Genomic DNA, 55,779 nt, shown 5'->3' with positions numbered 1-55,779 from the left:
CTGGACCGTCGCCCAGGAACGCTTCGTCGACTCCCCGCGCGAGGCGGTGACCGAGGCGGACCGGCTCATCGCCGAACTCGCCGGGGCGCGCGGCTTCCCCGACGCGGGGCACTACGAGGACCAGCTCGACGCGCTCTCCGTGCACCACGCCCACCACGTCGACGGCTACCGCAAGGTGCACCGCGCGACCCTCGACACGACCGGCGCCGAGCAGCGGGCCGGGACCGGGACGAACGGCGCGGGCACCGAGGACATGCGCACCGCCATGATCGAGGCGCGGGCGCTGTTCGAGGCCCTCATCGCACAGGACGCGGACCGCACCGCCGCACGCCCCGGCAAGCACCTCACCCCCAAGGGGGCCCGGCATGGCTGAGCACACGCCCCTCTTCCCGCCCACCGAGCGCGACAAGCTGGCGCTGCGCCTCCAGAACGCCGTCAACGCCTTCGTCGACGGCCCGCGCGCCGCGGTGGAGGACGCCGACCGCGTCCTGGAGGAGACGATCGCCGACCTCACCCACACCCTGGCCGAACACCGCCGCGCCCTGCGCACGGCCTGGCACCCCGACACCACCCCGAACACCCCACACCCCTCCGACGCCTCCGACGCCCCCGACACCGAACGCCTGCGCCTGGCCCTGCGCGACTACCGCGAGACGGCCGAACGCCTGCTGGGCCTGTGACGGACACCGTGCGGCAGGATGGCGGCATGAGCATCGTGAAGATCAATGTGCTGACCGTCCCCGAGGAACAGCGAGAGGTCCTGGAGAAGCGCTTCGCGTCCCGCGCGGGCGCCGTCGAGAACTCCGACGGCTTCGAGTGGTTCGAACTCCTGCGCCCCATCGAGGGCACCGACCAGTACCTCGTCTACACCCGCTGGCGCGACGAGGCCGCCTTCCAGGCCTGGATGGAGGGCCCGATGAAGGCGGCCCACCAGGGCGGCGGCGACCGCCCGAAGCCGGCTTCCAGCAGTTCCTCGGTGTGGTCCTTCGAGGTCGTGCAGCAGGCCGCGCCCAAGGGCTGAGCCCGGAGGTAACCCGAGGGCCGAGCCCGGAGGTAATTCGCTTGCGGGGCGGCGTTCGTACGGAGCCAGAATGGCCCATGACCGACGCCGCCCCCACCGCCCCGGCCGCCGCAGCGGCCTCGTGGACCGTTGCCCCCGAGGCGTACGACTCGCCCGTCGCCGCCGCACTCTGGCGGACGTACTACACCGAGGTCAGCGACCGCTGGTATCTGCGCCACGACGGGCGGCCCACGGACCCCGAGGAGCTGGAGCGCGGGATCGCCGAGGAGAGCGGGGCCGATCTCGCGGCGCCGGACGGGGTGCTGCTCGTGGCGCGGTACGCGGGTGAGCCCGCCGGGACCGCCGGCGTGCGGCTCCTCGACGCGCGGACCGCCGAGCTCAAGCGCGTCTTCGTGCGCAAGGAGCTGCGCGGCAGGGGCGGCGCGCCCGTCCTGCTCGCCGCCGCCGAGGACGCCGCCCGCGCGCTCGGCGCCGCGCGCATGGTCCTCGACACCCGCAGCGACCTGATCGAGTCCCGCACGCTGTACGCACGGCACGGGTACGAGGAGACCGCGCCGTACAACCAGGACCGGTACTCCGAGCACTGGTTCGCGAAGCGGCTGGCCGACGCAGGCTGACCGAGGGAGCCGGTCAGGCCACCCGGGCCCTCGCCGAGCCGTTCTGCGGGCGCTCCGACTCCGAACCGCACAGCTCGGCGCTGAGCTCCTCGACCAGTTGGGCCAGGTCGGTCGGCCGGTCGGGCCCCCACCAGTCGCCGAGCAGTTCGGCGAGGGACGCCTCGCGGGCCTTGGCGAGCCGGCCCGCGACCTCGCGGCCCCGCTCGGTCAGGATCATCTCCAGGCCCTGCCGTTCGGCGAGGTGCCGCTCCTCGACCTGACGGGCCGCCGCCGTGATGACGGTCAGCGGCACGGTCGTGCGCTCGGCGAGCACCCCGGGCTCCACCGATCCGTGCCGCGCGATGCGCAGCAGCAGCCAGCCGGACGCGGGCAGCAGCTCGTCGTGGCCCGCCCGCGCGGTGATCTTCTCGTAGATCGCGCGACGGCCCTCGCGCGTGCCGAGCACGGACAGTGCCCGCGCGCACTCGTCGTACGACGAACGCTCCACCGGATTGCTGGCCAGCGTCTGCGTCGGATCCGGCGCCGTGACCGAGCCGCGCAGCCTGTCCTCCTTCAGGAACCAGGCGAGCACGAAGGCGACCAGCGCGACCGGCGCCGCGTACAGGAAGACGTCCGTGATCGAGGAGGCGTACGCCGACAGGGCGCCGGGCCGCAGGTCGGCGGGGAGCCGTGCGATGCCGCGCGGGTCGGCCTCCAGGGCGCCCACGCTCAGGCCGGGCGGCAGCTGCTGTCCGGCGAGGGCGTCGGACAGCTTGTCGCCGAGCCGGTTGGTGAAGATCGTGCCGAAGATCGCGACGCCGAAGGAGGCGCCGATCGAGCGGAAGAAGGTCGCGCCGGAGGTGGCGACGCCGAGGTCCTCGTAGCTGACGGCGTTCTGCACGATGAGCACGAGCACCTGCATGACCAGGCCGAGCCCGAGCCCGAAGACGAAGAAGTACGCGCTCATCTCGCCGGTGGAGCTGTTCTCGTTCAGCTGGTGCAGGAGCAGCAGGCCGAGCGTGGTGACCGCCGTGCCCGCCACGGGGAACACCTTCCAGCGTCCGGTTCGGCTGACGATCTGTCCGGAGGCCGTCGTCGACAGGAGCATGCCGAACACCATGGGCAGCATGTGCACGCCCGACATCGTCGGGCTGACTCCCTGCACGACCTGGAGGAACGTCGGCAGATAGGTCATCGCGCCGAACATCGCGAAGCCCACGACGAAACTGATGACGGCGGACAGCGTGAAGGTGCGGATCCGGAACAGCTTCAGCGGCAGCACCGGCTCCACGGCCTTCTTCTCCACGGCGACGAAGGCCACCGCGAGGACCGCGCCGAGCACCGCGAGCCCGATGATCTGGGGCGAGCCCCAGGCCCAGGTGGTGCCGCCCAGCGAGGCGACGAGGACCAGGCAGGTCGCGACGGAGGCGATGAGGAAGGTGCCGAGATAGTCGATGGTGTGCCGGGTGTCGCGCACCGGGATGTGCAGCGTGGTGGCGATGACGAGGAGCGCGATCACGCCGATGGGCAGGTTGACGTAGAAGACCCAGCGCCAGCTGAGGTGCTCGGTGAAGAGACCGCCGAGCAGCGGTCCGAGGACGCTGGTCGCCCCGAAGACCGCGCCGAACAGCCCCTGGTACTTGCCGCGCTCGCGGGGCGAGACCAGGTCGCCCACGATCGCCATGGACAGCACCATGAGCCCGCCGCCGCCGAGGCCCTGGAGCGCGCGGAAGCCGATCAGCTGCGGCATGTTCTGCGCCATGCCGCACAGCGCCGAGCCGATCAGGAAGATCACGATCGCGGTCTGGAACAGCTTCTTGCGGCCGTACTGGTCGCCGAGCTTGCCCCAGAGCGGGGTCGCGGCGGTCGAGGCCAGCATGTACGCGGTCACGACCCAGGACAGATGGTCCATGCCGCCGAGTTCGCTGACGATCGTCGGCAGCGCGGTGGAGACGATCGTCTGGTCGAGGGCGGCGAGCAGCATGCCGAGGAGCAGCGCGCCGATGGAGACCAGTACGCCGCCGGGCGGATGCCCGTTCCCGGCCCGCCCCGGCACGGGATCGGGCCCCGGTCCCGCGGGGCGGGCGCTGACGTCCTGCGTCATGGAAACCTCCTGCGCTCCGAGGCTCCGAGGGCCCGCTGGGGCTCCTCCGGGGGTCCTCCCTCTCCATCCTGGTCCGAGTCACCGGTTATGGCCTGTTGAAGCGAGGGTCTGCATAATCGGCGGAGTTCTCGGGGCGGGCGCGGCACGGGAGGGGAGAGGTGCGGCGATGGCCGGACAGGGCGAGTGGGATGAGGGGGGCGCGGGGGACCCTGCGGGCGCGGCAGACGCAGGAGGCGCGGGAGGCGCGGCGGGTGCAGGGAACCCGGCAGGCGCAGGAGACCCGGCAGGCGCGGCGGGCACAGGGGACCCGGCAGGCGCAGGAGGCGCGGCGGGCGCAGAGGGCGTGGGGCGCCGGCACGGCACCCGGCGCCCGCAGGGCGGCCAGGACCGGCCCGACCCCCGGCTCTGCCCCCAGTGCGGAGTGCCGCGCGGCGACGGAAAGGCCCCGGCCTGTGGATGCGCCCGGCGCGCCGCCGACGACGCCCGGCGGACCCGGTCCGTGGAGGCCGCCGCCGCGGAGGACTTCAATCCGCTGCGCATACGTCCCTACGTGTCGCTGCCCGACCCCGACGCGGCCGCCCCGCCAGGACACCCCGCGCCCCCGCCCCCGCCCCCGGCTCCGCCGCCGACGCGCGGGGCGGACGCCGCGGACGCAGGCCTGTTCACCGGAGAGCCGGGAGACGGGGACCGCGCAGGAGACCGCGACGAAGACGCCGATTCCGGTGCGTACGAGAGGTCGGCCCGCCGGCGCCGCTACGCGCTGCTCGCCGGGGCGGGCGCCGTGGCCGCACTGACCGCTGCCGCCGTCTTCGCGACGGGACTGCTCTCCTCGGCCGCGGACGGGACCAGACGGGACCACGCGCTGCCGGACACGCCCACGTCGGCGTTCGCGGATCCGACGAAGCCCGCGCCGCCCTCGGCGAAGCGGTCCCCGTCCCCCTCGCGCACCGCCTCCGCCCCGGCGGCACCGAGCGCGGCCCCCTCGCCCTCGTTCTCCCCCACGCGCCCGACGCGGTCGCGGTCGACGCCACCGCCCACCGCCCGCGCGACGGGCTCGGTGGGGACGCCCTCCGCACCACCGGAGCGGGCGGCCGGCGTGACCCTGCGCGAGGGCGACAAGGGCGCCCGGGTCGAGGAGCTCCAGGGCCGACTGGCCCAGCTCTATCTGTACGTGGGGGAACGCGACGGCACGTACACGCGCGAGGTCGCCGACGCGGTGACCCGCTACCAGTGGGCCCGCGGGCTCACGGAGGACCGGCCGGGCGAGTACGGACGTACGACGCGGCGCAGCCTGGAGTCGGAGACGACGGAGCCGTAGACGGTCGAGCCGTAGAGGGTCGAGCAGCAGACGGCTGAGCATGGTTGAGCAGTGGCGTGGCCAACAGTCGAGCAGCGGACAGCCGAGCCCTGGGGCACGCCGTCCGGCCGGAGTCCGGCGGGAGTCCCGCCGGTCCTGAGCCGCCCCTCGGCCGAAGGTCAGCCGAAGGTCAGCCGGAGCCCCTCGTCCCCCGCCGACGCGACCCCGACCCGCGTCAGGTCGTCCACATGCACGGTCGGCCCGAACCGCGCCGCCCGCGGGCCGATGCCCACGACCCGCATGCCCGCCGCCTTGCCGGCGAGGATCCCCGCCTCGGAGTCCTCGAAGACCACGCAGTCCGCCGGGTCGAACCCGAGCTCCGCCGCCCCCTTGAGGAACCCCTCGGGGTCCGGCTTGCTCGCGCCCACGCTCTCCGCGGTCACCCGTACGTCCGGCAGCGCGAGCCCCGCCGCGGCCATCCGCCCGGTGGACAGCGGCACATCGGCGGAGGTCACGAGCGCGTGCGGGAGGCGCAGGTCCGCCAGCGCGGCCAGGAACGCGGGCGCACCCGGAACCGGCACGACGCCCTCCATGTCGGAGGTCTCGGCGACGAGCATCTCGCGGTTCTCCGCGTGGTTCTCCGCCATGGGGCGGTCCGGCAGGAGCACCGCCATGGACGCGTAGCCCTGCCGTCCGTGGACGACCTGGATGACCTCGTCGAAGTCGAGCCCGTGCCGCTCGGACCAGCGGCGCCAGCAGCGCTCGACGACGGCGTCGGAGTTGACGAGGGTGCCGTCCATGTCGAGGAGGACGGCGCGGGCGGTCAGAACGGATGCGGTCGTGTCCGTCATCGGCGTGCTCCAGAGCGCAGGGAGAAGATCAAGGCAGCCCCGCCCGCCGGTCAGGGAATACGGGCGGAGCCACTTTGTTCCTGCACGGTACAAAACGAGGGCCGCAAACGCCAACGCCGCAGGTCACACCGGTAGGGCTCGCCAATAACCACCCTAAAACGGACCGCGCTCACGCAAGCACCCCTCCCCCTTCGGCCTCCCCCTCGGCCTCGACCTCAGCCCCGACCCCGACCTCAGCTGATCGCCTCGTACAGGCTCCACAGCCCGAGCGCGAGCATCAGCAGCGCCGCGATCTTCGTGATGAGCGCCAGCGGCACCCGCTTCATCAGCGCCTTCCCGCCGACGATGCCGAGCCCCGCGACCGCCCACAGCGCGAGCACGGCACCGAGACCGACGGAGAGCGGGTCGTCGTAGCGGGCCGCCATGTTCGCGGTCATGATCTGCGTCAGATCGCCGAACTCGGCGACCAGGATGAGCATGAAGCCCGCCCCGGAGACCTTCCAGAAGCTCTGGTCCTCGGGCTGCCTGACCTCTTCCTCGTCGTCGCCGCCCTTGAGGAGCAGCATCGCGGCGCCGCCCAGGAAGAGGACACCGGTCAGCGCGTGGACCAGCTGCTGCGGCAGCAGGGTCAGGACACTGCCCGCCGCGACGGCGAGCGCCACGTGCACGGCGAAGGCGGCCGCGACACCGGCGAAGACGTAACTGGCGCGGTAGCGCGTGCCGAGGACGAGCCCGGCGAGCGCCGTCTTGTCGGGCAGCTCGGCAAGGAAGACGACGCCGAACACGAGCGCCATCACGCTGAAGCTGATCAAGGGTTCCTCAATCGGTCGGGGCCGCCCCACCGAGAGTGTTCAGCGCTTCGCGTACGACACCTCGGCACGGCAGCGCTCATGGACACACGCGGATGCGCACGTCATGGACGCGCACGGAGGTGCGCGTCACGGCGCACGCGGGTGCGTACGCCAAGCACTGCATTGCCGAAGGTCTCGCTGGCCTGCCCTGACGGGCCTGCCTCCGGGCGCCGGCTCAGACGAGCTGAGCAGTGTGTCGACGGTCCGGCGAAGAGCTACTCCCCTTCTGCGCCGTCCATAGTACGGGACCTCCGCCCGGCCCCGGCCAGGGCCTTTCGGCCCGCCTCGGCGTGACGTGGATCACTCAAACACAACTCCGCGCGCGTGCAATGCATATGACACCGCGCCAGACCTCTTGAAGTCCGTACCTGTTTGACGCGACCCTGTCACCCAATGCACATCCACAGGTAACCCCACCACGCGACCCTGACCGCCCCACCGGTCAACTTCCCCCCACGAAAAGGGAGTTCACATGTCCGCCGTCTACGCGCGTCGACACACCCGCTACGCCTTCGCCGCCACGGCCGCCGTCCTCGCCACGGCCACCACCCTCCTCACCGGCACCCCCGCCCAGGCCGCACCCCCCGCCCCGGTCAGCGCGAGCACCGCCCGCACCTACCTCGGCGAGCTCACCGTCAAGGCCGAGGGCTCCTCCGACGGCTACAGCCGCGACAAGTTCCCGCACTGGAGCACGCAGTCCGGCGCCTGCAACACCCGCGAGGTCGTCCTCAAGCGCGACGGCACGAACGTCGAGCAGGACTCCAGCTGCGCCGCCACCTCCGGCACCTGGAAGTCGGCCTACGACGGCGCCACCTGGACCGCCGCGTCCGACCTCGACATCGACCACGTCGTGCCGCTCTCCGAGGCCTGGAAGTCCGGCGCCAACAGCTGGACCACCGCCCAGCGCGAGGGCTTCGCCAACGACCTGACCCGGCCCCAGCTGATCGCCGTCACGGACAACGTCAACCAGGCCAAGGGCGACAAGGACCCCGCTGAGTGGCTGCCGCCCACCACCTCGTACCACTGCTACTACGCCCGGATGTGGGTGGACGTGAAGCACCACTACAAGCTCACCGTGAACTCCGAGGAGAAGAGCGCCCTGTCCTCGATCCTCAACGGCTGCTGACGGCGGGCCCCGACGGCCGCTGACAGCGGTCCCAACGCCCGCTGACGGCGGACCCGCACCGCCGCTGACCTCCGGGTCGGCGGACAAATCGCGGAACCGCCCCGCCCTCCCCCGTCGTTCCGTACCGTACGGGGCGACGGAGGAGGGTGATCATCTGTGGCACGGCTGCGCCTTGGTCCACTGCTGAGGTACGTCGACGGTTCCACGGCGACCGTCTGGGTCGAGGCCGACCGGCCCTGCGCCGCCGAGGTGCGGTGCGCGGACGGCGCGGGCGGCTCGGCGCGCACCTTCCAGGTCGCGGGCCACCACTACGCGCTGATCCCGGTGACCGGCCTGACCCCCGGCACCGAGACGGCGTACGAGGTGCGGCTCGGCGGGCACGAGGGGGCGGCCGTCTGGCCGCTGCCCGACTCGCCCTACCCGGCGAGCACCATCCGCACGCCCGCCGAGGACCCGGACGCCGAACTGCGCGTCACCTTCGGCTCCTGCCGGTGGGCCGCGCCGCCCTCCGACGAGCACGACCCCGTGGGGCCCGACGCCCTGGACACGCTCGCCGCCCGCATCGCCGCGGCCCCGGACGCGGAGCGCCCCGACGTCCTGGTCCTCCTGGGCGACCAGGTGTACGCGGACCAGACCTCCAAGGCCACCCAGCGCTGGCTGGCCGCCCGCCGCGACCTCGCCGACCCGCCGGGCGTGCAGGTCGCGGACTACGAGGAGTACACCCACCTCTATTACGAGTCCTGGCTCGACCCGGAGATCCGCTGGCTGCTGTCCACCGTGCCCAGCTGCATGATCTTCGACGACCACGACATCATCGACGACTGGAACACCAGCGCCGCCTGGCTCGCCGAGATGCGGGCCACGCCCTGGTGGCGCGAGCGCATCCTGAGCGGCCTGATGTCGTACTGGGTCCATCAGCACCTGGGCAATCTGCGCCCCGAGGAACTGGCGGGCGACGAGGTGTACGCCGCCGTGCGCGCCACCCCGGACGGCACGGACGCGCTGCGCGCCTTCGCCGCCGCGGCCGACGCCGACGCGACCGCCGCCCGCTGGAGCTACCGCAGGGACTTCGGGCGCGTACGTCTGCTCATGGTCGACACGCGCGCGGCGCGCGTCCTGGAGGAGGACAAGCGCGCCATGCTCGACGCGGACGAGGCCCGCTGGCTGCGCGAGCAGGCCCTGGAGGGCACGGCAGGGCAGAGGGCAGCCGGGCAGGGGGCAGCCGGGGAGGGCACTTCCGAGGGCGCGTACGACCATCTCCTCGTCGGCACCTCCCTGCCCTGGCTCCTGCCCCACCTCATCCACGACGCCGAGGGGTGGAACGCCGCGCTGTGCCGCGGTGAGCGCGGCGCCCGCTGGGCCCGCTTCGGCGAGAACCTGCGCAGGCGTTCCGACCTGGAGCACTGGGCGGCCTTCCCCGCCTCCTTCGAGGCGCTCACCTCGCTGATCACCGAGGCGGGTTCGGGCGCGGGGGCGCCGGCCACGGTGTGCGTGCTCTCCGGCGACGTCCACCACGCGTACGTCGCCGAGCCGAGCTGGCCCGCGGGCGAGGGGCCCGACGCCCGCGTCCTGCAACTGACCTGCTCACCCGTCCACAACTCCATCCACGCGTCGATAAGGCTCGGCTTCCGCTTCGGCTGGAGCCGCGCGGGGCGCGCCCTGGGGCGGCGCTTCGCGCGGCACGGCAGGGTGGCGCGGGCGAGCGTCTCGTGGCGCAGGGCGGGCGGGCCGTGGTTCGGCAACCAGCTCATGACGCTGACGCTGCGCGGCCGTTCGGCCCGGCTGCGGCTCGACCAGGCACGGACGGCGCGGGGCGGCGGCGTACGCCTGGAGGCGGCGCGCGAGATGCACCTTTCGTGACCCCCCAGTGGTCCACGTGACACACCCCACACACAGGAGTGGATCCTCCGACCGGGGTTCGGCATCGGGGCCCCCGACGGCATGATGATGCGGACCAACCGCTTCCAGCGTTCTCGATGTCCCGGGAGTCACGCTTTTGTCCGGACCTGTACTCGCGCCGCGCCCGCCCGCACCGCATGCGTCCGCCCTCGCGCTGGTCGGCGCGGGTCCCCGCGGCACCAGCGTGCTCGAACGGCTCTGCGCGTCGGCGACCGAACTCCTCACGCCCGGGGCGCGGCTGACGGTCCACGTCATCGACCCCGCACCGCCGGGCGCGGGCCGCGTCTGGCGGACGGCACAGCCCGGCGAACTCCTCATGAACACCGTCGCCTCACAGGTGACCCTGTTCACGGACCCGAGCGTCGACTGCTCGGGTCCCATCCGTCCGGGGCCGAGCCTGTACGAGTGGGCGGCCGCCGGGCACGTGCCGGGGCTCGGGCCCGACGACTACCCCACCCGCGCCTGTTACGGCCGCTATCTGGAGTGGGTCTTCGCGCGGACGGTGCGCGGCGCCCCCGACGCGGTCCGCGTCCGGGTCCACGCGGCGCGCGCCACGCGCCTGGACGAGACGGCCGACGGGCTCCAGACCCTCGTCCTGGACAACGGCCTGGAACTGTCCGGGCTTTCGGCGGTCGTCCTCGCGCAGGGCCATCTGCCGACGGCGGGCGATCCGGAGCAGGCGCGCCTCGGCACGTACGCGGCCCGGCACGGTCTGCGCCATGTCCCGCCCGCCAACCCCGCCGACGTGGACCTGTCCGCGATCGCCCCCGGCGAGCCCGTGCTCCTGCGCGGCCTCGGCCTCAACTTCTTCGACCACATGGCCCTGTTGACCGCGGGCCGCGGCGGGCGTTACGTGCGCGCGCCGGACGGCGGCCTGCGCTACGTGCCCTCCGGTCATGAGCCACGGCTGTACGCGGGCTCGCGGCGCGGTGTGCCGTACCAGGCGCGCGGCGACAACGCGAAGGGCCCGTACGGCCGCCATACGCCCGCCGTCCTCACCGGCGACGTCGTCGCCGGCTTCCGCAAGCGCGCGGACAGCGGCGACGCCCCCGACTTCCTCGACGAGATATGGCCGCTGGTCGCCAAGGAAGTGGAGACGGTCTATTACGCGGCACTGCTCGCGGGCCGCGCGGACGGTCTCCCCAACGGCGCCTCGAACGACCTCGCGGACGACCTCCCGGGCGACCTCCCGGACTTCCGGGCACGTTTTCTCGCCACCGACCACCAGAGCCCCCAAGAGGCCGCCGTCCTGGCCGCGTTCGGGATCGCGGACGGCGACCGCTGGTCCTGGGACCGGCTCTCCAGGCCGCACCCCCGCCTCCCCTTCTCCTCGGCCCAGGAGCACCGCTCCTGGCTGCTGCGCCTGCTGCGCGAGGACGCCGCGCAGGCCGCGCTCGGCAATGTCGCGGGCCCGCTGAAGGCCGCCCTCGACGTCCTGCGCGACCTGCGCAACGAACTCCGCCTGATCGTCGACCACGGCGGACTGTCCGGCGCCTCGCGCCGCGACCACCTCGACCGCTGGTACACGCCCCTCAACGCCTTCCTGTCGATCGGGCCGCCGCGCCGCCGCATCGAGGAGATGGCGGCGCTCGTCGAGGCGGGCGTCCTGGAGGTGCTCGGCCCGCGCCTTGAGGTGCGGACGGGCGACGGGGCCTTCCTCGCCCACTCCCCGGACGTGCCCGGCTCCGATGTGCGCGTCACCACACTCATCGAGGCCCGGCTCCCCGAGCCCGACCTGCGCCGCACCGCCGACGAGCTGCTGACCCGGCTCCTGATGAGCGGCCGGTGCCGGCCCCACCGGGTCGACGGCCACGAAACCGGAGGCCTCGACGTGACGCCCCGGCCCTACCACCTGATCGACCGTCAAGGCCGTTCCCACGCACGCCGGTTCGCGTTCGGGGTGCCCACGGAAGGGGTCCACTGGGTGACCGCGGCGGGCGCCCGGCCCGGCGTCGATTCCGTGACGCTGTCGGACGCGGACGCGGTGGCACGGGCCGCGCTGCGCACGGTCGCCGGGGCAGGGGAGGCGCTCACCTCCGTACGGACCGGATCCGAAACGGAAGCCCCGACTGACCGAATGTTGAACTTGCAAGCACTAATTAGGTTCCCCTAATCTTGGGCCTCCGCTCGGTTCCGTCCCCAAACCGAAGGAGTCCCTCACCATGACTGGACGTCTCAACAGCGCCCAGCCCTACGCGATAGGTCTGTTCCGCATAGTCATCGGCCTGCTGTTCGCCTGCCACGGCGCCTCGTCGCTCTTCGGCGTCCTCGGCGGCGCGGACGGCAACGGCGGCACCGTCGACGCGGGCACCTGGCCGGGCTGGTACGCGGCCGTCATCCAGCTCGTCGGCGGCACCCTGGTCCTGCTGGGCCTCGGCACCCGCGCGGCGGCCTTCATCGCGTCCGGCTCGATGGCCTACGCCTACTTCAAGGTCCACCAGCCGGAGGCGCTGTGGCCCATGGAGAACGGCGGCGAGGCCTCGGCGATCTTCTGCTGGGCCATGCTCCTGTTCGTCTTCACCGGGTCCGGCGCGTTCGGACTCGACCGGCTCTTCGCCTCCCGGGGCGGGAGCGAGGAGGGCAAGCCGTCGGAGCGCACTCCGGTCGCGGCCTGACCCTCGGCAGACGTCCCGTGACATCCGCTCGGCGCGGGGCGGCGCCCCCTTCCTCGTACACACGAGGGAGGGGGCGCTTTCTTGTGCGCTTCCAGGTGCGCACGCCGTCGCGGAGCGCCGTGCGCGCCGCGCGCCGCCGTCCGCCGGGTCAGTCCGTGGACGGCGAGCCGAACGGCACCGTGAAGCACGCGATCCGGTCGCCCGCGCCGCCCTGCTCGCGGTGCAGGACCACGGAGGCGGCGCCGCCCGGCCTGAATCCCCAGTCGTGGTGGACGCGGGCCGACCCCGAGCCGTCCGCCCCGGCCGTGAAGTCCAGCCAGATCTCGTTGTCCGGGTTGAGGTGGGCCGGGTCCTTGGAGGGCTGCACCGGGTCCACGCGGTGCTGGTAGTGGCCGCCCGCCGCCTCGGGCGCCGCGCCGCACGGCTTCTGGTGCACGTGCACGCCGTACGCGTGGCCCGGCGTCATGCCCCGCACCCGCACGCCGACCGTCGTGCCCGTCGCGTCGCCGCGCTCGACGACCTGGATCCAGGCGGCCTCGGGGACGAGTCCCGTGTCGTACGTCAGCGCGGGCGAGGAGCCGAATGCCGTCGGCGGCGCGAAGGTCGCCTCGGCGTTCCCCCAGTACGTGTCCGCCGCGCCGCCGGTGCCGTCGCCGCCGCCCGTGCCGCCCGCGGCCAGCACGGCCGCCGCCACGGCACCGGTCAGTATTCCTGCCACCATCGACCACTCCTGTCGCTCGGATCCCCCTTGTCCCCCATGGCCCCTGTCTCGTTCGTACGGGACTCCGGGGACGTACGCCGCATCCAGAGCGGCAGCCGGGTGAACGTGACGTGGCGAACATCCGAGGCCCCAGTGGATCTACGACGCGGCACGCGGCGTACGCTGTACAGCTGTCATCAGGCCGCCCCTGCCGTTCCCCGGGACACAGCGGCAACGCGCTGCCGATCGGGGAGTCACGGGGAGTCGCGGTGTTGGAGAGCGTGGGGGTGCTGACCGGCAGCCCCTGGATCTACGTGGTCGTGGCCCTGTCCGTCCTGCTCGACGTGTTCCTGCCCGTCCTGCCCAGCGGCGTCCTCGTCATCATGTCGGCCACCGCGGCGGCGGCCGCGCAGACCGGCACCGGGCAGATCCCGCACGGCGTCCCCGACATCCTGATGCTCACGCTCTGCGCCGCCACCGCCTCCGTGCTCGGCGACATGGTCGCCTTCCGGCTGGCCCGGCGCGGCGGCGAGCGCCTCGACCGCGCCATCGCGCGCTCCCGGCGCCTGACGCTCGCGCAGGAACGGCTCGGCACGGCGCTCGCGCGGGGCGGCGGCGTCCTCGTCGTCATCGCGCGCTTCGCCCCCGCGGGGCGCTCGGTCGTCTCCCTCGGCGCGGGCGCGGCCCACCGCAGGCTCCGCGAGTTCCTGCCGTGGTCGGTGCTGGCCGGCGTGGCGTGGGCGGGCTACAGCGTCGCCCTCGGCTACTTCGGCGGCCAGTGGCTCGGCGCGACGTGGCTGGCCACGGGCGTCTCGCTGCTGGCCCTGTTCGCGGCGGGCGCGGGCGCGGCCTTCCTCGTCCGACGGCCGAGGGCCGCCGCACAGGGAGCGGCGGGCGGCTAGGGCCTGTCCGGCGAGGGGATGCCGACGCGTCTCGGCGCGGCGGTACTCACGGTTTGTGGGTCACCCAGAGCAGTTCCGCCGGCCAGCGGTGTGCCCAGTCGGGTGGGTCGGTCTCGTTGTAGCCGTTGGGCGTTCCGGGTTCGGGGCGCGGCTCGATGAGGTCGTCGATGAGCAGACCCGCGCCGCGCAGGACCCTGACCCAGTCGCCGTAGGTGAGCTGATAGCTGGTCGCGCCGTCGCCTTCGGCGATGGTGTGCAGCCCGAAGTAGTCCTGCTGCAGCGTCGTGGTCACGCGGGCGGCGGCTTCGTCGTAGCAGGCCTCGAACCAGGGGCTGGCGACGTTGAACACCAGGCGCCCGCCTCGGACCAGGACGCGGGCGGCCTGCGGGACGGCCAGGTGCGGGGGCGCCCAGCTGAGCCCACCGAAGTCGCAGAACACCAGGTCGAAGCTGGCGTCGGCGAAAGGGAGCCGTTCGGCGGCGCCCTGCACCAGCGGGTAGCGGGCCGCTCCCCTCGCGCGGGCCGCCGCGGCGAGCTGGGCCTCGGACAGGTCGAGCCCGACCACGTCGGCGCCCTCGGCGGCGAGTGCCCTGGACCACTGGCCGGCTCCGCAGCCGAGTTCCAGGACGCGCTTGCCGGTGACGTCGCCCAGGGCGTGCAGGTGCGCGTCGGGGATGGAGTACATGCCCCACAGCCGGGGTGCGGCGCCGATCCGCGGGTCGTGCTCGTGCTGGTAGGCGCCGCTGATCCGGTTCCAGAGCCGCCGGTTGGCGGGGATGCTGTCCACGCGCCGACTCCAGCACTGCCCGCCGGGGGAGGTCAACACCAACGAGGGCACAGGCCCGGCTCCGGCTCGGCCCATGATCCGCCGGACGAGCCCCAGGAGACGGCGCCGCGAGGGCGTCGGGCCGCTACGAGGCGGCGCGGGCCCCGCGGATCTCCAGGCCGTCGAGCAGCTCCGCGGTCGCCGCGGCCACGGCGTCGACGGCGCGGTCGAAGACCTCGCGGTTGTGCGCGGCCGGGGCACGGAATCCGGACACCTTGCGCACGTACTGGAGTGCGGCGGCCCTGATCTCCTCCTCGGTGGCGTCCTCGGGGATGGCGGGCGGACGGAGGGTCTTGATGCTTCGGCACATGACTTCAGCTTGCCACCGGCCACTGACAGCGCACGGTCGGCCGCTCCCCGCCCCTGTTCCCCGTGCCCGGTCCGCCGCCGTCAGGCCGGAGCGTGCCGGTCCGCCGCCGTCAGGCCGGGGTGTGGTGCCCGGGGGCCAGAAGAGGCGGCCGCCCCTCGGGGAAGTCCGCCGGGGACAGCTCGACCTGCGCCGCACAGCCGACGGACCCGCACTCGCAGACGAAGGACGCCAGGGCGTCCGCGACGCAGCCGACGGCCCAGGGGCGGGCGTAGAACCCCTCGTACTGCCGGACGGTCGCACGATTCGCGTACCGCAGCAGACGCACCCGCTCAGCGGCGCTCCCCGCCACGGGCCCTGCGGCCAGCACGTCGGCCAGGAGCGCCTCGACCTCCGCGACGGTCTCCGCCACGCTCCGCCGCCCGTCGACGGGCAGGACACGGGCCCCGGTCCGGGCCACCTGGGCCTCGATCTCGCCGAGCAGGATCTTGTACAACGCGGCGACGCCCGGCCGCAGTCCGCGCTCCGCGAGGCGGGCACGCTGTACCTCGGGCGTCGGCAGCAGCCACACCGCGCGGTCGCAGGACCCCACGACGCCGGGCGTGACGGGGGTGCCCTCGGCGACGGTCAGCGGGGCGGCGGGCAGGGCGCGCAGATCGTCGGCGATCATCGGGCCGCGCTCGTGGTGCAGGGACATGGCGAGCAGGTCGGCGGGCGGCGCCGACCAGCGCTCGGCGGGCGCGAGCCGCTCCCACCGGGCGGCGGCCGAGTGCCCCTCGGCGAGGGCGCGGTCGCGGTGTTCCCAGGTGTGGGCGTCGGCGTTGTACCAGCGCAGACCGTGCCGCCGCGCGAGCAGCCGGGCCACGGTGGTCTTGCCCGCGCCCGGCGGTCCGCCGATCCACACCACGGGCGCCATGCGCCCCAGTGAACCACCGGCCGCCGCGCCCCTTTTCCCGGTTGGCTCGACATCGCGCGTATCACTCGCACACCAAATTCGAACAGGAGTAGCATTACGGCGTGCCTCAGCCCCCTTCCCATGACTTCCCGAGCGACCTCCTCGCCGGCCAGGAGGAACTGCACCAGGTCCGGTCGGAACTCCTGGCTCTGCTCAAGCGGCTGCCCTGGTCCGTGGAGCCCCTCGACGGCTTCAGCGACACCGGTGGCTGGCGCAAAGTGGAGCGTCCCGCTTCCCCGGGATGGACCCCCGACGAACAGGCCGCGGTAGAGAAACTGCGCGCGCGAGAACGCGAGTTGGCGGTCCTCGTGACCTGCCATCGCTACTGGGAACAGGTCACGGGACCCGACGCGGTCGCCGCCAGAGCCCGGCTCAAACACGCCCACGAGACGCCGGACGACTCCCCGCCCGCAGGCCATTGACAGCCGCATTCGGCGGGCGTTGACTCCTACTTCTAGCCGTACCGGCCGCTCGTGCAAGCCCCTTCTAGGGCCCCTTCGAGCCACGGAGGTGCAGCCATGTACGTCTTGATAGTCGTCGCGATCCTGGCCCTCTTCGGGTTGGGCTTCAGCCAGCCGCTCCTGTGGGTGGCGGCTGCGGTGCTCGCCTTCTACTTGGTCCGATACCACGACAGCGGCAGCAGCTCGACAGCCAACAAGACCTCCAGCAGCAGCGGAGGCCTGGGCGGTTCGAGCGGCGGCGGAGGAGGCGGCGGTGGCGGGGGTGGCGGCTACCCCAAGACGTACCGCGACTACCGCATCCGCAAGGAACGCCAGGAACGCTGGGACCGCAGGTACCGCCGCTCCCACCCGCACTCGGGCCGCTGACCCGACGGACGAACGCCCCGCGGCGCGGACCGCGCCGCGGGGCCCGGCCGCATCGGCCCGGTACCTGACGACCAGGCCGGGCCGGCACCACAGGCTGCCGGCACGGCCGTCCCGCACGACGTCCGCACCACACGGGGGTGGTGGCCATGACGCGACCGGATCCTCCGGACCGCCGCATCAGGGACGCCCTGAACCAGGCCGGCGAGCACGTCGACACGCGGCTGGTGGAGTTCATCCGCTGGTACCAGGTGCGCGCCCGGGGGGAACCGGACGAGCAACGCGCCGATCACGACGCGGATCCCGACGCCGGAAAGTGGAGCGCGGTGGGCCGCGCCGCCATCGTGCTGGGCCTGGCCCAGACCGGCATGCCCGCCGCGGCGGTCATGGGTCTGTACACCGCCCTGGCCGGTGTCGAGGACGCCCAGGCCAGGATGCTCAAGTCCCTCGACAGGAAGGCCTCCCTCCTGGTCGAAGGCCCGCTGCGCACGGCCCAGTTGCTGGTGCGCGAAGCGGTGCGCGTCGGCATCTCCGATCCGCGGTACGCCCCGACCCTTCAGCTGGCCCGGGACCGGTTCTTCGACGCGTACGGCCTGGCGGGCTCGCCGCAGAGCCGGGCGGTCGTCCAGATGCACCTGGGCCAGATCAGCCTGTTGCTCGGCCGGCGCGACGACGCCTCCCACTGGCTGACGGAGAGCTACCGCTGCGCGCGCGAGGCCATCGACGTCCTCGCGGCGGGCTCCAACGACGGACGGGTGCTGCGCAGCAAGTGGAGCACGGCGGCGAGCGCCTCTTTCTACCCGGTGGGCATGGCGGTGTTCGCCCGGAAGATGGGCAAGATCAGAAAGGCCCAGTACGCGCTCCGGGCGACCCTCTCCTACGTCGAGTTCGTCAACGCGGTCGCCGCGAGCGCCAACGCGGTCTCCGCCCGCACGGTCGCGGCCGGTCTCCGGGTGGAGAGGGTCGGCCTCAACGAGTTCGCCGTCCGGGAGGTGCGTCCGGGCCCCGGGGCCGGGCCGCCTGTGCTGCCGCCGCCGTGATGTGGAGTCGGCGCGCCTCATGAGAAGACCCCCCGGCCGATCACGGCTGGGGGGTCCAAGAGCGGCCTCTCAGCCGCTCTTTACTACCCGGTGGGCGCGGACGGTTTCGAACCGCCGACATCCTCCTTGTAAGGGAGGCGCTCTACCCCTGAGCTACGCGCCCGGGACGAATGGACAGCCTACCTTGCCGCAGGCAGTGCCCCGCAAACCCGTTCCGGGCGGGGGTCGGCCCCACCCGTCCGGAGCGTCCCGGCCGGGCGAAGTCATGGTGCGCAGAGCGAACTAACCGGCCCGTGTATTCGTCTTTAACCGGTGGGAGAATGTGACACCGGGCAGGGCGGATGACAGCACGGGAGAGGGATAGTGACGGCGACACCTTCGCAGCCGTACACACCGGACAGAGCAGGCACGACGACCACGACGACCCCAGCGGGGCGCCCGAAGGGCGCGGCGCTCCTGGCGCGCGACCCCGGCCGCGGCCCCCGCGCGGGCGCGCGCCACGGCGGCCCGCTGCGTGACGTCCTCGCCCTCGCCCTCCTCCCGCTGCCCCTGCTCGCCGCGTCCCTCCCCGCCGCGTTCGCCGGCGGCGGCACCCGCCGGTGGTTCGGGGGCCGCGGCGAGAGCCTGCGCGCCGAGGCGCAGGCCGCGAAGGACGCCGCCGCCGCGGCCTTCTACGAACTGGACACCGCCCAGCGCGATCTGCGGATCTCCATCGAGACGATCGTCGCCGTGGACTCCTCTCCCGCGGCCCAGCGCGCCGTCTCCGACTTCGAGGCGCTCGGCCGCCGCATCGACGAGGTCAGCCACCGGTACATCAGCGCGGTGGACGCCCACGACCTGGACCGGGACGACCTGGAGTCCTCGGTCGCGGCCCGCGCGCGGACCGAGCTCACCGGGGCCAAGGACGAGCTGGCCAGGACCAAGGAGGAGCTGGAGCGGTTCCGCCAGGGCCTCGGCCCGCTCCTCGACAAGGCCGAGACCCAGCTCGCCCGGCTCGCCCCCGCGGTGGAGCGGGCCCGCCAGACCCTGCTCGCCGCGAGCAACGCGCTGGACGCCGTCCGCGCCGCCGGCCTCAAGGCCGACGACCTCGCCGCCCGCCTGGCCACGCTCGGCCCCGAGCTGACCAAGCTCAACCAGGGCGCGGGCCGGCACGGCGTGCCGGAGACCCTGCAGCGCGCCGACCGCGTCCTGCGCGACGCCGAGGCCGTGCGCGCCGAGGCGGAGCGGCTGCCCGAGCGCGCCGCCGAGACGGACCGCCGCCTGGTGTCGCTGCGCACCCGCGCGCAGGCGCTGACCACCCGCAGCGGCCAGGTCGAGCCGGTCCTCAGCGAGCTGCGCCGCCGCTTCTCCGCCGCCTGCTGGCAGGACCTCCAGCGCGTCCCCGACCAGGCCGCGGAGAGCGTGCGCCAGGCCGAGACCCGGCTCAAGGAGGCCCAGCAGGCCCGCGACGAGCAGCGCTGGGCGGACGCCACCTCGCGGCTCTCCACGGTCCGCGCGCTGCTGAACTCGACGGACGAGGCGGTGTCGGCGGCCGGCGACCGCCTCCAGCGGCTGAACGCGGTCGCGAAGGACCCCCAGCAGGAGATCGAGCGCACCCGCTTCGCGATCCGGGACGCCCAGCGCCTGGCGATGGCGGGCCGCCAGACCCCCGAGCCGCGCCACGCCCGCCCGCTGGACGACTCCGTGGCCCGCCTCGACCGCGCGGTGGCCTCCCTGGAGGGCCGCCACCCCGACTACTGGCACTTCCTGACCGAGACCGAGGCGGTCCGCACGACGGTGGCGCGCGTGGTCGCGCAGATCCGCGAGGAGCGGGGGCAGGGGGCCTGAGGCCCCGGGTCCGCCTGCCCGCGATTGGCGGCCGCCGCCTCGCGGGCTGATGCTGGAGATACGTACGGCCTCCGCGCTATCAGGGAGACGGACATGGCCACACACGTACTCCACCCCGGGACGAAGGGCCGCAAGCGGCGCATCACCCTCGACGAGGAACTGCCGGTCGACCACCGGCTGAGCAGGGTCTACCGCGTGGGCGCCGGCCTGATGGGGCTCGTGCTTCTCGCGTTCGGCGTCCTCGGCCTCATCGACAAGATCGGGTTCTTCGACACCCGCGGTGACACCGTCGCCGGGCTCAACACCAACGGCGCGCTCAGCGTCCTGTCGATCGCCGTCGGCCTGCTGCTCTTCGTCGGCATGGTGATCGGCGGCAACGCGGCCTCGACGCTCAACATGGTGATCGGCGTCGTATTCATCCTCAGCGGCTTCGTCAATCTCGCCCTGCTGGACAGCCGGTTCAACTTCCTGGCGTTCCGCATCCAGAACGTCCTGTTCAGCTTCGTGGTGGGCCTGCTGCTCATGACCTTCGGGATGTACGGGAGGGTCAGCGGCGGTCTGCCGCACGACAACCCGTACTGGAAGGCGAGGCACCCGGAGCGGGCGGGTTAGCTCCCGGACGGGCGGCGGAGGCACCGGGACCGGGCCTCCCCGCCACCCGGATCAGGCGGCCGTGGTCACCTGTGCGAATCTGGGATCATGCTCGACCTGTTGGATTTCCCCGCGGTTCTCCGGGCGCGCCGTCTCGTCGCCATCGTGCGCGGCGGCGACCCCGACGCCTCCTTCCGTACGGTCATGACGCTCGCCGAGTCCGGCGTCCCGCTGATCGAGGTCTCCCTCAGCGGCGCCGACGCGCTCGGCGTGCTGCGCAGGGCCCGCGCCGAACTCGGCCCCGACGCCTGGCTCGGCGCGGGCACGGTCCTCACCGCCGAGGACGCGCGCGCCGCGGCGGACGCGGGCGCCAACCTCATCGTCACGCCGGGCCTCGGCGCGGGCGTCGACGAGGCGGTGCGGCGCGGCCTGCCGGTGCTCGGCGGAGTCCTCACACCGACCGACGTCATCGCGGCCGAGGCCGCGGGCGTGACGGCGCTGAAGATCTTCCCCGCGTCGGCGATGGGCGGCCCCGCCTATCTCAAGGCACTGCGCGGCCCCTTCCCGACGACACCCTTCGTGCCGGTCGGCGGCGTGGACGCGGCGGCCGCCGAGGCGTATCTGGCGCTCGGCGCGGTCGCGGTGGGCGTCGGCTCGCCGCTGATCGGCGACGCGGCGGACGGCGGCGACCTGGCCGCCCTGCGGGCGCGGGCGGCGGAGTTCGTGAAGGTGACCTCGTGAGGGCGGGCGAGACGCCCCGCGACGTCCTCACCCTCGGCGAGAGCATGGTCGCCCTGCGCGGCAGCGGCCCCCTCAAGCTGGGCGGCTCGATGGCCGTGTCCGTCGCGGGCGCCGAGAGCAACGTCGCCATCGGCCTGTCCCGCCTCGGCCACGCCGTCCGCTGGGCGGGCGCGGTCGGCGCCGACGAGGCCGGCGAGCTGGTGCTGCGCACGCTGCGCGCGGAGGGCGTCGACGTCACGGCGGCGACGCGCGACGGGGCCGCCCCGACCGGTCTGATCCTCTTCGAGCCGCGGCTGCCGGAGGTGACCCGTGTGCACTACTACCGCGCGGGGTCGGCGGGTTCACGGCTCGCCCCCGAAGCGGTCGAGGCCGCCTTCGCCGCCGCGCCGCCGGACGTCCTGCACCTGACCGGCATCACCCCGGCCCTCGGCCCGTCCGCGGCGCGGGCCTGCCGGCGGGCCCTGCGGCTGGCCCGCGAGCACGGCACCCAGGTCTGCCTGGACGTGAACTTCCGCTCGCGGCTGTGGAGTTCCGAGGACGCGACGGCCGAGCTGCGCGAGTGGATCCCGTACGTCGACGTCCTCATCGCCTCCGACGACGAGCTGCCGCTGTGCCTGCCGTCGCGGGCCGCCTCCGGTGACGTATCTCTGGAGAAGACGCTCCTGGACCTCGGCGTCCGCGAGGTCGTGGTCAAGCTCGGCGCGGACGGCGCGACCGCCCACACCGCCGACGGCACGCTCCGCTCCCCCGCCCGCGCGGTGCGGGCCGTGGACGCGGTGGGCGCGGGGGACGCGTTCGTGGCCGGGTATCTGTCGGCGCTGCTCGACGGCGAGGACATCGCGGGCCGCCTGGACCGGGCGGTCACCACCGGCGCGTTCGCGGTGGCCTCGCACGGCGACTGGGAAGGGGCGCCCACGCGGGCGGAGTTGGGCCTGCTGGGAGCGGGGCCGGGCACGGTGGTCCGCTAGACGGCACGCGGGGCGCCCCGCAAGGGGCGCGAGGAACCGCGCGACACGCCACGCCGCACCCGCGGCCGGGCGCCGGGCCGGACCCCGGACGGCACCCTCAGCCGCAGCAGCCCCCACCGCAACAGCCGCCCCCGCCGCCCCCGCTCGGGGCGGACGCGGACCCGGACCCGGACGCGGACCCTCCGACGGCGACGGCCGACAGCAGCTTCACCGTGTCCTCGTGCCCGACGGGGCACACCGCGGGGTCACCGGACTCGGACATGGGCCGGCTCAGCTCAAACGTGTCGCCGCAGGACCGGCACCGGTATTCGTATCGAGGCATGGGCCCAGGCTAGCCGCGCCGCCCCGCCGCGAGGAACGCCCCGGCGATCTTCTCGCCCGCCGCGATCCCGCGCTCGGGCAGCACGGTGAGGCCCGGCGCCACGAAGTCCGTGTCGGCGAGCTCGCCGTGGCCGGGGCGCCAGGAGCGGTCGGCCGCGAGCAGCAGGTCCGCGTCGAGCAGCGAGTCGCCCGCCGCGAGGATCTCCTGCGCGCCGGTGCGCCGCGCGACCTCCCGCACCGCCGCGCTCTTGGTGAGGGGCTTCGGGACGGCGTAGAGCTTGCGGCCCTGGAGCGAGACCGTCCAGCCGCGCGCCTCGGCCCAGGCGGCGAGTTCCTTGACCCACTCATCGGGCAGCAGCGCGCGCTCGACGACGAGATACGCGAAGAGGTCCTCGGCGACGCGCTCCTTGAGCAGCCAGGCCGGGTCGGCGGTGCGCACCAGATGGGCGCGGACCTCGTCGAGGGAGGCGCACTCGGCGGCCAGCCGCCGGGCGACCGCCGCCTGCCAGTCGGGGTCGGACACGCCGTCGACGAGCAGGTGCCCGCCGTTGGCGCAGATCGCGAACCGCGGTGCCGGTCCTGGCAGATGGATGCGCCCGTACTGCTCGCGGGTGCGCGTGGTGGTCGGCACGAAGACGGCCGTGCGGGCCAGCTCGTCGAGGAGCCCGGCGGCGGCCTCGGTGACGTACGACAGCGGCTTGCCCTCGTACACCTCGACGCAGAGCAGGCGCGGCGCGTCGGCGTCCGGCATGGTCAGGCCGAGTGCGGCGGCGGAGTAGATGAGCGTGCGGTCCAGGTCGCTGGCGACGAGCTGCGTCACTGGGAGACCACCGCCTTGCCGTCCGCGCCCGTCGCCCCGCGCGTGTACTTGGGGTGGATCAACCCCACGCAGGTGTACGGGAGTTCGCCGACCTCCTCGACGGGCACGCCCCGCTGCTCGGCGAGCAGGCGTACGTGGTCGAGGTCCGCCCCTGCGCCCGCGCGGGCCAGGATCTTCCAGGGGACGCGGCGCAGGAGCACGCGGGTCGTCTCGCCGACGCCCGGCTTGACGAGGTTCACGTCGTGGATGCCGTACTCCTCGCTGATCCGCTCGACGGCGGCCCAGCCCTCCCAGGTGGGCGCCCTGTCGGCCGAGAGAACCTCCTTGACCTGCGCGTCCACCGCGTCGGCGACCTCACCGAAGCGGTCCACGACCGTGTCGACGAACTCGCCGGACACATCGGCGTCCGCGAGCTCGCGGTAGAACTTCGCGCCGTGGAAGTCGTCCGGGCCGACCAGGTCGGCCCGGAGCACGGTGCGCGAAATGAGCCCGGAAACCGTGGAGTTGAGGCAGGCGGAGGGGATGAGGAAGTCCTCGCGGGTGCCGTGGGTGCGCACGCACGAACCGGGGTCGGCGAGCACGGCGATCTCCGGGCTGAAGCCCGCGGGACCGCCCGCCTCCTCGAACTCCCTTATGGCCTCGGCCAGTTCACGGGTGATCGCGCCCTTGCCGGTCCAGCCGTCGACGAAGACCACGTCGGCGGGGTCGTGGTGGGCGGCGAGCCAGCGCAGGGCGTTGGCGTCGATGCCGCGGCCGCGCACGATCGACACGGCGTAGTGCGGCAGGTCGAGGCCGTGCCGGTACGCGGCCCAGCGGCGCATCAGGACCCCGACGGGCGTACCGGCGCGGGCCAGGGACACGAGGACCGGGCGCGGCGACCGCTCGGCGAGGACCGTCTCGGTGACCGTGCCGACGGCCCGCGCGATGCGGGCGGCGGAGGTGCCGAGCGCGGCACGGAACAGCTCCTGGTACCGCTCGCTCGGCTGGTACTCCACGGGCAGCGACTCGGCGTAGTGCGCGCCGCCGCTCTGGATCGCCTCCTCGCGCTCCTCCGTGGGGGCCTCCAGCGTGACGTCCGAGAGGTCCTGCAACAGCCAGCCGACGTCGTCGGGCGCGTACGAGGAGAAGGCGGGGCCGCGGAGGGGCTCGGCGAGCATGGAGGGCCTTTCGGGGACGTGCGAGGGGGCGCGCGACGAGGTCTGCGCCGGGAGGTGCGAGGGGGCGCGCGCGGGGACGTACGAGGGGACGACGGCCAGCAGGACGTGCCCGATGTGCGCCGACAGCTGCGCCAGGAGCCCGTCGGGGGCGTGCAGGGCCGCGGTGTCCGCGACCGAGTCCACGACGGCGACGACCGCGTCGAAGCCGCCGCCCGCGACGTTGTACGCGTACCGCGTCCCCGGGCCGTCGGCCGGGTCGTCGTGCGCGGGGAAGGCGAGGCGGGTGCGTATCGCGTAGCCGGGGTCGTCCACGGCGAGCACCGGCGAGCGGGTCGTGGTGGAGAACCGCACCTCGGCACCGGTCCGCCGCTCCAGCTCCACGCCGAGCGCGAGCGGCGCGTACATCAGCTCCTCGAAGCCGAGGACGAGCACCCGGCGCGCGGTGTCGGGCAGCGCCTTCGCGATCCGGGCCGCCATGTCCGGCAGGGCGGCGTCGAGGGCCGCGCGGTGCGTGGGCGTGAAGCCGTGCCGCCCGCCGTCGGGCACCCCCGCCGGCCAGCCGAGGTCGACGCGCTCGACCGGGCCGCGCTCTCCCCGGGGCCGCGGCGGAGCGGCGCTCTCGTGCTCGGCGACCAGCGCCTTCCCCTTCGCCAGGACGCCGTCGGGCAGTCGCACCGTCCCGGAGGCCGTGGCGACGAGGTCGACGCGCGCGCCGATCTCCCGGGCGAAGTCGGCGAGCCGCCCCTGGTCCCCGGGCGAGCGCATGTCGACCAGCGCGACGATCACGTACCGCCCGCGCGGGAAACGCTCGTGCAGGGCGCGGATCGTGTTCAGGACCGTGTTGCCGGTGGAGAACTCGTCGTCGACGAGGACCAGCGGGCCGTCGCCCGCGAGCAGGCGGGGGTCCTCGGGCAGCAGCAGGTGCGAGGTGGCGTGCGAGTGGGACTCCTCGAAGCCGCCCGCGCGCTCGACGCCCTCGACGGGCCGCCGGGTGGAGTGCAGGTAGGGCGCGAGGCCGACGCCGTCGGCGACCGCGTGGCCGAGGCCGGTCGCGGTCTCCGCGTAGCCGAGCACGACGGCGCGCCGGGCCTCCTCGTCACCGAGCAGGTCCCGCACCCGCACGCCCAGGTCGTGCCCGGCGCCGTGGACGACCGAAGGGTGCTGCGGCACGTGCTTGCCCAGCACGTTCGACACCAGGAGGTGGGCCCGCTTGGGGTTGCGGCGCAGCGCGAGGCCGAGCAGCCCGGGCAGCGCGTCGTCGCCGTCGAGCCCGACCCCGAGCCGCTCGGCGACCCAGGTCCCCGACCAGGTCGCCGGCCGCGCCGCCGCGTGCTTGTCGTCTTGCGTCACGTACGTCATGTCCCTTGTGTTCGATCAGCCGGTTCGATCAGACCGGAAGCCCGGCGGTGAGCAGCTCCACGAAGCCGACGTCCTCCTTGGCGACGCCGAAGACCTCGGCGCGCCGCAGGGTCCGCTCGGCCCAGGCGCGGTGCGGCTTCACCTCGTTCATCTTGTTCGTGTACGAGGAGCGCAGGACGCCTCCGCCGCCGCGCTCGGGGCGCAGGATGTCCTCGGCGTCGCTGAACTCCTCGTGGCTGACCACGGAGAGCGCGTGCACGGGCACCACGTGCGAGGGGTGGATGCAGGTCTTGCCGAGCAGGCCGTTGGCGCGGTCGAGCTCGATCTCGCGGAGCAGGCCGTCCATGTCGTGCTCGATGAGGGCCTGGCGCAGTTCGTCGGCCCGGCCCTCCAGGAAGGGGCTGCGGCGCAGCTGCGGCTTGAACATCCGCTCCTGGACGCGGAAGTACTCCCACACGGGTCCGGTCACGGTGAAGCCCGTGCCGTCGGCCCTGCCGAGCACGTTCACCACGTCGGCGATGACGGAGGCGACGATCTGCACGTCATAGGCGGTCATGTCCGGCGGCCTGCGCAGTCCGTACGCCGAGCAGAAGTCGGTGACGCCGAGCCGCAGCGCGAGCACCCGGTCGCGGTACTTGTCGACGGTGCGGGCGATTCCGGCCAGCGTCTCGGCGCGGCTCTCCAGGTGGAGCAGCTCGGGCGACTCCAGGACGGGCATCGCGAACAGCCGCCGCCCGCCGAGCCCGTCCGCGCCCTCCGCGGCCACGACCGCCTCCAGGAACGGGACACCCCGCTCCTCGGTGAACTTGGGCAGTACGAATCCGGACAACAGCCGGACGCTCGGTCCCAGCCGGCGGACCAGGTCGGGTATCTGCTCGGCGGCGCGGACCCGGATGAAGAGCAGGGGCGGCTCCACGCCCCGCTCCGCCAGGTCGGCGAATTGCCGGACCAGGTTCTCCTCGGCGGCCGTGACCTCGGCGTCGTCGATGGAGTCCTCCAGGCAGAGCACCATGGAGATCACGCCACGGCCGGCCTGCTTCAGGATGTCGTCGGCGAGGCGGGGGCGGGTGGCGGGGCTGTAGAGCGTGGCTCCCAGGGCGGGTGCGAGCAGGTGGGGCGCGGAGTCCGCGGTGAAGGCACACGGCTCCCGGTGGAAGAGGCGCTGCCGCACCTCTGGGGCGATGTGCCCGAAATGACGCATGAGATTCCCCTGCTATCGCCTGTTTCGCCGACTGCTCTCGCCTGTTCCGCCGACGTGGGCCGTGATGATGTGGCCGGTAATAGTACGTAGAGACGGGTGCCGGGGGTTCCCGCCGGGCATGAACTTCAGGTAACCCGGCCATGTCGTACACGCACAGCACACAACCGTCGCACGCTCGCACCACCCGCAGGTCAGGCGCCTGCCGACGCGGTCGGGACCTTGAGGCCCCCGCGTTGTCCCGTCCTGGCGGGGGAAGGCAGGATGACCGCATGACGCACGCGATGTTGAAGGGGTCGAACGTCCCTCTCGAGGCCTCGGCCGTCCGCGCCGTACTGCGCTGGACCCCCGGGCAGGGCGTCCCCGACGTCGACGCGTCGGCGCTGCTGCTCGGCGGCGACGGCCGGGTCCGCTCCGACGAGGACTTCGTCTTCTACAACCAGCCGCGCCACCCCGGGGGCAAGGTCTGGCGGCTCGGCAAGAAGCGGGTAGCCGAGGGCCTGACCGACACGATCCAGACGGATCTGGTGGGCATGGACCCGGCGGTGAGCCGGGTGCTCCTGGCCGCTTCGGCGGAGGGCGTCTCGTTCCAGCACGTACCCGCGCTGCGGATCCTGCTGTACGACGCCGCGGTCGCCGAGGGCGAACCGCTCGCGTATTTCGACATCACGCCGCAGACCGGCGAGGAGACGGCGCTGATCTGCGGGGAGCTCTACCGCCGCGGCGACGGCTGGAAGTTCCGCGCGCTCGGCGAGGGGTACTCCAACGGCCTGGAGGGGCTCGCGTCCGACTTCGGGATCTCGGTGGACGACTCGGAGTCCGCCGCGCCGGAGCCCGCGCCCTCGACGTCGCTCCCGCTGCCGCCGCAGCAGCCGGTGCCGCAGCAGCAGCCCGCCCATCCGTCCATGGCCCAGCACGCCCCGCAGTCGTCACCGCAGCCCGCGTACGGCTATCCGCCCGAGCCGCCCCGGCATCCGGCGCCCCAGCCCTCGTACGGCTATCCGCCCGCGGCGGCCACCCAGCCGACCCCGATCGCGCACGCGGCCCCGGTGGCCCAGCCCAGCTACGGCTATCCCCAGCCGGTGGCCCCGATCCCGGACCCGAACTTCCGGCTGCCGCCGCAGGGACCGCAGTTCCTGAACCGCTGAGGCGGGGCGGGGGCTCCGGGGCGCGGGGCGGGGGTTCCGGGGCGCCGCGCTGTTCGTGAGGCCGGTCCGGTGGGTGCGGCGGCCGGTCCGGTGCGCCCGGCCGTTGGGACTGGTCCGACGCGCCCGTCCGGCGCACGGGGTCAGCCCACCTTGGTCTTGTAGCCGCGGCCCCACTGGAGCCCCCAGCCGTACAGCCGGTCGAGCTCGGCCTGGAAGCCGTAGACGAACTTCACCTCGCGGCGGACCATCAGCTCGTCCTTCACGTTCTCGATCGAGACCACCGCGCAGCTGCGGGCCTGCGGCTGGCGCTCGTCCAGGTCGATCTCGATGCGCGGGCCGTTGCTGGGGTAGAGCGTGACCTTCGCGTGCGTACGGTCGAAGGCCGGCGTCTGGTCGTAGATGTATACGAAGATCAGCAGACGCTTGATCGCCTCGCGGTGGTCGAGATTGATGTAGAGCGTCTCGCCCGACCCCGAACCGAACCGGTCGTCGCCGCTGCCCTTCACGTACGGCGGCGAGTTGAGGCTCCCGAAGAAGTTGCCCAGCGGCTGCACCACGCCCTTGTCGCCGTCGGTCAGTTCGTACAGGCAGCCGAGGTCGAGGTCCACGTTGACCATGCTCTGCGTATGCGCCTGGACCGGCTCGGGCCGGAACATCTGGAAGGGGTGCCGCAGCAGACTTCCGCCGCCCCCGCGCTGCTTGCCGAGGAGGTCGGAGGTGCGCATCTGCCAGGAGAGGTTGACGCGCAGGTTGCCGCTGGCCGCGCCCTGTTTGGAGAGCGACACCGCCGGGTGCCGTTTGGTCAGTTCGATCGAGTTGGTCGCCGCGCTGCCCGACGCGAAGTCGTTCGACCGCCCGCGCCACAGTCCGTCCCAGAAGGACATGCCGCCCCCAAGTGCCCTCGTGCCACCTACATGTGCCGGTGCTCCCGGCCCCGCGGGCCGGCGGTGCCGGCCCCTTCACCGCGACGGGGCGGCCACGAGGACATCTCCTCGACGGCCGCCCCGCACAGAGCGTTCCTCACCTTGGCCGTCGTCACACTCCGGAACACGGAATCGGACAGCGCGGCGAGGGAATCAGTCAGCCTCAGACCCCGGACGAGACCTCAGCCTTCTCGCCCGAGCTTTCTTTTCCCTCGGCCGCCGCCAGCGCGCGGTTGCGGCGCACGGACGAGAAGAAGGACCAGGCGATCAGCAGGACGCCGACGGAGCCGGTGATCACCTCGTGGATCTCGTACTGGATGGTCACCAGGAGGATCGCGGCGAGGGCACCGATCGCGTAGTGCGCGCCGTGCTCCAGGTAGACGTAGTCGTCGAGGGTGCCCTGGCGGACCAGGTAGACCGTGAGCGACCGGACGTACATGGCGCCGATGCCGAGGCCGAGCGCCATCAGGACGATGTCGTTGGTGATCGCGAAGGCACCGATGACGCCGTCGAAGGAGAACGACGCGTCCAGGACTTCCAGGTAGAGGAACATGAAGAAGGCGGCCTTGCCGGCCATCACGACCGCAGGAACCTTCTTGCCGGTCCTCTTGGCCTCTTCCTCCTGCTCGTGCTCGCGCTCCTCGTCCTCCTCGAGCTTGTTCTCGAAGTAACTGGAGAGTCCGCCCACCACGAGATAGGTGATCAGGCCCGCGATCCCGGAGATGAGGACCGTCTGCGCCTTGTCCACATGGGCGCCGCCGTGCTGGTGCGCGTTGGTGGCGAAGGTCATCGCGGTGACCATCAGGACGATGAGCGCGATGCAGACCGACAGCATGTCGACCTTGCCGAGCTTGGCGAGCGGACGCTCGATCCAGCCCAGCCACTTGATGTCGCGGTCCTCGAAGATGAAGTCGAGGAAGATCATCAACAGGAACATGCCACCGAAGGCGGCGATCGACGGGTGCGCGTCGGTGACCAGCTGCTGGTACTGCTCCTTGTCGTTGAACGCGAGCTTGACCGCTTCGATCGGGCCGAGCTGGGCACTGATGGCCACGATCACGACGGGGAAGACCAGCCGCATGCCGAAGACCGCGATGAGCACGCCGATGGTGAGGAAGATCTTCTGCCAGAAGGCATTCATCTTCTTCAGGATTCCGGCGTTGACCACCGCGTTGTCGAAGGACACCGAGATCTCGAGGATGGACAGGATCGCCACGACGCCGAAGCCGGTCCACCCCCCGTAGAACACCGCGGCCACCAGGCCGAGCGCGGTGACCGCGAACGACCAGCCGAAGGTTTTCAGAAGCACTGGCTACCCAATCGTGTGTGTACGGGCTCCCGTGTAGCGGTCTCCCCCGCGCCGGTCCCCTGCTTTACGAAACGTTGACCCCGAAGTCTAGAGCGATGCCCCGCAGCCCCGACGCGTACCCCTGACCGACTGCACGGAACTTCCACTCGCCCCCGTAGCGATACACCTCGCCGAAGATCATCGCGGTCTCCGTCGAGGCGTCCTCGGAGAGGTCGTAGCGCGCGAGCTCCTGGCCGTCCGCCTGGTTCACGACGCGAATGAAGGCGTTGCTGACCTGGCCGAACGTCTGACCCCTGTTGTCCGCCTCATGGATGGAGACAGGAAAGATGATCTTGTCGCAGTTGGCCGGCACCTTGGCGAGGTCGATCAGGAGCGACTCGTCGTCACCTTCACCCTCACCGGTGAGATTGTCACCGGTGTGTTCGACGGAGCCGTCGGGGCTCTTGAGGTTGTTGTAGAAGACGAACCACTCGTCGCCGAGGACCCTGCCCGCGTTGCACAGCAGCGCGCTGGCGTCGAGGTCGAAGGGGGCGCCGGTGGTGGAGCGCGCGTCCCAGCCCAGTCCGACCAGGACCTGGGTGAGGTTGGGTGCGGCCTTGGAGAGGGAGACGTTGCCTCCCTTGGCGAGTGTGACGCCCATGGTGATGGTCCTCCCCGAGGTGACGAGAGCAGAAGTTCCCATGGTGCCGGGAACACAAGGTGGTGAGCACGTCCGGCGCCGCACTGGTGTGTGTGCGGCGCCGGACGACAGGGCTAAGGGGCGAACTCGGCTCAGACGTTGACGCCGAAGTCCTGCGCGATGCCGCGCAGGCCCGAGGCGTAGCCCTGGCCGACCGCGCGGAACTTCCACTCGGCGCCGTGGCGGTACAGCTCGCCGAAGACCATCGCGGTCTCCGTCGAGGCGTCCTCGGAGAGGTCGTAACGGGCGATCTCCGCGCCGCCCGCCTGGTTCACCACGCGGATGAACGCGTTGCGGACCTGGCCGAACGACTGCTGGCGGGTCTCGGCGTCGTAGATCGAGACCGGGAAGACGATCTTCTCGACGTCGGCGGGCACCGCGGCGAGGTCGACCTTGATCGCCTCGTCGTCGCCCTCGCCCTCACCGGTGGTGTTGTCACCGGTGTGCTCGACGGAGCCGTCGGGGCTCTTCAGGTTGTTGAAGAACACGAAGTTCTGGTCGCTGCTGACCTTGCCCTCCGCGTTCGTCAGGATCGCGCTGGCGTCAAGGTCGAAGTCCGTACCGGTGGTGGTGCGGACGTCCCAGCCCAGGCCGACCAGAACCGCGGTCAGGCCCGGCGCCTCCTTGCTCAGAGATACGTTGCCGCCCTTGCTGAGGCTGACTCCCACGAGTCCTCCCAATTGGTGTCCAGGGGCGGGGAGCCCCAAGCGTTGCGTTGCCATCGGATCAACGTGTGGATCCTAGTGACCGGTTCCCGGCCGCCACAGGCTCTGCACCCGAAGAATCACAGGGTGTCACCCCTGAGGAATCCTCGGGTGTCCCCGGAGAGATCCTCGGGGCGTCCGCCGCAGAGGCCTTCGGGGCGTCGGCCGCAGAGATCTTCGGGTGCCGCCCGAGAGGGGCACAGAGCGCCCTCCGAGCGATCAGAGGGTCTCCAGGGCCTTGACGTACTCGTTCAGGTCGCGGGCGTCCGGGAGAGCGTTGACGACGCTCCAGCGCACCACGCCCTCCTTGTCGATGATGAACGTGCCGCGCACCGCGCAGCCCTTCTCCTCGTCGAAGACGCCGTACGCGCGCGACACCTCGCCGTGCGGCCAGAAGTCGGAGACCAGCGGGTACTCCAGGCCCTCCTGCTCGGCGAAGACGCGCAGGGTGTGGATGGAGTCGTTGGAGACGGCGAGCAGCTGGGTGTCGTCGTTGACGAACTTCGGCAGCTCGTCACGGAGGGCGCAGAGCTCGCCGGTGCACACGCCCGTGAACGCGAACGGGTAGAAGAGCAGCACCACGTTCTTCTCGCCGCGGAAGTCGGAGAGCTTCACGGACCGGCCGTGGTTGTCCTTCAGCTCGAACTCCGGGGCCTTGGTGCCGGTCGCAATTCCAGCGAGCGCCATGAGATACGCATCCCTTCGACGGGGCCCCTCGACGGGGCTGTTCGGGTGAGACCACCCTACGTCCGCCGATCCGGACAATCCGCACCCCCACACGCCTGAGGCCCTCGCCGACGGAATACGTCGGCAAGGGCCTCAAGAACACCCTGAAGGGTTACGACGGGAGCGCCCTGAAGAAGCGCCGGGCACGGAAGCACCCTGCCGGGGCACGAGTGCGCTGTCACACGGCCTACGGCACCCCGTCACGGCCCACGGCGCCCTGTCGGCCCCGCGGAGTCTCGGGCCGCGCAGGCCCGCACCCACCGTCCAAGCGAAGCGCTACCGCTTCTTGGCGGCGCCCTTCGGCGTGATCAGCCGGCTGCCGCTCCAGTCCTTGCCGGCGTTGATGCTCTTGGTCGCCGACAGCCCCGCTGTGGTGGAGGCCTCACCGATGTCGCTCGGCTCGACGTACCCGTCCCGACCGGTCTTCGGTGTGAGCAGCAGGATCGAGCCGCCCTCCTCCATGTACGCGATGGCATCCACCAGCGCATCAGTCAGGTCCCCGTCGTCCTCACGGAACCAGAGCACCACGGCGTCAGCCACGTCGTCGTAGTCCTCGTCGACGAGCTCTGTGCCAGTGGCAGCCTCGATGGCCTCGCGGAGCTCCTGGTCGACGTCGTCGTCGTAGCCGATCTCCTGGACCACCTGGTCGGGCTGGAAACCAAGCCTTACGGCAAGGTTCGTCTCCGCGTGGTCCGCGGTCGCGCTCACGGATTGCCTCCTGATCATGTTTTTGGGAATGCCTGTCAGCCACGCGCGTGCGCGGGGCGTTGGCCGTAGTCCACACGGGCGGGACGGATCGCGCAAGTACCCGGCCGTCGAGACCGCCGAAACGGTGACGTTCCCGACCGTGTCGCCGCAACTGCCGCCACATCCGTGCGAGGCCGAACGGCTCTGCGAACCCGCTAGGCAGGATGGGCGTATCGTTGCGATTTGGGCCGAGCCTACCCCAGGGGGTCACCGGAAGAACGTCTCGGTTACCTATCGGTAGAGATGACGTTTGCGTCCACGCGGTACACGATGGGGAGCGGTGCACGGCCAGGCAGAACCCAGGCGAGAGCCCCAACAGCGAAGGAACAGCGTGGCTTCCGGATCCGATCGCAACCCGATCATCATTGGCGGCCTGCCCAGTCAGGTCCCGGACTTCGATCCCGAAGAGACCCAGGAGTGGCTCGACTCCCTCGACGCCGCGGTCGACGAACGCGGTCGCGAGCGGGCCCGCTACCTGATGCTCCGGCTGATCGAGCGCGCACGCGAGAAGCGTGTCGCCGTGCCCGAGATGCGCAGTACCGACTACGTCAACACGATCGCCACCAAGGACGAGCCGTTCTTCCCCGGCAACGAGGAGATCGAGCGCAAGGTCCTCAACGCCACCCGCTGGAACGCCGCGGTCATGGTCTCCCGCGCCCAGCGCCCCGGCATTGGTGTCGGCGGTCACATCGCCACCTTCGCCTCCTCCGCCTCGCTCTACGACGTGGGCTTCAACCACTTCTTCCGCGGCAAGGACGAGGGCGACGGCGGCGACCAGATCTTCTTCCAGGGACACGCGTCCCCCGGCATCTACGCCCGTGCGTTCCTCCTGGACCGGCTCACCGAGCAGCAGCTCGACGCGTTCCGCCAGGAGAAGTCGAAGGCCCCCGACGGCCTCTCGTCGTACCCGCACCCGCGTCTGATGCCGGACTTCTGGGAGTTCCCGACGGTCTCCATGGGCCTCGGCCCGCTCGGCGCGATCTTCCAGGCGCGCATGAACCGCTACATGGAGGCGCGTGACATCGCCGACACCTCCAAATCCCACGTCTGGGCGTTCCTCGGCGACGGCGAGATGGACGAGCCCGAGTCGCTCGGCCAGCTCTCCATCGCCGCCCGCGAGGGCCTGGACAACCTCACCTTCGTCGTCAACTGCAACCTGCAGCGCCTCGACGGCCCGGTGCGCGGCAACGGCAAGATCATCCAGGAGCTGGAATCCCAGTTCCGCGGCGCCGGCTGGAACGTCATCAAGCTGGTCTGGGACCGCAGCTGGGACCCGCTGCTCGCGCAGGACCGCGACGGCATCCTGGTCAACCGGCTCAACACCACGCCCGACGGTCAGTTCCAGACGTACGCGACCGAGACCGGCGCCTACATCCGCGACCACTTCTTCGGCGACGACCAGCGCCTGCGCGCCATGGTCGAGAACATGACCGACGACCAGATCCTGCACCTGGGCCGCGGCGGTCACGACCACAAGAAGATCTTCGCGGCGTTCTCCGCGGCCAAGGCCCACAAGGGGCAGCCGACGGTGATCCTCGCCCAGACGGTCAAGGGCTGGACCCTCGGCCCGAACTTCGAGGGCCGCAACGCCACGCACCAGATGAAGAAGCTCACGGTCGACGACCTCAAGGGCTTCCGCGACCGCCTGCACATCCCGATCACGGACAAGCAGCTGGAAGAGGGCGCCCCGCCCTACTACCACCCGGGCCGCGACTCCGAAGAGATCCAGTACATGCACGACCGCCGCAAGGGCCTGGGCGGCTACGTCCCGACCCGCGTCGTGCGCGCGAAGCCGCTGCAGCTCCCCGAGGACAAGACGTACGCGACCGCGAAGAAGGGCTCGGGCCAGCAGTCGATCGCCACCACCATGGCGTTCGTCCGCATCCTGAAGGACCTCATGCGGGACAAGGAGATCGGCAAGCGCTTCGTGCTGATCGCCCCGGACGAGTACCGCACCTTCGGCATGGACGCCTTCTTCCCGAGTGCGAAGATCTACAACCCGCTCGGCCAGCAGTACGAGGCCGTGGACCGCGAGCTCCTCCTCGCCTACAAGGAGTCGCCGACGGGCCAGATGCTGCACGACGGCATCTCGGAGGCCGGCTGCACCGCCTCCCTGATCGCCGCCGGCTCGGCCTACGCGACCCACGGCGAACCGCTGATCCCGGTCTACGTCTTCTACTCGATGTTCGGCTTCCAGCGCACCGGCGACCAGTTCTGGCAGATGGCAGACCAGCTGGCGCGCGGCTTCGTCCTCGGCGCGACCGCCGGCCGCACCACCCTGACCGGCGAGGGCCTCCAGCACGCGGACGGCCACTCGCAGCTGCTCGCCTCGACCAACCCGGGCTGCGTCGCCTACGACCCCGCCTTCGGCTTCGAGATCGCGCACATCGTCAAGGACGGCCTGCGCCGGATGTACGGCCCCGACAGCGAGGACGTCTTCTACTACCTCACCGTCTACAACGAGCCGATCCAGCACCCGGCCGAGCCCGCCGACGTGGACGTCGACGGCATCCTCAAGGGCATCCACCGCTTCAAGTCCGGTGAGCAGGGCGCCATCCCGGCCCAGATCATCGCGTCCGGCGTGGCGGTGCCGTGGGCGGTCGAGGCCCAGCAGATCCTCGCCTCGGAGTGGAACGTCAAGGCGGACATCTGGTCGGCCACCTCCTGGAACGAACTGCGCCGTGAGGCCGTGGAGGTCGAGCGCCACAACCTCCTGCACCCCGAGGAGGAGCAGCGCGTCCCGTACGTGACGCAGAAGCTGACCGGCGCCGAGGGTCCGTTCGTGGCCGTCTCCGACTGGATGCGGAGCGTCCCCGACCAGATCTCCCGCTGGGTGCCCGGCACGTACCAGTCGCTGGGCGCGGACGGCTTCGGCTTCGCCGATACCCGCGGTGCCGCCCGCCGCTACTTCCACATCGACGCGCAGTCGATCGTGGTCGCGGTGCTGACCGAACTCGCCCGTGAGGGCAAGGTGGACCGCTCCGTCCTGAAGCAGGCGATCGACCGCTACCAGCTTCTCGACGTCACGGCTGCCGACCCGGGCTCGGCCGGGGGCGACGCGTAACGACAACCGCACACGCCGCGCGGCGATCCCGCGCACGTGTAGCACATCTTTCCTTTCCCGCGGAGGGCGGCGGACCACGGGTCCCGCCGCCTTCCGGCGTTTTCTACGATGCGCGCATGAAGCAACAACCGGCACAGATCCGTTGGGAGCGGCGCACCCAACGCCCGCTTCTCGCGCTCGCGGTGGCGTTCGCCGTCGCCTACGCCGTGCCGATCGTGATGCCCGACGCGAGCAAGGCCGTGACGAAGACGTGCACGGTGGTGGAGTGGCTCGTCTGGGGTTCGTTCGCTCTCGACTACATCGTGCGTCTCCTTCTCACCGATCACCGCAGACAGTTCGTCCGCACGCACTGGCTGGACCTGTGCGCCGTGATCCTTCCGATGCTTCAGCCGCTGCGGTTGCTGCGGCTGGTCTCCACGCTGATGCTCGTCGGCCGGCGGGCCCGGATGGCGTCGCAGATCAGGCTGACGACGTATGTCGCGGGCTCGGTGGTGGGCCTGTTGATGTTCGGCTCCCTGGCGGTGCTCTCCGTGGAGCGGGAGTCACCGAACGGGAACATCAAGACGCTGGGCGATGCGGTGTGGTGGTCCTTCACCACGATGACGACGGTGGGCTACGGCGATCACGCGCCGACGACGGGCCTCGGCAGGGTGCTCGCGGTCGGGCTGATGCTGTCGGGCATCGCGCTCCTCGGTGTCGTCACCGCGAACATCGCGGCGTGGTTCATCGCCCGATTCGACAAGGACGACGTCGAGGAGCGGCGCCAGACGGCCGCGATCGAGGCGCTGACCGCGGAGGTTCAGGCGCTGCGCGCGCAGGTGTCGGCGTTGTCGGGGGCGGGGTCGGTGGTGGGTGCGGTGCCGAGTCCCGCGTCGGGCGAGCGCGGTGCCGCGGAGGCGGAGGCGCTCGGAGGCCTCGGAGGCACAGGGGCCTCCTGAGTCCCGAGGTGGTTGCCCCCGACTGTCCCGAGCGTCGCGCGGTCCGGCCCGCTCCATGACCTCGTGCGGCCGCGTGAGCGGGGGTGCGGGCGCGGCGTGTGTCCGAAGCCCGCCGTCGTCACTCCTCGGGTCAGTCGGTGGGGCAACCGTTGTGTCTGTCGATTCGGGCTCGGCGCGTCGAGTACCCCCACTCAGCTCTCCCAGACCTTGAAGGCCCTTACGCGATAGGGCGATTCGGGCGCCCAGGTGCCGCTGCCCGGATAGGTGTCGAACTCGCCCGTCTCGGCGCACTCCGCCGATTGGTACGTGGTGACGGGCCTGCCCGTGCGGTTGGCGAGAGACACCGCGCTGCCCCCCTCCGGCAGCGCGATGCAACTCTCGATGTCGATGTCCGCCAGCTCGTAGACCTTTCGGGCCCCTTTGAACCCCGCCTTGTTCCAGAGGCAGAGCTCACCCGGTCCGCAGCCGCGGAGCGTCGGCGGGGCGGCGGCCCCGGCGTGGACGGGTGTGAGCATCACCGCGGCGAGTGCGGCGGCGGTGACGGTGATGATGACGGTCTTGGGCATGGACGTACGCATGTGATTCAACCCCCGTGTCGAACAGCTCAGTTGTCCGCGTCGTGAGCCCTGCGTCGGGCCGTGCGGATCTTCTGCCTGAACTGTGGACCTGCCGACCGGGCCATCGGAAGGGGTACGAATGTGCGTCACCCGGATAGGCGAAAGCCCCCCAGGTTGTCCCTGAGGGGCTTTCCCTGACATTCACCGGCCGACGGGAGTCGGCGGGCGCCCGGGCCGCGGATCTGCGCTCTAGACGTGTGCCACGCCCGCCGCGGCCTCGGCGTTCTCGCCGCGCTTGGTGAGGAACGCGATGAAGACCGCGACCACGGCGACGCCGGTGGCGACCAGGCAGGCCATGCCCATGCCCGACATGAAGGTGTCGTGCGCGACCGAGGTGATCTGCTCGGCGATCGACGGCGGTGCCTTCGGCGGGACGGGCGCGACGCCGACCTGGACGGCCTCGGCGGCCTTGTCGAGTTCGGCGGAGCTGAGCGGCGGAAGCTTCGCGTCGGCCCAGTTCCCGGGCAGTTCGCTGTCGACCTTCGAGGCCATGACGGCACCGAGGACGGCCGTGCCGAGGCTGCCGCCGATCTGCATCGCGGCCTGCTGAAGTCCTCCGGCGACGCCGGAGAGCTCCATGGGCGCGTTGCCCACGATGACCTCCGTCGCACCGACCATCACCGGCGCGAGGCCGAGGCCGAGGAGACCGAACCAGATCGACATGACGCCGCTGCCCGTGCCGGCCTCCAGCAGGGACATCCCGTACATGGCGATGGCGGTGAGCAGCATGCCGATGGCCAGCGGGATGCGCGGACCCAGCTTGGTGATCATCCCGCCCGCCAGCGGCGAGCCCACGATCATCATGCCGGTGAGCGGAAGCAGGTGCAGACCGCTGTCGACGGGGCTCATCCCGTGCACGTTCTGCAGGTAGAAGGTGACGAAGAAGAGTCCGCCCATGAAGGCGATGGCCATGAGCACCATCAGGACCACACCGGCGGACAGTGCCACGGAGCGGAACAGGCCCAGCGGGATGAGCGGTTCCTTGACCTTCGTCTCCCAGGCCGCGAAGGCCGCGAAGCTCAGCACGGAGGCGCCGATGAACGTCCAGGTCATGCCGTCGCCCCAGCCCCACGCGGGAGCCTTGATGAGCGCCCAGACCAGGCAGAACATGGCCGCCGACAGCAGTGCGATGCCGGGGATGTCGAAGGACTTGGGGGCGTTCTCCGCCCGGATGTCCTTGAGGATGAACAGACCGAGCACCAGGGCGAGCACGCCGACCGGCACGTTGATGAAGAAGACGGACTGCCAGCTGACGTGCTCGACGAGCAGACCACCGAGGATCGGGCCGCCGGCGGTGGACGCGCCGATCACCATGCCCCAGATGGCGATGGCCATGTTGAGCTTCTCGGCCGGGAACGAGGCCCTGAGCAGGCCCAGCGCGGCGGGCATCAGGAGAGCGCCGAAGAGTCCCTGGAGCACGCGGAAGGTGACCACCAGGCTGATGCTGCTCGACAGTCCGATGGCCCCGGAGGCGGCGGCGAAGCCGACCACGCCGATGAGGTAGGTCTGCCGGTGGCCGAAGCGGTCACCCAGCTTGCCAGCGGTGATCAGAGAGACGGCAAGCGCGAGGAAGTAGCCGTTGGTGATCCATTGGACGTCCGCGAACGTGGCGTCGAGGTCCTTCTGGATGGCCGGGTTGGCGATCGCCACGATGGTGCCGTCCAGGGCGACCATCATCACGCCGATCGCGACGGAGAACAGCGTCAGCCAAGGGTGGCCGCGGAGCCCCTTGGCCGGAGCGGACGCAGGCTCCGGTGCCTTGTCCGCTGTGTCGACGGTGGTCTGACTAGTCATGCGAATGAGATTAGTGTCAGCGACTGACAGTTGACAAACCATTTCACAAGTCGGTAACTGTCATCTGGCTCACAGGTATGGTGAGCTGGGCGAACAGGCAGAAAGAGGACCATGGCGTGAAGGCCAGGCAGCAAGCGGCGGCCCTCGTGGAACCACAGGGGGAGACCACCGGAGAGACGGCCGGGGACGCGCCCACCGCACCCGCGAAGCCGGGACTGCGCGAGCGCAAGAAGCAGCGCACCCGGGACGCGCTGCTGCACGCGGCACTCGAACTCTTCACGACCAAGGGGTACGAGGAGACGACCGTCGACGAGATCGCCGAGGCCGTCGACGTCTCCCAGCGAACGTTCTTCCGATACTTCGCCAACAAGCAGGAGGCCGCGTTCGCGATCCAGGTGATGGTGGAGGCCCGGTTCGTCGAGGCCCTGCGCGAACGCCCCTCCCACGAAGCACCTCTGGTGGCGCTGCGCAACGCCGTCCTGGACTCCTGGGAAGTGATGGGGCAGTCCATCACGGAGGTCGTCCCGGTCGAACTCCATATGCGCACCTACCAGATGATCGAATCGACCCCCGCCCTGCTCGCCGCCCATCTGCGCCGCTCCATCGAGACCGAGGACGAGGTCGCGAGCGTGATCGCCGAACGCGAGGGGCTCGACGCGACCGACCCGCGCCCGCGCGTGGCGGTGGCCGCCTTCAGCGGCGTCATGCGGGTCGCGGGGCGCCTGTGGGGCGCGGGCCAGGACACCAGCCTGGAATCCATCCGCGAGATCACCGTGCAGTATCTCGACTACCTGGGGCCCGCGTTGGCGGACGACTGGCACGCCCGGTAGCGAACAGCTGCCGGCTCGCAGCACGGCGGCGGCGCACCGCTCGCACCACGGCGGCGCCCCGTTCGTTCAACCCTCTGATTTTTCGGATACGTTGAGCCACGAAGTGCGCACCATGCGTCACTGTCACCCCTCTCGCGCCGCGCGCGTGCGCCGCCTACGGAGCGTGATGGCACGCCATTAGATGCGCCCTCTTTGCCTCAATTACCCCTCAAGAAACGTGATCTGTCTCACCCGATGCACGGTAGGCATCACGATTCTCCTAGGGTGTTCCGTAGTGACTTCCTTCGACTCATCCCCTCAACTCAGCGTCTGGCGTGCTCTGCTCGCGCTCGCCGTCGTGTTCGTCATGCTGGCGACCACGGGCTGGACCGCGGTGCGCCACAACAAGGGCGACGCGTCCCCGCTCGAAGCCGCCCTCTCCGCCTGGGAGCGGGGGAGCATAGACGGGCGGGCGCTGCCCGACCCCGACGCTCCCGCCGGTCGGCTCGCCCACTTCTTCGCCTCGCTCGACACACAGCAGCGCAACCGCCTGGCCGCCCGATATCCCCTGGCGGTCGGCAACATGAACGGCGCGCCCGCCACGCTGCGTTATCGCGCGAACCACATCGCGTTGGGGCAGGCCCGCAAGGTCGAGCACAAACGCATGCACGACAAGCGCCTCTCTCCCGCGGGGCAGCAGGAGGCCGAGCGCAGGATGAAGCGGTTCGGGGTGATGATGCGCCCCGGACGCCAGGTCTTCGCCTTCGATCCCATGGGCTCCGGGCGCATGGCCGAGGTCTTCGGAGACATCGACAAGGCCCAGCGCGTCTCGGTCGTCGTCCCTGGTGTCGACACCAATGTGCTGACCTTCGAGCGGACGTTCCGGAAGTACTCCGCACCGGTGGGCATGGCGAAGTCGCTCTACCGCGCGGAGCGCGCCGCGGCCCCACGCGCGCGTACCGCCGTGATCGCGTGGGCCGACTACACCGCGCCCGTCGGCATCGGCATGGACGCCGCGACGGCCATGCGCGCCGAGGACGGCGCCGTGCGCCTCAATGCCATGGTGCGCGGGCTTCCCGGCCGTACGAAGGTCGCGCTGTACTGCCACAGCTACGGCTCCGTGGTGTGCGGTGTGGCCGCGCGAACGCTGCCCGCGCGGGTCACCGACATCGCGGTCGCGGGCAGCCCCGGCATGCGCGCCGACACGGCGTCGCAGCTGGGCACGAGCGCCCGGATCTGGGCCACCCGGGACGGCGACGACTGGATCCAGGATGTCCCGTACATGGAGGTCGGCGGGCTCGGTCACGGCGCCGACCCGGTGTCGTCCGGCTTCGGCGCGCGCGTGCTGTCCGCGACGGGCGCGGTGGGGCACACCGGCTATTTCGAGCCGGGCACGGAGAGCCTGCGCAACTTCGCCGAGATCGGCACTGGTTCGTACCACGAGGTGCGGTGCGCCAGTGGGGGCGACGCCTGCCGGAAGGGTTTTTCCGGCACCGCCGCGGCCTGACGCGCGTAGAAATCGTTGAAACAGCGGCCCGCCGCAGGAGGGACGGAGGCGCGTGTGCCGCCTACGATGAGCCGCATGGGTGACGTACTGGCCGGATTTCATGCCGCCTGGGAGTTCGAGTCCGACTCCGTGCTCATCCGCTTCGAACGGGGAATCCGCACGCCGAAGCTCTTCCAGGCGCTCGGTGAACGGCGTATCCCCCTTGAGGCGATCGCAGCGGTGACACTCTCCCCAGGAAAACGCGGGACCGTGGTTCTGCATGCCGTCCCACGAGCGGGCGCCGATCCTCTGATGGAGGCGGCGGCGGGCCAGCTCAAGGACGGCTGCGACCCGTACCGCCTGGTGCTGCCAGCCGAGCGGGAGACGCTCGCCGAGTACTACGCGGACGAGTTGCGGGCACAGCTGCCGCCGGACGGCGGCGGACCGTCCGATCGCTATCTGGTGGCCGCCCCCGAAGCGCCCCTGCAGTTCAAGGCGTACGACGGGAAGGCCTCCTTCGACGGCAAGCGGGTGTCCTTCCGCTGGTTCTGGACGGGCGCGTCGTCGGCGAAGTGGAAGGCCGGCGACCAGAGCTTCTCCGTCGGTGATCTGAGTGGCATCGAGTGGCGCTCCCCCGAGGTGTTCGAGGGCCATCTGCGGCTGCTGCGCCGGGAGACTCCCGTGGCGCAGCCCGCGCAGGCCGACCAGGACCCGGCAGCCGTGGTGTTCGGCCTCGGCTACGGCCCGGTCCACGAGTCGCTGCCGTTCGCAGCTTCGGTCCTCGCCGCGGTACGGACGTCGGGCCCGGCCCCGACGTCCGACGGCGTCGTGGCCTCCTCCGCGACGCCGGGCGTGCGACGCGATCCGGCGGACATCGCGGACCGCATCAGGCATCTGGGCGAACTGCACCAGGCGGGCCTGCTCACGGACGACGAGTTCACGACGAAGAAGGCCGAACTGCTGGCCGAGCTGTGATCCCGCACGGGGCACGTCCACATGCGGCGGGGTGGCCACGCCGCGGCTGCGGCTCGCGTGGGAACGACGAGGCCGCGGTCGCGACCCACATGGGAACAGCGCGGTCGCGGTCGCGGCCCGTGGGGCCACGGTGGTGCCCGGGATCGCGGCACCCGGCCCAGGGCCGTGATACCTGGGTATGGGTGCGGTCCGGCTCTCCGGTATGACGTCACGGCCCGGGCTTCTTGCCTACGCTGATCAGGCCATGAGCAGCGCATCGACACCTCCCGACCAAGAGCCCAGCCGTCCGGCCCCCGAGCCGGACGACCGCGCGGCTCCCCTGCGCCGTGCCACCACGGCCGTCCTCGACGGCCTGCGCACGGCCGGGGCCTCGCTCTCGACTCCCGCGACGCGGACCGAGCCGCTGCTCGCGCACGCTCCCAAACGCTGGGTGCGGATGCTGCCGCTGCTGATCGCGGCGGGCTTCGTCGCCGTCCTGATCCCGGTCACGGTCCAGGTCCTGACGCACGACTACGGGGTGAACGGCGGCCTGGCGGGCGGCCTGGCCGTCGCCCAGGCCGCTCCGCTGCTCCTGGCGATCACCCGGCCGCTCCCGGCCTGGTGGATCATGATCGTCGCGGATGTCTTCGGGGCGATCGCGACGATGGCCGCCGACCCCGAACGGCCCGCCCCGTGGACCCCCATGATCATCGTGGGGTATCTGGTCCTCTGCTGCGCTCTGGCGCTGCGGGAGAGCCGCCGGACGCTCCTCGTGGTCTGGCTGGTCACCGTGGTCGCCGGACTCGTGCTCGGCGCGTTCCGTGGCGAGGGCAGCCAGGACACCAGCGTGCTGCTGATCGTGCTGAGCGGGGTCGTGTTGCTGTTCGGCGCGCTGCTGCGCGAGCGTGGAGACGCCCGGCGCAGACTCGTCGAGCAGGAGACCATCAGCGAGGCCGAGCGCGCCCAGCGCACCCTCCTCGAGGAACGGGCCCGCATCGCCCGCGAACTGCACGACGTCGTCGCCCACCACATGTCCGTCATCACGGTCCAGGCGGACTCCGCGCCCTACCGGCTCGACGACCTGTCGGCCGCGGCGCGCGACGAGTTCGGGAGCATAGCGGCGAGCGCCCGCGAGTCCCTGACCGAGATGCGGCGCCTGCTCTCGGTGCTGCGCAGCGAGGGCGCGAACGGCGAACGGGCGCCGCAACCAGGCCTCGACAGGCTGCCGCACCTGGTCGAGGCGACCGTGCGGGCCGGCATACCGATCGACCTGTCACGTCCCGAGCTGGCGGTCCTCAGGCAGTTGGCCGACGTGACCCCGGCCGTGGACCTGTCCGCCTACCGCATCGTCCAGGAAGCCCTGTCGAACGTGATGCGGCACGCCCCCGGCGCCCCCACCAGGATCACGCTGACGCTGGACGACGAGAACCTCCTGATCCTCGTGGTCAACGGCCCGTCCACAGAACCGCCCGCCCCGCTGGAGAGCAGCGGCACGGGCCACGGGCTCGTCGGCATGCGCGAGCGCGTACGGTTGGTCGGCGGCACGGTCGACGTCGGTCCGCTGCCCGACGGCGGCTTCCGCGTGGCCGCCCGACTCCCTCTCATCCCGAAGGACTCCGGCACCGCATGACCATCCGCGTGATCATCGTCGACGACCAGGCCATGGTGCGGGCGGGGTTCGCCGCGCTGCTCGCCGCGCAGAGCGACATCGACGTCGTGGGCGAGGCACCCGACGGCAAGCAGGGCGTGGAGGTCAGCCGCAGCACCCATCCCGACGTCGTCCTGATGGACGTCCGCATGCCGGAGATGGACGGACTCGCCGCCGCCCGCGCCCTGTTGAACCCCCCGCCTGGCGTGGTGCACCTGCCGAAGGTGCTGATGCTCACCACCTTCGACGTAGACGACTACGTGTACGAGGCGCTGCGCGCCGGAGCCTCCGGGTTCCTGCTCAAGGACGCGCCGCCCGCCGATCTGATCTCGGCCGTCCGCGTGGTCGCGGCAGGCGAGGCGCTGCTCGCCCCATCGGTGACCCGCAGGCTGATCGCGGACTTCGCCAAGCAGCGGACCGCGCCGCGCACGGACCAGTCGCTCCGGCTGAACGGCCTGACGCCGCGCGAGACCGAGGTCCTGGTCCTGATCGCGCGCGGCCTGTCGAACCAGGAGATCGCCGAACGCCTGGTGCTCGCCGAGCAGACGGTGAAGACCCACATCGGCCGCGTGCTCAACAAGTTGGAGCTGCGGGACCGCGCCCAGGCCGTGATCTTCGCCTATGAGTCGGGGCTGGTCACGCCCGGCGAGCAGTAGGCCACCCCCTACCTCGGTATCACCACGGCATACCCCGGTATCACCTGAGAGTTGGCTCCTCGGTGTGACGTGTCGCCGCACACCGTCTTCCTACCTTTCGCTTCGTCAGGCCACAGAGCACCACGAAGCGGGGGAGACGAGCCATGCGGCTGCGGTCATGGAAAGCACGGAGCAAGAGGGCGCTCGTCGCCGCCTCGCTCATGACGACGGTCGTGGCGGGCACCGCGGGCTGGGCCGTCGGCAATGAACAGCAGCCGCTCACCGGCCCGCCGCCCGGCACCGGTTCCTGGCGCGCGGACCATGAGCTGGGGATGCGGCTGCCGGATCCGGCGACCGCCTCCCCCGCCCGGATCGCCGCGTTCTTCGACTCGCTGACGCCCGCACAGCGCCGCGAGCTGCTGGTCCGCCACCCCTCGGTCGTCGGCAATCTGGACGGCGCCCCGGCAGCCCTCAGGTACGAGGCCAACTCCCTTTCCCTGCGGGCCGAGCGCGCCCGTGAGCGGGCCCGGTCGACCGACCCGGATCTCACGCCGCAGGACCACGAGCGGGCCCGCTCCCTGGTCGCCCGTTACGACGAGCTGCTCGCCCCCGGCCGGCAGATCCTGGCCTTCGACCCACGAGGTCGCGGCCAAGTCGCAGAGGTGTACGGCGACTTGACGAAGGCGGAGCATGTGTCCGTCGTCGTGCCGGGGTCCGACATCGACCTGAGCACCTTCGACCGCACCAAGGACGAGTACGGCACACCGGCCGGCATGGCCCGCACCCTGCACACGACAGCGGGCGACCGCACCGCCGTGATCGCCTGGGTCGGCTACACCACCCCGGTCGGTCTGGGCCCCGACGCCGCCACGGGCCGGCTCGCCGAAGCGGGAGCGCCGCGCCTGGTGCGCTTCACCCAGGGCCTGACGGCGTCCGGTGCCGCGCGTCCCGCCGTGTTCTGCCACAGCTACGGCTCGGTGGTGTGCGGACTCGCCGCGCCCCGCCTGCCCGCGTCCGACCTGGTGGTGTTCGGCTCCCCCGGCATGCGCGCGGACAGCGTCGACGACCTGCACACCAGCGCCCGCGTCTGGGCCGCCAAGGACGACAGCGACTGGATCGACCGGGTGCCGAGCGTCGAGCTGTTCGGCCTCGGGCACGGCGAGGACCCGACCTCCTCCGCCTTCGGGGCCCGCCGCATACCGGCCGAGCGCGCCAAGGGCCACACCGGCTATCTGGCCCCCGGCACGGACTCCCTGCGCACCTTCGCCCGCATCGCCGACGGAGACCACTCCCCCGCCGACCACCGACCCACCGGAGCTCGGACATGAGCCTGCCCACCCTGAGCGGACTGCGCGGAGCCGCGTCCGCCATCGACGCCAAGACCCCCGCCCACCGCGACCGGGCGATAGACGGGCTGCGCGCCCTCGCGCTGCTCGCCGTGCCGACCGGACACTGGCTCCTGGGCGGCTTCACCCTCGACTCCGGCGGCGCCCTGCACAACGCCAGCCCGCTGGCCTCCTTCGGCTTCTTCGCACCGGTCAGCTGGGTGCTTCAGATGCTGGGCATCTTCTTCCTCGTGGGCGGCTATGCCTCCACGCTCTCGTATCGCCGGGCGGTGGCGCGCGGCGAGTCGACCGGCGGCTGGCTGCGCGGACGCCTCGCCCGGCTCGGCCGGCCGGTCCTCGGCGTGACGGCCGTCTGGGCCGCACTGATCCCGGTGCTGTACGCCCTGGGCGTGCCCGGCACGACGTTGCGCACCGGCTCCACCCTGGTCATCCAGCCGCTGTGGTTCGTGGGCGTCTATACGGTGATCACGGCCCTCACCCCGTGGTGCATACGCGCGGCGGAGCGACTGAGGGGCTGGGCCGCGGTGCCGTTGCTGGGGTCGGTCGCCGTCGTCGACTTCCTGAGGTACGGCCCGTACGCGGACACCATGCCCTCCTGGCTGAGTCTGCTGAACCTGCTGCCGGGCTGGATGTTCGCCTATCAACTGGGCGTGTGCTGGGGCGAGAAGAAGCTGGGCCGGCGCGGCGCGTGGCTCCTGCTCGTCGGCGGCACCGCGCTCTTCGCCGCCCTGCTGCTCGCCTTCCACTACCCGGCGTCGATGGTCGGTGTCCCGGGCGAGGCCCGCACGAACTCACATCCTCCGTCGCTGCTCGTACTCGCTCTCGCCGCCGCGCAGAGCGGCGCGGCGATCCTGCTGCGGGACCGCATCGGCAGGCTGCTGCGCCGACCCGCTCTGTGGGCGCCGGTCGTCGTGATCAACCTCTCGGCGATGACCATCCTGTGCTGGCACCAGACGGCGCTGCTCACCGCGGCCGTGCCCGGCTCGTTCCTCGGCGCGGTGCCGGGGCTGACCACGAGCCCCGACACCCTGGGCTGGATAGCCGCGCGGATCGCCTGGCTGCCGGTGCTCGCGGCGCTCCTGGTGCTGATAGGGCGCTACGCCCGCGGCTTCGAGGCTCCCTGGAAGCAGGCGACCCACGCCCGGCGGGCGCTGGCCGGGCTCTTGGCGGCCGGGTTCGCGGTCTTCGCCCTGGGGTTGGCCTGATGGGGCGCCGAGGGGGGTGTCCTGAGCGGGAGCGGCGAGGCGGCGCCGGGGCCGGGCCTGCCGGGCGCCGGAGCCGGCTCGATGGTTCAGTAGCGCTCCGACGCTCGCCGAGCGTTCGCGTAGTTGTCGATCTTGTAGTCGAGGACGGCGAGGGTGTCCTGCAGTTCCGCGATGCGGGTGCGGACGTCGCGGCGGGTCTGCTCCAGGAGTTCCTGGCGCTCGGCGAAGGTGTGCTCGCCCTCGCGGACCAGTTCGGCATAGCGGACCATGTCCGCCACGGGCATTCCCGTCAGGCGCAGTTTGCCGACGAGGGCGAGCCAGCGCAGGTCGCGGTTGCTGTAGCGGCGCTGGCCGGTGTGGGAGCGGTCGATGTGCGGCATCAGGCCGATCCGCTCGTACCAGCGCAGGGTGTACGCGCTCAGGCCGGTGAAGGCGGCGACCTCGCTGATCGTGTACTGGTCCTGACCGTCCGGACTCGGGGGCCCGACGGGTGCCGCGACGCAGGGGTCGGCGCCGGTCCGGGTGCCGGCTCCCGTGGCGGACTCTGCGCGGGCGGCCTCTTCCGAGGCGGTGCGGGCTGGCGCGGGGGTGGTGTCCATCACCGTCATGGCGATCACGCTAGGCCCTTGGAGTGCACTCGAAGCAAGTGGATTGGGGAGAAATCCAGGAGACGTCTCAGCTCTTGGTCACTACGGTGCCGGGCATGAGTCTTGTGCGCCGTGCCACGCCGGGAGATGCCGAGGAACTGATCAGGCTGCGGCAGGTCATGATCGATTCGGTGTTCGCGGCCGGATCCGCGTCCGAGTCGGACACGAGTTGGCATGCCGAGTCCACGGCGACGGTACGTCGGCGGCTCGGGGAGTGGGAAGGGGACTTCGCGGCGTTCGTGGTCGAGCATCCGGAGCGGCCGGGTGGGCTCGCGGCGCTGGTGGCCGGTGCGCTGGAGTACAGGATCGGGCGAGTGGGCAATCCGCACGGCCGGGTGGGTCATGTGTTCAGTGTCGCCACCGATCCGGATCAGCGGCGGCGGGGGCATGCGCGGGCGTGCATGGAGGCGATGCTCGACTGGTTCCGTGAGCGCGGGGCTCGCAGTGTGGACCTCAACGCGTCGCCGGAGGCGGAGCCGCTGTACGCCTCGCTCGGCTTCGTGCGCAAGCCCGACCCCTCGATGCGGTTGTCGCTGTAGGGCGCTTAGGCTCGTAGGCATGCAGAGCCTGGCGTTGATCGAGAACTGGCCGGTCCCGACCGCTGCCGCCGCCGTCGTCCGCGCGGACGGGACGGTCGTGGGGACGCATGGCCCCACTGACCGGCGTTTCGCGCTCGCCTCGGTCACCAAGCCGCTCGCGGCGTATGCGGCGCTGGTCGCGTACGAGGAGGGGGCGGTCGAGCTCGACGAACCCGCCGGGCCCGAGGGATCGACGGTGCGGCACCTGCTGGCGCACACCAGTGGGCTCGCGTTCGACGAGCACAAGGTGATGTCGGAGCCGGGGACGCGTCGGCTGTACTCCAACGCAGGATTCGAGGTGCTGGGCGACCACATCGCCAAGGCGACGGACATTCCGTTCGGGGAGTATCTGCGCCAAGCCGTCCTCGAACCGCTGGGGATGACGTCGACCTCGCTGGAGGGCGGGGCGTCGCCCGCCAAGGACGGGGTGTCCACGGTCGACGACCTGGTGCGGTTCGCGGCGGAGGTGCAGGCGCCGCGGTTGCTGGACGTGCGGACCGTGGCGGCGGCGATGACGGTGACGTATCCGGGGCTGAAGGGTGTGCTCCCGGGGTACGGGCATCAGAACCCCAACGACTGGGGGCTCGGGTTCGAGATCCGGGACTCCAAGTCGCCGCACTGGACGGGGAGTTCGTCGTCGCCGCGGACGTTCGGGCACTTCGGGCAGGCGGGGACGTTCCTGTGGGTGGACCCCGACGCGGGGGCGGCGTGTGTCGCGCTGACGGACCGGCCGTTCGGGCCGTGGGCCGTCGAGGTGTGGCCCGCGTTCACGGACGCGGTGCTGGCCGAGCTCTGAGCGGACCGGAACCTCGCCCCGCTCCCCACTCGCCCTACCGGCGGGGCCCGGGCCGGTGGGGAGCGCTAGGTCCCGTTCATCTCCCACACGAGCAGTTCCACCGCACCGGCGGCTGAAGCGATCGCCTCCAGGCCCGTTTCGCCCGTGATCCGCGCCGCGTCGCCCGGCGCCAACTGGTCGCCGCCCAGGCGCACTTCGCCGCGGACGACGTGGACGTAGACGAAGGGCGTGTCCGGGAGGGCGGTGCGTTCGTCCGGGGCCAGCCTGCGTATGTGCAGGAGGGCGCCGGCCTCCGGGACCGCGTAGGGGGTCGAGTCGGCGATTCCGTGGACGACTTCGTAGGAGGGGTCGCCGCCCGGGGAGAGGGGGGCCAGCCACATCTGGACGAAGGTGAGGGGGACCGTGCCGTCGTTGCGTTCCACGTGGCGGACGCCGGCCGCGGCGGAGAGGTGCTGGACGTCGCCGGGGCGGACCCGTGACGCGTGGCCCGTCGAGTCGCGGTGGGTGAGCTCGCCCTCGACGACCCAGGTCACGATCTCGGTGTGGCTGTGCGGGTGTTCGTCGAAGCCCGCGCCGGGCGCGAGGCGTTCTTCGTTGCAGGCCAGGATCGAGCCGAAGCGGAGGTTGTCGGGGTCGTAGTGGGGGCCGAAGGAGAAGGCGTGGAAGGACTCGATGCCGGCCGCCGACTCCCCGCCGCGGTACCGGTCGCCGGAGCGCCGTACATCAATCACGTACCCCACGGTACGGCCTGGCCGGGTGGGGCGGGCCGTAGTCACCGGGACGGCCGTGGCCGTCACGGCCCCCACCCGACATGTCGCGCACGGCTCGCACCCGGCATGCCACGCATGGCTCGCACCCGCCATGTCGCACACGGCTCGCACCCAGCATGCCTCGCCGACCCTTCTGCCCCTCACATCTCGTACTCCGCTTACCCCTCACGTCCCACACCCGGCACACCCCGTATCGCTCGCACCCCGCACACCCCGCCTGCCCCGCACCCGGCCCGTCCCGCGAGGCCTGCGCACCCGGCCCGTCCCGCGAGGCCTGCGCGTCCTGCCCGTCCCGGGCGTCCCACGCGCCCCGCAGCCGCCAAGTCCCGCTCGCCGAAGCCCACTCGCCCGCCCCCACCCACCAGCGGCGTCGACGCGGTGATGCCGCGTCGGTGCCCCGTTTTCGACCGATCCGTCGGCCGGGCAGTGGCCCCGGCACCGCATCCCCCCGCCCCGATAAGGCAGTCTTGTCCCCGTGCCCGAACCCTCAGCGAACGAAGCCCCCCAGGAGTCCCGCCGGCCGACCGGCCCGGAGTCCGGCCCGGACGCCCTGCGGACCCCTCACGCGCACGCCGCGACCCTGAAGCGCCTGGAGAAGTCGTCCGGGAGCCTCGCGGCGCAGGCCATCGCGCGCATGGACGAGACGCTGTCCTGGTACCGGGCGATGCCGCCGGAGAACCGGTCCTGGATCGGTCTGGTCGCCCAGGCCGGTATCGCCGCGTTCACCGAGTGGTTCCGGCACCCGGACGCGCCGCAGGCCATCTCCACCGACGTCTTCGGCACCGCCCCCCGCGAGCTGACCAGGGCGATCACCCTGCGCCAGACCGTGGAGATGGTGCGTACGACGATCGAGGTGATGGAGTCCGCGATCGACGAGGTCGCGGCGCCCGGCGACGAGTCGGTGCTCCGCGAGGCGCTGCTCGTCTACGCCCGTGAGATCGCCTTCGCCACCGCGCAGGTGTACGCGCAGGCCGCCGAGGCACGCGGTGCCTGGGACGCGCGCCTGGAGTCGCTCGTGGTGAACGCGGTGCTCTCCGGTGAGGCCGACGAGGGTGCCGTCTCCCGTGCCGCGGCCCTCGGCTGGAACTCGCCCGAGCATGTGTGCGTGATCCTCGGTACCGCCCCGGACGGCGACAGCGAGCTGACCGTCGAGGCCATCCGCCGCGCCGCACGGCACGCGAAACTGCAGGTCCTGACCGGGGTGCTCGGCGACCGCCTGGTGGTCATCGCGGGCGGCAACAACAATCCGCTGCATGTGGCGAAGTCCCTGATCGGGCCGTACGCGGCCGGTCCGGTGGTGGCCGGGCCGATCGTCCCCGACCTGCTCGCCGCGACCCGTTCCGCGCAGGCCGCGGCCGCCGGGCTCAAGGCCTGCGCCGCCTGGCAGGACGCCCCGCGGCCCGTGCTCGCGGACGATCTGCTGCCGGAGCGCGCGATCGCGGGGGATCCGGCGGCGCGCGAACAGCTGGTGGAGGAGATCTACAGACCGCTGGAGGAAGCGGGCTCCGCGCTGCTCGAAACGCTCAGTGTCTATCTGGAGCAGGCGAGCAGCCTCGAAGGCGCGGCCAGAATGCTCTTCGTTCATCCGAATACCGTGCGCTACCGGCTTCGACGTGTGACTGACGTCACCGGTTGGTCACCTTCCGATGTGCGCTCCGCATTCACTCTGCGAATCGCACTGATCCTGGGGCGTCTGGCCGATGGGGATCCCCAATCGTAGGATTTTGTCGGGCCCCTACAATTCCCCCAGCCGTTCTTCGTCCCTGTCCCCACGGGCGGCTCCCGCCGTCCACAAGAGAGAGTGTGAGAGTGCTCGTACTCGTCGCTCCCGGCCAAGGCGCTCAGACGCCCGGCTTCCTGACCCCCTGGCTCGACCTTCCCGGCGCCGCAGACCGGCTCGCCGCCTGGTCGGACACCATCGGGCTGGACCTCGCCCACTACGGCACGCAGGCCGACGCGGACGCGATCCGCGACACCGCCGTGGCGCAGCCGCTGCTCGTGGCCGCCGGTCTGCTCTCCGCCGGGGCACTCGGTGACATCACGCCGGGCGCCGTCGCCGGACACAGCGTCGGCGAGATCACGGCCGCCGCGTACACGGGTGTGCTCTCCGACGACGACGCCCTTCGTCTCGTCCGCAAGCGCGGGCTCGCGATGGCCGAGGCCGCCGCCGTCACGGAGACCGGCATGGCGGCGCTGCTGGGCGGCGACCCCGAGATCACCGTCCCGCACCTGGAGAAGCTCGGCCTCACCCCGGCCAATGTGAACGGCGCGGGCCAGATCGTGGCCGCCGGCACCAAGGAGCAGCTCGCCGAACTGGAGGCCGACAAGCCCGAGGGCGTGCGCAAGGTCGTCGTCCTCAAGGTCGCGGGCGCCTTCCACACCTCTCACATGGCTCCCGCGGTGGCGCAGCTGGAGGAGGCCGCCCAGGGCCTCACCGTCGGCGACCCGCGCTTCACCTACGTCTCGAACCGGGACGGCAGGACCGTGGCCACCGGCGCCGACGTGATCTCGCGCCTGGTCGGCCAGGTGGCCAACCCGGTCCGCTGGGACCTGTGCATGGAGACCTTCCAGGAGCTCGGGGTCACGGCGCTGATCGAGGTGTGCCCCGGCGGCACCCTGACCGGCCTGGCCAAGCGCGCCCTGAAGGGCGTCAAGACGCTCGCGGTGAAGACCCCCGATGACCTCGACGCGGCCCGCGCGCTCGTCGCCGAGCATTCCTGAGCCGACGACAGACAAGGAGCCGTAGCGCATGTCGAAGATCAAGCCCAGTCAGGGCGCCCCGTACGCGCGGATCATGGGCGTCGGCGGCTACCGGCCCACCCGTGTCGTGCCGAACGAGGTCATCCTCGAGACGATCGACTCGTCCGACGAGTGGATCCGCTCCCGTTCGGGCATCGCGACCCGCCACTGGGCCTCCGACGAGGAGACCGTGGCCGCGATGTCCATCGAGGCGTCGGGCAAGGCGATCGCCGACGCGGGCATCACGCCCGAGCAGATCGGTGGCGTGATCGTCTCCACCGTCTCGCACTTCAAGCAGACCCCGGCCATCGCGACCGAGATCGCGGACAAGATCGGCGCGGGCAAACCCGCCGCGTTCGACATCTCCGCGGGCTGCGCCGGCTTCGGCTACGGCCTCACCCTGGCCAAGGGCATGGTCGTCGAGGGTTCCGCCGAGTACGTCCTGGTCATCGGCGTGGAGCGGCTGAGCGACCTCACCGACCTGCACGACCGTGCCACGGCGTTCCTGTTCGGCGACGGCGCAGGCGCCGTGATCGTGGGCCCCTCCAAGGAGCCGAAGATCGGTCCGACGGTCTGGGGCTCGGAGGGCGACAAGTCCGAGACGATCAAGCAGACCGAGTCCTGGGAGGCGTACCGCAACGGCGCCCCCGACAAGTTCCCTGCCATTACGCAGGAGGGCCAGGCGGTGTTCCGCTGGGCCGTGTTCGAGATGGCGAAGGTCGCCCAGCAGGCGCTGGACGCGGCCGGAATCACCGCGGACGACCTGGACGTCTTCATTCCGCACCAGGCCAACATGCGGATCATCGACTCGATGGTGAAGACTTTGAAGCTGCCGGAGCACGTCACGGTCGCCCGTGACGTGGAGACCACCGGCAACACCTCGGCCGCCTCGATTCCGCTCGCGATGGAGCGGCTCCTGGCGACCGGCGAGGCGAAGAGCGGCGACACCGCGCTCGTCATCGGCTTCGGGGCGGGTCTCGTGTACGCCGCCACGGTCGTTACCCTCCCCTAGGCATCACGTCCGGATCATCCGGTCCGTACGACTGCAACCTGCCGCTGCCGCGGCGGGCGCCACACCCTCTGGATACATAAGAAGGAGCGCCAACATGGCCGCCACTCAGGAAGAGATCGTCGCCGGTCTCGCCGAGATCGTGAACGAGATCGCCGGCATCCCGGTCGAGGACGTCCAGCTGGACAAGTCCTTCACCGACGACCTGGACGTCGACTCGCTGTCCATGGTCGAGGTCGTCGTCGCCGCCGAAGAGCGCTTCGACGTCAAGATCCCGGACGACGACGTCAAGAACCTCAAGACGGTCGGCGACGCGACCACGTACATCCTCGAGCACCAGGCCTGATCAAGCCCGTGCTCAGTCGCCACCCGGTGGTGGCGCCGTGATCCCCTCAACACCGTGGAGAAATTTCCTGTGAACTCGACCAATCGCACCGTGGTCGTCACCGGTATCGGCGCAACCACACCGCTGGGTGGCGACGCAGCGTCGACGTGGGAGGGCCTGGTCTCGGGCCGCTCCGGCGTCAGCGCCCTGGAGCAGGACTGGGCGGCCGAGCTGCCCGTCCGCATCGCCGGTCAGATCGCCGTGGAGCCCGGCGAGATCATCCCCCGCCCGCAGGCCCGCAAGCTGGACCGCTCGGCGCAGTTCGCGCTGATCGCGGCCCGGGAGGCCTGGGCGGACGCCGGCTACACCGCCAAGGCGGGCGAGGACACCTCGGTGGAACCGCACCGGCTCGGCGCGGTCATCGCCTCCGGCATCGGCGGTGTGACCACGCTCCTCGACCAGTACGACGTGCTCAAGGAGAAGGGCGTACGCCGCGTCTCCCCGCACACCGTGCCGATGTTGATGCCCAACTCCCCGTCGGCCAACGTCGGCATCGAGCTGGGCGCCCGTGCCGGTGTGCACACCCCGGTGTCGGCCTGTGCCTCCGGTGCCGAGGCCATCGGCTACGCCATCGAGATGATCCGCACCGGCCGCGCCGACGTCGTCGTCGCGGGTGGCACGGAGGCGGCGATCCACCCGCTGCCGATCGTCGCGTTCGGCAACATGATGGCGATGTCGAAGAACAACGACGACCCGCAGGGCGCCTCGCGTCCCTACGACGCCGACCGCAACGGCTTCGTGCTCGGCGAGGGCGCCGGCGTGATCGTCCTCGAGTCCGAGGAGCACGCCAAGGCCCGCGGCGCGAAGATCTACGCGGAGGCCGTCGGCCAGGGCATCTCGGCCGACGCGCACCACATCACGCAGCCCGAGCCGTCCGGCAACGGCATCGCGGCGGCGCTGCAGAACCTGGTCGACACCACCGACCTCAAGTCGGCCGAGATCGTGCACGTGAACGCGCACGCGACCTCGACGCCGCAGGGTGACGTGGCCGAGATCAAGGCGCTGCGCAAGGCCTTCGGCGACGACGTCGACCACATGGCCATCTCCAGCACCAAGTCGATGACGGGTCACCTGCTGGGCGGCGCGGGCGGCGTGGAGACCGTGGCCACGGTGCTCGCGCTCAAGAACCGTGTGGCCCCGCCGACGATCAACATCGACAACCTCGACCCCGAGGTCGACGCGGACATCGTGCGCGGCGAGGCCCGCCCGCTGCCCGAGGGCAGGATC

At 71.8% G+C, this 55,779-nt stretch carries 55 protein-coding genes, 1 tRNA gene and 1 pseudogene (2 of these 57 running past the window's edge); 34 read left to right on the top strand and 23 right to left on the bottom strand.

What is annotated here, in order from left to right; translation table 11 throughout:
• From AB0L89_RS02905 to AB0L89_RS02890, 4 genes are all read left to right on the top strand, one after another.
• Nucleotides 1-373, top strand: partial view of a hypothetical protein gene (locus tag AB0L89_RS02905; RefSeq protein WP_365133187.1) — the 3' portion only. It extends 266 nt beyond the left edge of the window; 373 of the gene's 639 nt are visible here — the last part of the coding sequence; its start codon lies beyond the left edge, outside the window; the stop codon is at nt 371-373.
• Complete coding sequence (locus AB0L89_RS02900) at nt 366-680, top strand: hypothetical protein (protein WP_365133184.1); 315 nt, start codon at nt 366-368, stop codon at nt 678-680. The genes AB0L89_RS02905 and AB0L89_RS02900 overlap by 8 nt, the downstream gene beginning before the upstream one ends.
• 26 nt (nt 681-706) lie before the next feature.
• Entirely contained in the window at nt 707-1,021 is a 315-nt protein-coding gene (locus tag AB0L89_RS02895) for an antibiotic biosynthesis monooxygenase (protein WP_365133181.1), read from the top strand.
• 77 nt (nt 1,022-1,098) lie between these two features.
• Nucleotides 1,099-1,638, top strand: a complete 540-nt coding sequence (locus AB0L89_RS02890; protein ID WP_365133178.1) for a GNAT family N-acetyltransferase — start codon at nt 1,099-1,101, stop codon at nt 1,636-1,638.
• 13 nt (nt 1,639-1,651) lie between these two features.
• Here the strand turns inward: AB0L89_RS02890 and AB0L89_RS02885 are convergent, their stop codons facing one another.
• A complete protein-coding gene (locus tag AB0L89_RS02885) occupies nt 1,652-3,721 on the bottom strand; it encodes an MFS transporter (RefSeq protein WP_365133175.1) in 2,070 nt (689 codons plus the stop codon).
• Nucleotides 3,722-4,064: 343 nt separating this feature from the next.
• Here AB0L89_RS02885 and AB0L89_RS02880 point away from each other — a divergent pair, with 343 nt between their 5' ends.
• Complete coding sequence (locus AB0L89_RS02880) at nt 4,065-5,039, top strand: peptidoglycan-binding domain-containing protein (protein ID WP_365133173.1); 975 nt, start codon at nt 4,065-4,067, stop codon at nt 5,037-5,039.
• A gap of 158 nt (nt 5,040-5,197) precedes the next feature.
• On the opposite strand, the gene AB0L89_RS02875 is transcribed toward AB0L89_RS02880, so the two are convergent.
• A complete protein-coding gene (locus AB0L89_RS02875; RefSeq protein ID WP_365133170.1) occupies nt 5,198-5,869 on the bottom strand; it encodes an HAD family hydrolase in 672 nt (223 codons plus the stop codon).
• A gap of 233 nt (nt 5,870-6,102) precedes the next feature.
• Nucleotides 6,103-6,681, bottom strand: coding sequence for a TMEM165/GDT1 family protein (locus tag AB0L89_RS02870; protein ID WP_365133167.1), 579 nt, complete (start codon nt 6,679-6,681; stop codon nt 6,103-6,105).
• Between the two features lie 511 nt (nt 6,682-7,192).
• On the opposite strand from AB0L89_RS02870, the gene AB0L89_RS02865 reads away from it, so the two are divergent.
• From AB0L89_RS02865 to AB0L89_RS02850, 4 genes are all read left to right on the top strand, one after another.
• The gene (locus AB0L89_RS02865) at nt 7,193-7,846 is read left to right on the top strand and encodes an HNH endonuclease family protein (RefSeq protein ID WP_365133164.1); all 654 of its coding nucleotides are present in this window, start codon (nt 7,193-7,195) and stop codon (nt 7,844-7,846) included.
• A 156-nt stretch (nt 7,847-8,002) separates the two neighbouring features.
• Nucleotides 8,003-9,706 carry an alkaline phosphatase D family protein gene (locus tag AB0L89_RS02860; protein WP_365133161.1) on the top strand — a complete coding sequence of 568 codons (1,704 nt, stop codon included), beginning with the start codon at nt 8,003-8,005 and terminating at the stop codon, nt 9,704-9,706.
• Nucleotides 9,707-9,842: 136 nt separating this feature from the next.
• Nucleotides 9,843-11,858 (top strand): FAD/NAD(P)-binding protein, encoded by a 2,016-nt coding sequence (locus AB0L89_RS02855; RefSeq protein ID WP_365133158.1) that lies wholly within the window; start codon nt 9,843-9,845, stop codon nt 11,856-11,858.
• Between the two features lie 49 nt (nt 11,859-11,907).
• Entirely contained in the window at nt 11,908-12,360 is a 453-nt protein-coding gene (locus AB0L89_RS02850; RefSeq protein WP_055702925.1) for a DoxX family protein, read from the top strand.
• A 148-nt stretch (nt 12,361-12,508) separates the two neighbouring features.
• Here AB0L89_RS02850 and AB0L89_RS02845 read toward each other — a convergent pair whose 3' ends face one another.
• On the bottom strand, nt 12,509-13,081 hold the full coding sequence (locus AB0L89_RS02845) for a superoxide dismutase family protein (RefSeq protein WP_365133156.1): 573 nt from the start codon (nt 13,079-13,081) through the stop codon (nt 12,509-12,511).
• Nucleotides 13,082-13,329: 248 nt separating this feature from the next.
• Here AB0L89_RS02845 and AB0L89_RS02840 point away from each other — a divergent pair, with 248 nt between their 5' ends.
• Nucleotides 13,330-13,962: a VTT domain-containing protein gene (locus AB0L89_RS02840; RefSeq protein ID WP_365133153.1), complete on the top strand. Its 633-nt coding sequence runs from the start codon at nt 13,330-13,332 to the stop codon at nt 13,960-13,962.
• Between the two features lie 46 nt (nt 13,963-14,008).
• Here AB0L89_RS02840 and AB0L89_RS02835 read toward each other — a convergent pair whose 3' ends face one another.
• From AB0L89_RS02835 to AB0L89_RS02825, 3 genes are all read right to left on the bottom strand, one after another.
• The gene (locus tag AB0L89_RS02835) at nt 14,009-14,749 is read right to left on the bottom strand and encodes a class I SAM-dependent methyltransferase (protein WP_365133150.1); all 741 of its coding nucleotides are present in this window, start codon (nt 14,747-14,749) and stop codon (nt 14,009-14,011) included.
• Between the two features lie 124 nt (nt 14,750-14,873).
• Nucleotides 14,874-15,098 (bottom strand): DUF2277 domain-containing protein, encoded by a 225-nt coding sequence (locus AB0L89_RS02830; protein ID WP_365133147.1) that lies wholly within the window; start codon nt 15,096-15,098, stop codon nt 14,874-14,876.
• Between the two features lie 109 nt (nt 15,099-15,207).
• Nucleotides 15,208-16,011, bottom strand: coding sequence for a hypothetical protein (locus tag AB0L89_RS02825; RefSeq protein ID WP_365133144.1), 804 nt, complete (start codon nt 16,009-16,011; stop codon nt 15,208-15,210).
• Nucleotides 16,012-16,112: 101 nt separating this feature from the next.
• Between AB0L89_RS02825 and AB0L89_RS02820 the strand changes: the two genes are divergently transcribed.
• From AB0L89_RS02820 to AB0L89_RS02810, 3 genes are all read left to right on the top strand, one after another.
• The gene (locus AB0L89_RS02820) at nt 16,113-16,472 is read left to right on the top strand and encodes a hypothetical protein (RefSeq protein ID WP_365133141.1); all 360 of its coding nucleotides are present in this window, start codon (nt 16,113-16,115) and stop codon (nt 16,470-16,472) included.
• A gap of 96 nt (nt 16,473-16,568) precedes the next feature.
• Nucleotides 16,569-16,877, top strand: coding sequence for a hypothetical protein (locus AB0L89_RS02815; protein WP_365133138.1), 309 nt, complete (start codon nt 16,569-16,571; stop codon nt 16,875-16,877).
• 146 nt (nt 16,878-17,023) lie between these two features.
• A complete protein-coding gene (locus AB0L89_RS02810; RefSeq protein WP_365133135.1) occupies nt 17,024-17,914 on the top strand; it encodes a hypothetical protein in 891 nt (296 codons plus the stop codon).
• Between the two features lie 91 nt (nt 17,915-18,005).
• Here the strand turns inward: AB0L89_RS02810 and AB0L89_RS02805 are convergent.
• Nucleotides 18,006-18,077: transfer RNA gene (locus AB0L89_RS02805), tRNA-Val, on the bottom strand.
• A gap of 347 nt (nt 18,078-18,424) precedes the next feature.
• On the opposite strand from AB0L89_RS02805, the gene AB0L89_RS02800 reads away from it, so the two are divergent.
• The 4 genes from AB0L89_RS02800 to AB0L89_RS02785 all read left to right on the top strand — a co-directional run bounded on the left by AB0L89_RS02800 (nt 18,425) and on the right by AB0L89_RS02785 (nt 22,041).
• Nucleotides 18,425-19,741: a hypothetical protein gene (locus AB0L89_RS02800; protein WP_365133965.1), complete on the top strand. Its 1,317-nt coding sequence runs from the start codon at nt 18,425-18,427 to the stop codon at nt 19,739-19,741.
• A gap of 93 nt (nt 19,742-19,834) precedes the next feature.
• Nucleotides 19,835-20,353 carry a DUF4383 domain-containing protein gene (locus AB0L89_RS02795; protein ID WP_365133132.1) on the top strand — a complete coding sequence of 173 codons (519 nt, stop codon included), beginning with the start codon at nt 19,835-19,837 and terminating at the stop codon, nt 20,351-20,353.
• 99 nt (nt 20,354-20,452) lie between these two features.
• Entirely contained in the window at nt 20,453-21,073 is a 621-nt protein-coding gene (locus AB0L89_RS02790) for a bifunctional 4-hydroxy-2-oxoglutarate aldolase/2-dehydro-3-deoxy-phosphogluconate aldolase (RefSeq protein ID WP_365133962.1), read from the top strand.
• A complete protein-coding gene (locus tag AB0L89_RS02785) occupies nt 21,070-22,041 on the top strand; it encodes a sugar kinase (RefSeq protein ID WP_365133129.1) in 972 nt (323 codons plus the stop codon). Before AB0L89_RS02790 ends, AB0L89_RS02785 begins: the two co-directional genes overlap by 4 nt.
• A gap of 97 nt (nt 22,042-22,138) precedes the next feature.
• On the opposite strand, the gene AB0L89_RS02780 is transcribed toward AB0L89_RS02785, so the two are convergent.
• Genes AB0L89_RS02780 through AB0L89_RS02765 form a run of 4 tightly spaced genes read right to left on the bottom strand, consistent with a single transcriptional unit; the run spans nt 22,139 to nt 26,899 of the window.
• Nucleotides 22,139-22,363: a zinc ribbon domain-containing protein gene (locus tag AB0L89_RS02780; RefSeq protein WP_365133126.1), complete on the bottom strand. Its 225-nt coding sequence runs from the start codon at nt 22,361-22,363 to the stop codon at nt 22,139-22,141.
• A 9-nt stretch (nt 22,364-22,372) separates the two neighbouring features.
• Entirely contained in the window at nt 22,373-23,182 is an 810-nt protein-coding gene (locus tag AB0L89_RS02775) for an HAD family hydrolase (RefSeq protein ID WP_365133123.1), read from the bottom strand.
• Entirely contained in the window at nt 23,179-25,698 is a 2,520-nt protein-coding gene (locus AB0L89_RS02770) for a phosphoribosyltransferase (RefSeq protein ID WP_365133120.1), read from the bottom strand. Before AB0L89_RS02770 ends, AB0L89_RS02775 begins: the two co-directional genes overlap by 4 nt.
• A gap of 28 nt (nt 25,699-25,726) precedes the next feature.
• A complete protein-coding gene (locus tag AB0L89_RS02765; protein ID WP_365133117.1) occupies nt 25,727-26,899 on the bottom strand; it encodes an HpcH/HpaI aldolase/citrate lyase family protein in 1,173 nt (390 codons plus the stop codon).
• A gap of 269 nt (nt 26,900-27,168) precedes the next feature.
• Here AB0L89_RS02765 and AB0L89_RS02760 point away from each other — a divergent pair, with 269 nt between their 5' ends.
• Nucleotides 27,169-28,044 (top strand): TerD family protein, encoded by an 876-nt coding sequence (locus AB0L89_RS02760; RefSeq protein WP_365133114.1) that lies wholly within the window; start codon nt 27,169-27,171, stop codon nt 28,042-28,044.
• A gap of 140 nt (nt 28,045-28,184) precedes the next feature.
• Here the strand turns inward: AB0L89_RS02760 and AB0L89_RS02755 are convergent, their stop codons facing one another.
• From AB0L89_RS02755 to AB0L89_RS02730, 6 genes are all read right to left on the bottom strand, one after another.
• A complete protein-coding gene (locus AB0L89_RS02755) occupies nt 28,185-28,928 on the bottom strand; it encodes a Tellurium resistance (protein WP_365133111.1) in 744 nt (247 codons plus the stop codon).
• A 202-nt stretch (nt 28,929-29,130) separates the two neighbouring features.
• Nucleotides 29,131-30,276, bottom strand: coding sequence for a DUF475 domain-containing protein (locus AB0L89_RS02750; RefSeq protein ID WP_365133108.1), 1,146 nt, complete (start codon nt 30,274-30,276; stop codon nt 29,131-29,133).
• A 64-nt stretch (nt 30,277-30,340) separates the two neighbouring features.
• The gene (locus AB0L89_RS02745) at nt 30,341-30,916 is read right to left on the bottom strand and encodes a TerD family protein (RefSeq protein WP_365133105.1); all 576 of its coding nucleotides are present in this window, start codon (nt 30,914-30,916) and stop codon (nt 30,341-30,343) included.
• A gap of 131 nt (nt 30,917-31,047) precedes the next feature.
• Nucleotides 31,048-31,623: a TerD family protein gene (locus AB0L89_RS02740; RefSeq protein WP_062781869.1), complete on the bottom strand. Its 576-nt coding sequence runs from the start codon at nt 31,621-31,623 to the stop codon at nt 31,048-31,050.
• Between the two features lie 255 nt (nt 31,624-31,878).
• Nucleotides 31,879-32,346 carry a peroxiredoxin gene (locus AB0L89_RS02735; RefSeq protein WP_365133102.1) on the bottom strand — a complete coding sequence of 156 codons (468 nt, stop codon included), beginning with the start codon at nt 32,344-32,346 and terminating at the stop codon, nt 31,879-31,881.
• A 315-nt stretch (nt 32,347-32,661) separates the two neighbouring features.
• Nucleotides 32,662-33,093, bottom strand: coding sequence for a DUF3052 domain-containing protein (locus AB0L89_RS02730; protein ID WP_365133099.1), 432 nt, complete (start codon nt 33,091-33,093; stop codon nt 32,662-32,664).
• A gap of 370 nt (nt 33,094-33,463) precedes the next feature.
• On the opposite strand from AB0L89_RS02730, the gene aceE reads away from it, so the two are divergent.
• Complete coding sequence (gene aceE / locus AB0L89_RS02725) at nt 33,464-36,196, top strand: pyruvate dehydrogenase (acetyl-transferring), homodimeric type (RefSeq protein ID WP_365133096.1); 2,733 nt, start codon at nt 33,464-33,466, stop codon at nt 36,194-36,196.
• Between the two features lie 116 nt (nt 36,197-36,312).
• Nucleotides 36,313-37,134: a potassium channel family protein gene (locus AB0L89_RS02720; RefSeq protein WP_365133093.1), complete on the top strand. Its 822-nt coding sequence runs from the start codon at nt 36,313-36,315 to the stop codon at nt 37,132-37,134.
• A 17-nt stretch (nt 37,135-37,151) separates the two neighbouring features.
• Here the strand turns inward: AB0L89_RS02720 and AB0L89_RS02715 are convergent.
• From AB0L89_RS02715 to AB0L89_RS02705, 3 genes and pseudogenes are all read right to left on the bottom strand, one after another.
• Nucleotides 37,152-37,256, bottom strand: a pseudogene (locus tag AB0L89_RS02715) (small hydrophobic protein); the annotation flags it as partial.
• Nucleotides 37,257-37,325: 69 nt separating this feature from the next.
• Nucleotides 37,326-37,712: a peptidase inhibitor family I36 protein gene (locus tag AB0L89_RS02710; protein WP_365133090.1), complete on the bottom strand. Its 387-nt coding sequence runs from the start codon at nt 37,710-37,712 to the stop codon at nt 37,326-37,328.
• A 228-nt stretch (nt 37,713-37,940) separates the two neighbouring features.
• Nucleotides 37,941-39,545 carry an MFS transporter gene (locus AB0L89_RS02705; RefSeq protein ID WP_365133087.1) on the bottom strand — a complete coding sequence of 535 codons (1,605 nt, stop codon included), beginning with the start codon at nt 39,543-39,545 and terminating at the stop codon, nt 37,941-37,943.
• 215 nt (nt 39,546-39,760) lie between these two features.
• Between AB0L89_RS02705 and AB0L89_RS02700 the strand changes: the two genes are divergently transcribed.
• From AB0L89_RS02700 to AB0L89_RS02670, 7 genes are all read left to right on the top strand, one after another.
• Nucleotides 39,761-40,375: a TetR family transcriptional regulator gene (locus AB0L89_RS02700; RefSeq protein ID WP_365133959.1), complete on the top strand. Its 615-nt coding sequence runs from the start codon at nt 39,761-39,763 to the stop codon at nt 40,373-40,375.
• Nucleotides 40,376-40,649: 274 nt separating this feature from the next.
• The gene (locus AB0L89_RS02695; RefSeq protein WP_365133084.1) at nt 40,650-41,861 is read left to right on the top strand and encodes an alpha/beta hydrolase; all 1,212 of its coding nucleotides are present in this window, start codon (nt 40,650-40,652) and stop codon (nt 41,859-41,861) included.
• A 75-nt stretch (nt 41,862-41,936) separates the two neighbouring features.
• Nucleotides 41,937-42,815 carry a DUF4429 domain-containing protein gene (locus tag AB0L89_RS02690; protein ID WP_365133081.1) on the top strand — a complete coding sequence of 293 codons (879 nt, stop codon included), beginning with the start codon at nt 41,937-41,939 and terminating at the stop codon, nt 42,813-42,815.
• Between the two features lie 244 nt (nt 42,816-43,059).
• Nucleotides 43,060-44,424 carry a sensor histidine kinase gene (locus AB0L89_RS02685; RefSeq protein WP_365133078.1) on the top strand — a complete coding sequence of 455 codons (1,365 nt, stop codon included), beginning with the start codon at nt 43,060-43,062 and terminating at the stop codon, nt 44,422-44,424.
• A complete protein-coding gene (locus AB0L89_RS02680) occupies nt 44,421-45,098 on the top strand; it encodes a response regulator transcription factor (RefSeq protein ID WP_365133075.1) in 678 nt (225 codons plus the stop codon). Before AB0L89_RS02685 ends, AB0L89_RS02680 begins: the two co-directional genes overlap by 4 nt.
• 143 nt (nt 45,099-45,241) lie before the next feature.
• Nucleotides 45,242-46,405 (top strand): alpha/beta hydrolase, encoded by a 1,164-nt coding sequence (locus AB0L89_RS02675; RefSeq protein ID WP_365133072.1) that lies wholly within the window; start codon nt 45,242-45,244, stop codon nt 46,403-46,405.
• Nucleotides 46,402-47,628, top strand: a complete 1,227-nt coding sequence (locus tag AB0L89_RS02670; RefSeq protein WP_365133069.1) for an acyltransferase — start codon at nt 46,402-46,404, stop codon at nt 47,626-47,628. Before AB0L89_RS02675 ends, AB0L89_RS02670 begins: the two co-directional genes overlap by 4 nt.
• A gap of 86 nt (nt 47,629-47,714) precedes the next feature.
• Here AB0L89_RS02670 and AB0L89_RS02665 read toward each other — a convergent pair whose 3' ends face one another.
• A complete protein-coding gene (locus tag AB0L89_RS02665; protein ID WP_365133066.1) occupies nt 47,715-48,236 on the bottom strand; it encodes a MerR family transcriptional regulator in 522 nt (173 codons plus the stop codon).
• 95 nt (nt 48,237-48,331) lie between these two features.
• On the opposite strand from AB0L89_RS02665, the gene AB0L89_RS02660 reads away from it, so the two are divergent.
• Both AB0L89_RS02660 and AB0L89_RS02655 read left to right on the top strand, forming a co-directional pair.
• Nucleotides 48,332-48,814: a GNAT family N-acetyltransferase gene (locus AB0L89_RS02660; RefSeq protein ID WP_365133063.1), complete on the top strand. Its 483-nt coding sequence runs from the start codon at nt 48,332-48,334 to the stop codon at nt 48,812-48,814.
• Between the two features lie 19 nt (nt 48,815-48,833).
• Nucleotides 48,834-49,649, top strand: a complete 816-nt coding sequence (locus AB0L89_RS02655) for a serine hydrolase domain-containing protein (protein ID WP_365133060.1) — start codon at nt 48,834-48,836, stop codon at nt 49,647-49,649.
• A 65-nt stretch (nt 49,650-49,714) separates the two neighbouring features.
• Here the strand turns inward: AB0L89_RS02655 and AB0L89_RS02650 are convergent, their stop codons facing one another.
• On the bottom strand, nt 49,715-50,389 hold the full coding sequence (locus AB0L89_RS02650) for a pirin family protein (protein ID WP_365133057.1): 675 nt from the start codon (nt 50,387-50,389) through the stop codon (nt 49,715-49,717).
• Nucleotides 50,390-50,969: 580 nt separating this feature from the next.
• Between AB0L89_RS02650 and fasR the strand changes: the two genes are divergently transcribed.
• The 5 genes from fasR to fabF all read left to right on the top strand — a co-directional run.
• Nucleotides 50,970-52,139 (top strand): fatty acid biosynthesis transcriptional regulator FasR, encoded by a 1,170-nt coding sequence (gene fasR / locus AB0L89_RS02645; RefSeq protein ID WP_365133956.1) that lies wholly within the window; start codon nt 50,970-50,972, stop codon nt 52,137-52,139.
• 89 nt (nt 52,140-52,228) lie between these two features.
• Nucleotides 52,229-53,140, top strand: coding sequence for an ACP S-malonyltransferase (locus AB0L89_RS02640; protein ID WP_365133054.1), 912 nt, complete (start codon nt 52,229-52,231; stop codon nt 53,138-53,140).
• 28 nt (nt 53,141-53,168) lie between these two features.
• A complete protein-coding gene (locus AB0L89_RS02635; RefSeq protein WP_365133051.1) occupies nt 53,169-54,170 on the top strand; it encodes a ketoacyl-ACP synthase III in 1,002 nt (333 codons plus the stop codon).
• Between the two features lie 94 nt (nt 54,171-54,264).
• A complete protein-coding gene (locus tag AB0L89_RS02630) occupies nt 54,265-54,513 on the top strand; it encodes an acyl carrier protein (RefSeq protein WP_127827902.1) in 249 nt (82 codons plus the stop codon).
• 69 nt (nt 54,514-54,582) lie between these two features.
• Nucleotides 54,583-55,779, top strand: the 5' portion of a protein-coding gene (fabF, locus tag AB0L89_RS02625; protein ID WP_365133048.1) for a beta-ketoacyl-ACP synthase II. 66 nt of this gene lie beyond the right edge of the window; 1,197 of the gene's 1,263 nt are visible here — the first part of the coding sequence; it begins with the start codon at nt 54,583-54,585; its stop codon lies beyond the right edge, outside the window.

This window comes from Streptomyces sp. NPDC052114, from assembly GCF_040680155.1.
Classification (GTDB): Bacteria; Actinomycetota; Actinomycetes; order Streptomycetales; family Streptomycetaceae; genus Streptomyces.
The sequence above is the reverse complement of the archived record's forward strand: the minus strand, read 5'-3'. Positions and strand labels throughout refer to the sequence as shown.

Excerpts from the sequence above, each read along its gene's own strand:
- AB0L89_RS02900 (WP_365133184.1), top strand. The coding sequence starts at position 366 with ATGGCTGAGCACACGCCCCTCTTCCCGCCCACCGAGCGCGACAAGCTG.
- AB0L89_RS02895 (WP_365133181.1), top strand. The coding sequence starts at position 707 with ATGAGCATCGTGAAGATCAATGTGCTGACCGTCCCCGAGGAACAGCGA.
- AB0L89_RS02890 (WP_365133178.1), top strand. The coding sequence starts at position 1,099 with ATGACCGACGCCGCCCCCACCGCCCCGGCCGCCGCAGCGGCCTCGTGG.
- AB0L89_RS02885 (WP_365133175.1), bottom strand. The coding sequence starts at position 3,721 with ATGACGCAGGACGTCAGCGCCCGCCCCGCGGGACCGGGGCCCGATCCC.
- AB0L89_RS02875 (WP_365133170.1), bottom strand. The coding sequence starts at position 5,869 with ATGACGGACACGACCGCATCCGTTCTGACCGCCCGCGCCGTCCTCCTC.
- AB0L89_RS02865 (WP_365133164.1), top strand. The coding sequence starts at position 7,193 with ATGTCCGCCGTCTACGCGCGTCGACACACCCGCTACGCCTTCGCCGCC.
- AB0L89_RS02850 (WP_055702925.1), top strand. The coding sequence starts at position 11,908 with ATGACTGGACGTCTCAACAGCGCCCAGCCCTACGCGATAGGTCTGTTC.
- AB0L89_RS02845 (WP_365133156.1), bottom strand. The coding sequence starts at position 13,081 with ATGGTGGCAGGAATACTGACCGGTGCCGTGGCGGCGGCCGTGCTGGCC.
- AB0L89_RS02830 (WP_365133147.1), bottom strand. The coding sequence starts at position 15,098 with ATGTGCCGAAGCATCAAGACCCTCCGTCCGCCCGCCATCCCCGAGGAC.
- AB0L89_RS02825 (WP_365133144.1), bottom strand. The coding sequence starts at position 16,011 with ATGGCGCCCGTGGTGTGGATCGGCGGACCGCCGGGCGCGGGCAAGACC.
- AB0L89_RS02815 (WP_365133138.1), top strand. The coding sequence starts at position 16,569 with ATGTACGTCTTGATAGTCGTCGCGATCCTGGCCCTCTTCGGGTTGGGC.
- AB0L89_RS02810 (WP_365133135.1), top strand. The coding sequence starts at position 17,024 with ATGACGCGACCGGATCCTCCGGACCGCCGCATCAGGGACGCCCTGAAC.
- AB0L89_RS02795 (WP_365133132.1), top strand. The coding sequence starts at position 19,835 with ATGGCCACACACGTACTCCACCCCGGGACGAAGGGCCGCAAGCGGCGC.
- AB0L89_RS02780 (WP_365133126.1), bottom strand. The coding sequence starts at position 22,363 with ATGCCTCGATACGAATACCGGTGCCGGTCCTGCGGCGACACGTTTGAG.
- AB0L89_RS02770 (WP_365133120.1), bottom strand. The coding sequence starts at position 25,698 with ATGACGTACGTGACGCAAGACGACAAGCACGCGGCGGCGCGGCCGGCG.
- AB0L89_RS02765 (WP_365133117.1), bottom strand. The coding sequence starts at position 26,899 with ATGCGTCATTTCGGGCACATCGCCCCAGAGGTGCGGCAGCGCCTCTTC.
- AB0L89_RS02760 (WP_365133114.1), top strand. The coding sequence starts at position 27,169 with ATGACGCACGCGATGTTGAAGGGGTCGAACGTCCCTCTCGAGGCCTCG.
- AB0L89_RS02755 (WP_365133111.1), bottom strand. The coding sequence starts at position 28,928 with ATGTCCTTCTGGGACGGACTGTGGCGCGGGCGGTCGAACGACTTCGCG.
- AB0L89_RS02745 (WP_365133105.1), bottom strand. The coding sequence starts at position 30,916 with ATGGGCGTCACACTCGCCAAGGGAGGCAACGTCTCCCTCTCCAAGGCC.
- AB0L89_RS02735 (WP_365133102.1), bottom strand. The coding sequence starts at position 32,346 with ATGGCGCTCGCTGGAATTGCGACCGGCACCAAGGCCCCGGAGTTCGAG.
- AB0L89_RS02720 (WP_365133093.1), top strand. The coding sequence starts at position 36,313 with ATGAAGCAACAACCGGCACAGATCCGTTGGGAGCGGCGCACCCAACGC.
- AB0L89_RS02710 (WP_365133090.1), bottom strand. The coding sequence starts at position 37,712 with ATGCGTACGTCCATGCCCAAGACCGTCATCATCACCGTCACCGCCGCC.
- AB0L89_RS02705 (WP_365133087.1), bottom strand. The coding sequence starts at position 39,545 with ATGACTAGTCAGACCACCGTCGACACAGCGGACAAGGCACCGGAGCCT.
- AB0L89_RS02690 (WP_365133081.1), top strand. The coding sequence starts at position 41,937 with ATGGGTGACGTACTGGCCGGATTTCATGCCGCCTGGGAGTTCGAGTCC.
- AB0L89_RS02685 (WP_365133078.1), top strand. The coding sequence starts at position 43,060 with ATGAGCAGCGCATCGACACCTCCCGACCAAGAGCCCAGCCGTCCGGCC.
- AB0L89_RS02680 (WP_365133075.1), top strand. The coding sequence starts at position 44,421 with ATGACCATCCGCGTGATCATCGTCGACGACCAGGCCATGGTGCGGGCG.
- AB0L89_RS02675 (WP_365133072.1), top strand. The coding sequence starts at position 45,242 with ATGCGGCTGCGGTCATGGAAAGCACGGAGCAAGAGGGCGCTCGTCGCC.
- AB0L89_RS02670 (WP_365133069.1), top strand. The coding sequence starts at position 46,402 with ATGAGCCTGCCCACCCTGAGCGGACTGCGCGGAGCCGCGTCCGCCATC.
- AB0L89_RS02665 (WP_365133066.1), bottom strand. The coding sequence starts at position 48,236 with ATGACGGTGATGGACACCACCCCCGCGCCAGCCCGCACCGCCTCGGAA.
- AB0L89_RS02660 (WP_365133063.1), top strand. The coding sequence starts at position 48,332 with ATGAGTCTTGTGCGCCGTGCCACGCCGGGAGATGCCGAGGAACTGATC.
- AB0L89_RS02655 (WP_365133060.1), top strand. The coding sequence starts at position 48,834 with ATGCAGAGCCTGGCGTTGATCGAGAACTGGCCGGTCCCGACCGCTGCC.
- AB0L89_RS02635 (WP_365133051.1), top strand. The coding sequence starts at position 53,169 with ATGTCGAAGATCAAGCCCAGTCAGGGCGCCCCGTACGCGCGGATCATG.
- AB0L89_RS02630 (WP_127827902.1), top strand. The coding sequence starts at position 54,265 with ATGGCCGCCACTCAGGAAGAGATCGTCGCCGGTCTCGCCGAGATCGTG.